Annotated in this window: 47 protein-coding genes, 1 tRNA gene and 1 pseudogene (1 of these 49 only partly in view); 21 read left to right on the top strand and 28 right to left on the bottom strand. The window is 70.5% G+C overall.

Annotated features, from left to right (window positions below; translation table 11 throughout):
* Positions 1-377 carry the 3' portion of a class I SAM-dependent methyltransferase gene (locus tag ACIGWZ_RS32730; RefSeq protein ID WP_400070405.1) on the top strand. The gene continues 592 nt to the left of window position 1, outside the view, so the window shows 377 of its 969 coding nt (coding positions 593-969); its start codon lies beyond the left edge, outside the window; the stop codon is at positions 375-377.
* A gap of 141 nt (positions 378-518) precedes the next feature.
* On the opposite strand, the gene ACIGWZ_RS32725 is transcribed toward ACIGWZ_RS32730, so the two are convergent.
* Positions 519-1,370, bottom strand: a complete 852-nt coding sequence (locus ACIGWZ_RS32725) for a class I SAM-dependent methyltransferase (RefSeq protein ID WP_400070403.1) — start codon at positions 1,368-1,370, stop codon at positions 519-521.
* A 161-nt stretch (positions 1,371-1,531) separates the two neighbouring features.
* Here ACIGWZ_RS32725 and ACIGWZ_RS32720 point away from each other — a divergent pair, with 161 nt between their 5' ends.
* On the top strand, positions 1,532-2,137 hold the full coding sequence (locus ACIGWZ_RS32720) for a TetR/AcrR family transcriptional regulator (protein WP_400070401.1): 606 nt from the start codon (positions 1,532-1,534) through the stop codon (positions 2,135-2,137).
* A 6-nt stretch (positions 2,138-2,143) separates the two neighbouring features.
* Here the strand turns inward: ACIGWZ_RS32720 and ACIGWZ_RS32715 are convergent, their stop codons facing one another.
* The 6 genes from ACIGWZ_RS32715 to ACIGWZ_RS32690 form a co-directional block, all read right to left on the bottom strand.
* Positions 2,144-2,389: a hypothetical protein gene (locus ACIGWZ_RS32715; protein WP_400070399.1), complete on the bottom strand. Its 246-nt coding sequence runs from the start codon at positions 2,387-2,389 to the stop codon at positions 2,144-2,146.
* 130 nt (positions 2,390-2,519) lie between these two features.
* Entirely contained in the window at positions 2,520-3,311 is a 792-nt protein-coding gene (locus ACIGWZ_RS32710) for a VOC family protein (RefSeq protein ID WP_400070397.1), read from the bottom strand.
* Positions 3,312-3,450: 139 nt separating this feature from the next.
* A complete protein-coding gene (locus ACIGWZ_RS32705; RefSeq protein WP_400070395.1) occupies positions 3,451-4,284 on the bottom strand; it encodes an aldo/keto reductase in 834 nt (277 codons plus the stop codon).
* 70 nt (positions 4,285-4,354) lie between these two features.
* Positions 4,355-5,416: a hypothetical protein gene (locus ACIGWZ_RS32700; RefSeq protein ID WP_400070393.1), complete on the bottom strand. Its 1,062-nt coding sequence runs from the start codon at positions 5,414-5,416 to the stop codon at positions 4,355-4,357.
* A gap of 94 nt (positions 5,417-5,510) precedes the next feature.
* Complete coding sequence (locus tag ACIGWZ_RS32695; RefSeq protein ID WP_400070391.1) at positions 5,511-7,337, bottom strand: AMP-dependent synthetase/ligase; 1,827 nt, start codon at positions 7,335-7,337, stop codon at positions 5,511-5,513.
* Between the two features lie 234 nt (positions 7,338-7,571).
* Positions 7,572-8,435 (bottom strand): LysR family transcriptional regulator, encoded by an 864-nt coding sequence (locus tag ACIGWZ_RS32690; RefSeq protein ID WP_400070389.1) that lies wholly within the window; start codon positions 8,433-8,435, stop codon positions 7,572-7,574.
* A gap of 204 nt (positions 8,436-8,639) precedes the next feature.
* On the opposite strand from ACIGWZ_RS32690, the gene ACIGWZ_RS32685 reads away from it, so the two are divergent.
* On the top strand, positions 8,640-9,701 hold the full coding sequence (locus tag ACIGWZ_RS32685; protein ID WP_400070387.1) for a bile acid:sodium symporter family protein: 1,062 nt from the start codon (positions 8,640-8,642) through the stop codon (positions 9,699-9,701).
* 22 nt (positions 9,702-9,723) lie between these two features.
* Here the strand turns inward: ACIGWZ_RS32685 and ACIGWZ_RS32680 are convergent, their stop codons facing one another.
* Positions 9,724-10,707: a DMT family transporter gene (locus tag ACIGWZ_RS32680; protein WP_400070478.1), complete on the bottom strand. Its 984-nt coding sequence runs from the start codon at positions 10,705-10,707 to the stop codon at positions 9,724-9,726.
* Positions 10,708-10,866: 159 nt separating this feature from the next.
* On the opposite strand from ACIGWZ_RS32680, the gene ACIGWZ_RS32675 reads away from it, so the two are divergent.
* Complete coding sequence (locus ACIGWZ_RS32675; RefSeq protein ID WP_400070385.1) at positions 10,867-14,022, top strand: BTAD domain-containing putative transcriptional regulator; 3,156 nt, start codon at positions 10,867-10,869, stop codon at positions 14,020-14,022.
* Positions 14,023-14,107: 85 nt separating this feature from the next.
* Here ACIGWZ_RS32675 and ACIGWZ_RS32670 read toward each other — a convergent pair whose 3' ends face one another.
* The 3 genes from ACIGWZ_RS32670 to ACIGWZ_RS32660 form a co-directional block, all read right to left on the bottom strand.
* Positions 14,108-15,334 (bottom strand): cytochrome P450, encoded by a 1,227-nt coding sequence (locus ACIGWZ_RS32670; protein ID WP_400070383.1) that lies wholly within the window; start codon positions 15,332-15,334, stop codon positions 14,108-14,110.
* A gap of 226 nt (positions 15,335-15,560) precedes the next feature.
* Positions 15,561-17,546, bottom strand: coding sequence for an exo-alpha-sialidase (locus ACIGWZ_RS32665; protein WP_400070381.1), 1,986 nt, complete (start codon positions 17,544-17,546; stop codon positions 15,561-15,563).
* Between the two features lie 330 nt (positions 17,547-17,876).
* A complete protein-coding gene (locus ACIGWZ_RS32660) occupies positions 17,877-18,818 on the bottom strand; it encodes a zinc-binding alcohol dehydrogenase family protein (RefSeq protein WP_400070379.1) in 942 nt (313 codons plus the stop codon).
* Positions 18,819-19,002: 184 nt separating this feature from the next.
* Between ACIGWZ_RS32660 and ACIGWZ_RS32655 the strand changes: the two genes are divergently transcribed.
* On the top strand, positions 19,003-19,446 hold the full coding sequence (locus ACIGWZ_RS32655) for a MarR family winged helix-turn-helix transcriptional regulator (protein ID WP_400070377.1): 444 nt from the start codon (positions 19,003-19,005) through the stop codon (positions 19,444-19,446).
* Positions 19,447-19,535: 89 nt separating this feature from the next.
* Here the strand turns inward: ACIGWZ_RS32655 and fdhD are convergent, their stop codons facing one another.
* Together fdhD and ACIGWZ_RS32645 are read right to left on the bottom strand one after the other, a co-directional pair.
* Complete coding sequence (gene fdhD, locus ACIGWZ_RS32650; protein WP_400070375.1) at positions 19,536-20,390, bottom strand: formate dehydrogenase accessory sulfurtransferase FdhD; 855 nt, start codon at positions 20,388-20,390, stop codon at positions 19,536-19,538.
* A 31-nt stretch (positions 20,391-20,421) separates the two neighbouring features.
* Positions 20,422-20,561, bottom strand: a pseudogene (locus ACIGWZ_RS32645) (Fe-S-binding domain-containing protein); the annotation flags it as partial.
* 362 nt (positions 20,562-20,923) lie between these two features.
* Here ACIGWZ_RS32645 and ACIGWZ_RS32640 point away from each other — a divergent pair.
* Both ACIGWZ_RS32640 and ACIGWZ_RS32635 read left to right on the top strand, forming a co-directional pair.
* A complete protein-coding gene (locus ACIGWZ_RS32640; protein WP_400070373.1) occupies positions 20,924-21,601 on the top strand; it encodes a GntR family transcriptional regulator in 678 nt (225 codons plus the stop codon).
* 172 nt (positions 21,602-21,773) lie between these two features.
* Positions 21,774-22,145, top strand: a complete 372-nt coding sequence (locus ACIGWZ_RS32635; RefSeq protein ID WP_400070371.1) for a chorismate mutase — start codon at positions 21,774-21,776, stop codon at positions 22,143-22,145.
* Between the two features lie 49 nt (positions 22,146-22,194).
* Here the strand turns inward: ACIGWZ_RS32635 and ACIGWZ_RS32630 are convergent, their stop codons facing one another.
* From ACIGWZ_RS32630 to ACIGWZ_RS32615, 4 genes are all read right to left on the bottom strand, one after another.
* Positions 22,195-23,667 carry an OFA family MFS transporter gene (locus tag ACIGWZ_RS32630; RefSeq protein WP_400070369.1) on the bottom strand — a complete coding sequence of 491 codons (1,473 nt, stop codon included), beginning with the start codon at positions 23,665-23,667 and terminating at the stop codon, positions 22,195-22,197.
* A gap of 255 nt (positions 23,668-23,922) precedes the next feature.
* Positions 23,923-26,121: an acetate--CoA ligase family protein gene (locus ACIGWZ_RS32625; RefSeq protein ID WP_400070367.1), complete on the bottom strand. Its 2,199-nt coding sequence runs from the start codon at positions 26,119-26,121 to the stop codon at positions 23,923-23,925.
* Entirely contained in the window at positions 26,121-27,392 is a 1,272-nt protein-coding gene (gene frc / locus ACIGWZ_RS32620; RefSeq protein ID WP_400070365.1) for a formyl-CoA transferase, read from the bottom strand. The genes ACIGWZ_RS32625 and frc overlap by 1 nt, the downstream gene beginning before the upstream one ends.
* 12 nt (positions 27,393-27,404) lie before the next feature.
* A complete protein-coding gene (locus ACIGWZ_RS32615; RefSeq protein ID WP_400070363.1) occupies positions 27,405-29,087 on the bottom strand; it encodes a thiamine pyrophosphate-binding protein in 1,683 nt (560 codons plus the stop codon).
* A 559-nt stretch (positions 29,088-29,646) separates the two neighbouring features.
* Between ACIGWZ_RS32615 and ACIGWZ_RS32610 the strand changes: the two genes are divergently transcribed.
* The gene (locus ACIGWZ_RS32610; RefSeq protein ID WP_400070362.1) at positions 29,647-31,212 is read left to right on the top strand and encodes an aldehyde dehydrogenase family protein; all 1,566 of its coding nucleotides are present in this window, start codon (positions 29,647-29,649) and stop codon (positions 31,210-31,212) included.
* 34 nt (positions 31,213-31,246) lie between these two features.
* Here the strand turns inward: ACIGWZ_RS32610 and ACIGWZ_RS32605 are convergent, their stop codons facing one another.
* A complete protein-coding gene (locus tag ACIGWZ_RS32605; protein ID WP_400070360.1) occupies positions 31,247-32,572 on the bottom strand; it encodes a DUF2254 domain-containing protein in 1,326 nt (441 codons plus the stop codon).
* 105 nt (positions 32,573-32,677) lie between these two features.
* On the opposite strand from ACIGWZ_RS32605, the gene ACIGWZ_RS32600 reads away from it, so the two are divergent.
* Positions 32,678-32,762 (top strand) — tRNA-Leu (locus ACIGWZ_RS32600).
* 207 nt (positions 32,763-32,969) lie between these two features.
* On the opposite strand, the gene ACIGWZ_RS32595 is transcribed toward ACIGWZ_RS32600, so the two are convergent.
* A complete protein-coding gene (locus ACIGWZ_RS32595) occupies positions 32,970-34,418 on the bottom strand; it encodes a pyridoxal phosphate-dependent decarboxylase family protein (RefSeq protein WP_400070358.1) in 1,449 nt (482 codons plus the stop codon).
* A gap of 274 nt (positions 34,419-34,692) precedes the next feature.
* Here ACIGWZ_RS32595 and ACIGWZ_RS32590 point away from each other — a divergent pair, with 274 nt between their 5' ends.
* The 5 genes from ACIGWZ_RS32590 to ACIGWZ_RS32570 all read left to right on the top strand — a co-directional run bounded on the left by ACIGWZ_RS32590 (position 34,693) and on the right by ACIGWZ_RS32570 (position 40,590).
* Positions 34,693-35,295, top strand: a complete 603-nt coding sequence (locus ACIGWZ_RS32590; RefSeq protein ID WP_400070356.1) for a hypothetical protein — start codon at positions 34,693-34,695, stop codon at positions 35,293-35,295.
* Positions 35,296-35,415: 120 nt separating this feature from the next.
* Positions 35,416-36,678 carry a WS/DGAT domain-containing protein gene (locus ACIGWZ_RS32585; RefSeq protein ID WP_400070354.1) on the top strand — a complete coding sequence of 421 codons (1,263 nt, stop codon included), beginning with the start codon at positions 35,416-35,418 and terminating at the stop codon, positions 36,676-36,678.
* A gap of 183 nt (positions 36,679-36,861) precedes the next feature.
* Positions 36,862-39,018 (top strand): MMPL family transporter, encoded by a 2,157-nt coding sequence (locus ACIGWZ_RS32580; RefSeq protein WP_400070352.1) that lies wholly within the window; start codon positions 36,862-36,864, stop codon positions 39,016-39,018.
* Between the two features lie 61 nt (positions 39,019-39,079).
* Positions 39,080-39,370, top strand: coding sequence for an acyl carrier protein (locus ACIGWZ_RS32575; protein ID WP_400070351.1), 291 nt, complete (start codon positions 39,080-39,082; stop codon positions 39,368-39,370).
* Entirely contained in the window at positions 39,367-40,590 is a 1,224-nt protein-coding gene (locus tag ACIGWZ_RS32570) for a beta-ketoacyl-[acyl-carrier-protein] synthase family protein (RefSeq protein WP_400070349.1), read from the top strand. The genes ACIGWZ_RS32575 and ACIGWZ_RS32570 overlap by 4 nt, the downstream gene beginning before the upstream one ends.
* Before the next feature lie 181 nt (positions 40,591-40,771).
* On the opposite strand, the gene ACIGWZ_RS32565 is transcribed toward ACIGWZ_RS32570, so the two are convergent.
* Both ACIGWZ_RS32565 and ACIGWZ_RS32560 read right to left on the bottom strand, forming a co-directional pair.
* The gene (locus tag ACIGWZ_RS32565; RefSeq protein WP_400070347.1) at positions 40,772-41,239 is read right to left on the bottom strand and encodes a DUF3237 domain-containing protein; all 468 of its coding nucleotides are present in this window, start codon (positions 41,237-41,239) and stop codon (positions 40,772-40,774) included.
* A gap of 23 nt (positions 41,240-41,262) precedes the next feature.
* On the bottom strand, positions 41,263-41,727 hold the full coding sequence (locus ACIGWZ_RS32560) for an ester cyclase (RefSeq protein ID WP_400070345.1): 465 nt from the start codon (positions 41,725-41,727) through the stop codon (positions 41,263-41,265).
* Between the two features lie 81 nt (positions 41,728-41,808).
* Between ACIGWZ_RS32560 and ACIGWZ_RS32555 the strand changes: the two genes are divergently transcribed.
* Positions 41,809-42,507, top strand: coding sequence for a TetR family transcriptional regulator C-terminal domain-containing protein (locus ACIGWZ_RS32555; RefSeq protein ID WP_400070343.1), 699 nt, complete (start codon positions 41,809-41,811; stop codon positions 42,505-42,507).
* Between the two features lie 70 nt (positions 42,508-42,577).
* On the opposite strand, the gene ACIGWZ_RS32550 is transcribed toward ACIGWZ_RS32555, so the two are convergent.
* From ACIGWZ_RS32550 to ACIGWZ_RS32540, 3 genes are all read right to left on the bottom strand, one after another.
* On the bottom strand, positions 42,578-44,563 hold the full coding sequence (locus tag ACIGWZ_RS32550; RefSeq protein WP_400070341.1) for a hypothetical protein: 1,986 nt from the start codon (positions 44,561-44,563) through the stop codon (positions 42,578-42,580).
* Positions 44,560-45,468 (bottom strand): hypothetical protein, encoded by a 909-nt coding sequence (locus tag ACIGWZ_RS32545; protein ID WP_400070340.1) that lies wholly within the window; start codon positions 45,466-45,468, stop codon positions 44,560-44,562. Before ACIGWZ_RS32545 ends, ACIGWZ_RS32550 begins: the two co-directional genes overlap by 4 nt.
* Before the next feature lie 100 nt (positions 45,469-45,568).
* Positions 45,569-46,102 carry a nucleoside-triphosphatase gene (locus ACIGWZ_RS32540; RefSeq protein WP_400070339.1) on the bottom strand — a complete coding sequence of 178 codons (534 nt, stop codon included), beginning with the start codon at positions 46,100-46,102 and terminating at the stop codon, positions 45,569-45,571.
* Between the two features lie 199 nt (positions 46,103-46,301).
* Between ACIGWZ_RS32540 and ACIGWZ_RS32535 the strand changes: the two genes are divergently transcribed.
* The 3 genes from ACIGWZ_RS32535 to ACIGWZ_RS32525 all read left to right on the top strand — a co-directional run bounded on the left by ACIGWZ_RS32535 (position 46,302) and on the right by ACIGWZ_RS32525 (position 48,137).
* Positions 46,302-46,898 carry a TetR/AcrR family transcriptional regulator gene (locus ACIGWZ_RS32535; protein ID WP_400070337.1) on the top strand — a complete coding sequence of 199 codons (597 nt, stop codon included), beginning with the start codon at positions 46,302-46,304 and terminating at the stop codon, positions 46,896-46,898.
* An 83-nt stretch (positions 46,899-46,981) separates the two neighbouring features.
* Positions 46,982-47,530, top strand: coding sequence for an SRPBCC family protein (locus tag ACIGWZ_RS32530; protein WP_400070335.1), 549 nt, complete (start codon positions 46,982-46,984; stop codon positions 47,528-47,530).
* 97 nt (positions 47,531-47,627) lie between these two features.
* Entirely contained in the window at positions 47,628-48,137 is a 510-nt protein-coding gene (locus ACIGWZ_RS32525; protein ID WP_400070334.1) for a glycine-rich domain-containing protein, read from the top strand.
* A 255-nt stretch (positions 48,138-48,392) separates the two neighbouring features.
* Here the strand turns inward: ACIGWZ_RS32525 and ACIGWZ_RS32520 are convergent, their stop codons facing one another.
* The 3 genes from ACIGWZ_RS32520 to ACIGWZ_RS32510 form a co-directional block, all read right to left on the bottom strand.
* Positions 48,393-48,818, bottom strand: coding sequence for a hypothetical protein (locus ACIGWZ_RS32520; protein ID WP_400070332.1), 426 nt, complete (start codon positions 48,816-48,818; stop codon positions 48,393-48,395).
* A 399-nt stretch (positions 48,819-49,217) separates the two neighbouring features.
* Positions 49,218-51,731 (bottom strand): ABC transporter permease, encoded by a 2,514-nt coding sequence (locus ACIGWZ_RS32515; RefSeq protein WP_400070330.1) that lies wholly within the window; start codon positions 51,729-51,731, stop codon positions 49,218-49,220.
* Positions 51,731-52,474: an ABC transporter ATP-binding protein gene (locus tag ACIGWZ_RS32510; RefSeq protein WP_400070328.1), complete on the bottom strand. Its 744-nt coding sequence runs from the start codon at positions 52,472-52,474 to the stop codon at positions 51,731-51,733. Before ACIGWZ_RS32510 ends, ACIGWZ_RS32515 begins: the two co-directional genes overlap by 1 nt.
* Before the next feature lie 154 nt (positions 52,475-52,628).
* Here ACIGWZ_RS32510 and ACIGWZ_RS32505 point away from each other — a divergent pair, with 154 nt between their 5' ends.
* Both ACIGWZ_RS32505 and ACIGWZ_RS32500 read left to right on the top strand, forming a co-directional pair.
* Positions 52,629-53,852 carry a sensor histidine kinase gene (locus ACIGWZ_RS32505; RefSeq protein WP_400070327.1) on the top strand — a complete coding sequence of 408 codons (1,224 nt, stop codon included), beginning with the start codon at positions 52,629-52,631 and terminating at the stop codon, positions 53,850-53,852.
* Entirely contained in the window at positions 53,849-54,496 is a 648-nt protein-coding gene (locus ACIGWZ_RS32500) for a response regulator (protein WP_400070325.1), read from the top strand. The genes ACIGWZ_RS32505 and ACIGWZ_RS32500 overlap by 4 nt, the downstream gene beginning before the upstream one ends.
* Positions 54,497-54,638: 142 nt before the next feature.
* Here the strand turns inward: ACIGWZ_RS32500 and ACIGWZ_RS32495 are convergent, their stop codons facing one another.
* Positions 54,639-55,472 (bottom strand): alpha/beta fold hydrolase, encoded by an 834-nt coding sequence (locus tag ACIGWZ_RS32495; RefSeq protein ID WP_400070322.1) that lies wholly within the window; start codon positions 55,470-55,472, stop codon positions 54,639-54,641.
* Positions 55,473-55,512: 40 nt separating this feature from the next.
* Between ACIGWZ_RS32495 and ACIGWZ_RS32490 the strand changes: the two genes are divergently transcribed.
* Positions 55,513-55,866, top strand: a complete 354-nt coding sequence (locus ACIGWZ_RS32490; RefSeq protein ID WP_400070320.1) for a MerR family transcriptional regulator — start codon at positions 55,513-55,515, stop codon at positions 55,864-55,866.
* Positions 55,867-55,970 lie beyond the last annotated feature (104 nt).

The following is a 55,970-nucleotide window of genomic DNA, read 5'->3' as shown; positions in this document are numbered from 1 at the left end:
TCGACGCGGTCGCCGAGGAGTGGTTCACGCAGATGCGGTCGGCGCTGCCGGGTGCCGAGGGCGCCGTCGAGGACTGGCCCGCCTTCCTCGCCGACGCCGGCCTGCGCACCCCCCGTACCCGCAGCTTCCTGCTGGACCTGCCGGCCCCGCTGTCCACCGCCGCCCGCGACTACGTCCTCTCCAGGACCGGCCGCGCCATGGAGGCATACGGCGACCAGCTGGACGAGGACGATCTGACCACCCTCTCCCGCCTCAACGACCGGCACGACGCGGCCGGTCTGGCCCGCCGCCCGGACGCCTTCCTGCTCGCCGTCCAGACGGTGCACATGGCCTTCGCGGCACCCCGCAGTGAGGTGGGCCGGGGCGGGGGCCGTTGACGGTTTGCGTCGTGGTTGGTTTGTGTATGGCGCGTGTGGCACCCCGCAGTGAGGTGGGCCGGGGCGGGGGCCGTTGAGGGTTTGTGTCGTGGTTGGTTTGTGCCGTGGTTGGTTTGTGCGCGGCCCGCCGCGATGGTGCCGTCAGGCCGCGCGGCCGGCGGTGACCAGCCATCCCGTGCCGCGCAGCCGCACGCCGCCCCCGTCGGCGTCCTCGTGCCGGCGCAGGGTGGCCGTGAGGGCGGTGCGGGCGCGCTCCCGTACCTCCGGTGCGACCTGGCTGGACATATGGCGCCCGGGGCCGGACTCCAGCAGCAGCGCGGCCGCGTCGTCGGCGTCCCGGCCCCAAGTGCCGTACCCCGTCGCATGGGTCGTGGTGATGTCCGTGAATCCGGCCGCGGACAGTACGTCGTGGACGCGCTGCGGGTCCGCGAGGGAGAACATGCCGGCGCTGCCCGGGGCGCCGAAGTCCCCGACGGGCAGGTGGGCGCGCAGCGCCGTGACGGCCGCCAGCCATTCGTTGCCCTCGGGGCCGGCACCGCAGATGAACGCCATCCGGCCACCGGGGCGCAGCGCGCGGCGGATGTTGGCGAAGGCGGCGACGGGGTCGGCGAAGAACATCACCCCGAAGCGGCTGATCACGACGTCGAAGGCGTTCGGGGGGAGGGGGTGGGTCTGCGCGTCACCCTGCTCGAAGGTCACATGGGCGAGCCGCTCCTCGGCGGTACTGGCGCGGGCGCGCTCCAGCATCGGGCCGGACAGATCGAGGCCGACGGCCCGCCCGTCGACCGCCCGGCGCCCGGCCAGCCGGGTCGTGAGTCCGGCGCCGCAGCCCACATCGAGGACGTGGTCGTGCGCCCCGATCGCGGCCGCGGTGAGCAGGGCTTCGTTGAAGCCGGCGTTCACCGCGTCCCACCGGTCCTGATTGCGGGCCCAGTGGCCGCCTTCGTAACCGTTCCATGCCGTCTCCTGCTCGGTGTTGCCGGTCCGCCGCATGCCGGACGACCTCCTTGGGGCACGGCTGTCCGCGCCTAGTATGGGCAAGTGCCCAAACAGTATGGGCGCGTGCCCATACTGGCAACCCCCGCCCTGCGCCGGCCTGTTCGGGCGTGGTGGGATGGGCGGGAGTCTGCACCAGGAAAGAGGTCCCAGGTCCTATGTCACCGCGTGGAGTGGCGATTCCCGATGTGCGCGAGCGGCTGTTCGCCGCCGCCGAGCAGGTACTGGTGCGGGAGGGTCCGGCGGGCCTGACCGGACGGGCGATCACCAGCGAGGCGGGCTGCGCCAAGGGGCTGCTGAACGCCCACTTCGCCGGGCTGGACGAGTTCATCGCCGAACTCTGCCTGGACCGGTTCGCGCGCACCGCGCGGACGGCCCGGGAACTCCCCGCGCGGGCGGGCCGGGACACCGTCGTCGAGAACCTCGTCGCCGTCGCGCACGTACTGCTCGACTCCGTGGGCCCGACGGTCGCGAGTCTCGCCCTCACCCGTCCCGCCGCCTTCCTGCGCGTACGCCAGGCGCTGGAGACCGGGGCGCCGGGCTTCGCCGCCGTCGAGGAGGCGATCGCCGCCTATCTGCGGGCCGAACAGCGGCTCGGGCGGCTGGCGGAGGGCACCGACACCGGCGCGGTCGCGCTGGCGCTCGTCGGCACCGTCCACCATCTGCTCATGACCAGCTGGTCCGGCGCACCGGACCAGCGTGCGCAGGCGGAGCGGCTGGTCGCCCTGCTGGCCGGCGCCGGGGAGGCCGCCGGCCCGGCATGACGGCCGTCAGTCGCCCACCTTGACGGCGCAGGCCAATTCCAGGGCGTGCCCGCCCCCGTCGGGGCGGGGTGCGGAGGTGGGGCAGTCGGTCCACCTCGCGGTGGGGTGCCTGGGCGACGGCCGGTCGTCGGGGGTCGGATGCCGCTGGCCGGCCGCGGTGTGCGGTTCCTGGAGCAGCACGGTGGCGCCCCCTCCGGCGATCACCAGGGCCACCCATACCCCCGCCGCCCAGTACCTGGCCCGCCTCGACATCCGTCCCCCGTCCGCCGGTTCCGATCGCCAGATGCTACGCGCAGCGCGGACACCGTGCCGATCGGGCCGCAGAATGCTCCGCCCGCGCGCGGGCGCCTTCACCGCACCGCCGTGCCGGCCGCCGGACCGCTCAACTCTCGTTCATCGGCTTCGGGTTGATCACGGCGAAGGGCGCGCCCTGCGGGTCCTGTACGACGGCCATCCGCCCGGCGACCATGTCGAACGGCGGCTTGAGCGTCGACCCGCCGGCCTTCTGCAGCGTGGCGACCGTCTCGTCGGTGTCCGCCACCGAGAAGTACGTCAGCCAGTGGGAGGGGACGCCCTCGGGCACGCCCGCGGGCATCGGCTGCATGCCGCCCACCGGGCGTCCGCCCACGCTGAGCGCGAAGTAGCCCTCGGCGCCTTCCATGGGGTGGGTCCCGATGCCGAGGGTCCTTTCGTAGAAGGCGGCCGCGGCCTTCTGGTTTGTGGTGTTGAGCTCGTTCCAGATCACGGCGCCGTGCTCGTTGACGATGCCGGCGCCGGGGAAGTCGCGCGGCTGCCAGACGCCGAAAGCGGCTCCGCTGGGGTCGGTGGCGATGCACATCCGGCCCAGCGTCATCACGTCCATGACGGGCATGCACACCGTGCCGCCCGCCGCATCGATCGCGCGCTCGGTGGCGTCGGCGTCGTCGGACGAGAGGTACGTGGTCCACACCGTCGGGGGTGCGGGCTGGCCGCCCATCGGGATCGCGGCCATGATTCCGGCCACCGGCTTGCCCTTGAATTGGCATACGGCGTAGCCGCCGGTCTCCGATGGCCCGACCTCCCCGGTCCAGCCGAACAGGCCCGAGTAGAAATCGATGGCGGCTTGCTGGTCGGGGGCCGCGAGATCGACCCAGCAGGGTGTCCCGGGCGCGTACGGAGCGGTGACTTCAGGCATCGTTGCCTCCTCGGAGGGCGTGGTACGTGCCCCTGCCGATGGGCGCAGGGACCACCCGCTCTCTCCACAGTTCCCGCCACCCGCCCGGCCCGCCACTCGACGGGCCGGGCGCAGCGCACGGCGCCCCGGGCCGGCCGCCTCAGGCCACGTCGAACGTGGCCGGGTCCGGGCCGAGGCGGTTGCCCGCGTCGAGACCGGCGAGGGTGCCCATATCGGCGTCGTCCAGCTCGAAGCCGAGGACGTCGATGTTCTCCCGGATCCGGGACGGGGTCACGGACTTGGGGATCGCGATGTTGCCGAGCTGGAGGTGCCAGCGCAGCACCACCTGCGCGGGGGTCTTGCCGTGCTTCTCGGCGAGCGCGGCGATCTTCGCGTCCTCGAGAAGCCCGCGGCCCTGGCCCAGCGGCGACCAGGCCTCGGTCGCGATGTGGTGCCGGTCGTGCACGGCGCGCGACTCGGCCTGCTGGAACTGCGGATGCAGCTCGATCTGGTTGACCGCCGGGACGACGGAGGTCTCGCCCAGCAGCCGCTCCAGGTGGGCGGGCAGGAAGTTGGAGACGCCGATCGCCTTGGCGCGGCCGTCCTTGTAGATCTTCTCGAGGGCCTTGTACGTCTCGACGTACGCGTCCTCGGCAGGCAGCGGCCAGTGGATCAGATACAGATCCACGTACTCCAGGCCGAGCTTGGCCAGGGAGGCGTCGAAGGCGCGCAGGGTGGCGTCGTGGCCGTGGTCGGAGTTCCACAGCTTCGTCGTGACGAAGAGCTCGTCGCGGGGGATGCCGGAGGTGGTGAGGGCCTTGCCCGTGCCTTCCTCGTTGCCGTAGATCGCGGCGGTGTCGATGCTGCGGTAGCCCGCTTCCAGGGCATGGCCGACGGCGGTGGCCGCCTCGTCGTCCGGAATCTGGAAGACGCCGTAGCCGAGCTGGGGCATCGCGATGCCGTTGTTGAGCGTGATGGACGGAACCTTGCTCACGGGGGATTCGATCCTTACATCGGTCGACTGTGCGTACATGCGCGTTCCTGTGTATGCGCGCTCTCGGATGTCAACGATCATCCACCGTCGAGCATTCCCGCCGAGGGAGCCGCGAGGGGGACATTCCGGACCGGTCGGGTGAGCCGGGCCGGGCAGGCCCCTTCGGGGTCCCGGCCGTCAACTCGGCGAGGGTGAAGGCGCCCGCGCAGAGCAGCACCAGCCCGGTGAACAGCTCCGCGGCACCGACGAGCCACGGCAGACCGCCCGGCGCCCGGGACACGCCCGCGACGAGGGCGCCGGCCACCGTCCGCGTCACCCACAGGCAGCCGCCGCAAGCGAAGACCGCCGCGCTGCCGACCCAGGCCAGCGTCAGCGGCACCCGTACGCGCAGCCCGACGAGCGGCGCCCGGCGGGGCAGCAGGCGGGGGAAGAGCAGCAGCAGGACTCCGAGGGCGCCGGCCAGCGAGAGCAGGCCCTGTACGCAGTCGGAGGCGTGGACGACGACGGTGCGGGCGTCCGCTTCGGCCGCGGTGACGCCCAAGGTGGAGCCCGTGCCCCACAGGAGCTGGACGATTCCGACGGCAACGGCCAGCACCGCGGCGGGCAGCGCCAGGATCCGCTGCACGGCGCGGGTACCGGTGTTCGGAAGGTCGCGCAGCGGGCGGCGCAGCAGGCCGCCCCAGCGCCGGTGCGCGTACACCGCGAACGCCCCGAAGAGCGCGAGGCCCTCGACGATGAAGCCGCCGTAGACGACGGCGAAGACCCATGGTTCGAGGAAGTCGCCGCGGGCCATCGGGTGGGGGCCGTCGACGAAGGGGCCGGCGAGGAGGCTGCCGGAGACACCCAGCATGAGCGGAACGAGCAGGCCGGACGCCATCCACAGAGGGAAGGCCAGCAGCCACGCCGGGGCACGGAGCCCGCTCGGGCGGGTGAGGGTGTGCGCCACCAGGGCGGCGACGGCGTCCAGGAGGAAGGTGAAGACATTGGCCGAGAGCCAGACGGCGTGGTCGAAGCGCCTGGGGTCGACGATGCCGATGTCGAAGCCCAGCACCCACAGCAGCTTCAGGGTGAGGTACGGGGCGCAGGCGGCGACCGCGGTCCGGCCGAGCAGGGTGAGGCGGCGGGTGTCCATGCCCGGAGTCTGCTGACCTCCGCCGCGCCGGACGTCCGCCGCGGGGACGATCGCCCTCCGCCGTGCGGCGGAGGCCGGCCGCCGTGGGGGGCCGTCACGCCCGGTACAGCGCGTCCACCTCGGCCCCGTACGTCGTCTCGATCGCCTTCCGCTTGAGCTTCAGCGAGGGCGTCAAGAGGCCGTGCTCCTCGCTGAACTGGTTGGCCAGTATCCGGAACGTACGGATCGACTCGGCCTGCGAGACCAACGTGTTGGCGGCCACCACCGCGCGCCGGACCTCGGTCTCCAGGTCCGGGTCGCGCACCAGGTCGGTCGGCGGCATCTCCGGCTTGCCGCGCATGGTCAGCCAGTGCGCGACCGCCTCCGGGTCCAGCGTCACCAGAGCGGCGATGAACGGCCGGTCGTTGCCGACCACGATGCACTGCGCGACCAGCGGATGGGCCCGCACCCGCTCCTCCAGGCCGACCGGAGAGACCGACTTGCCGCCGGAGGTGACCAGGATCTCCTTCTTGCGGCCGGTGATCGTCAGATAGCCGTCCTCGTCCACGGCGCCCAGGTCGCCGGTGGAGAACCAGCCGTCGTGCAGCACCGCATCGGTGGCCTTCGGGTCGTTGTGGTAACCCTGGAAGATCTGGCCGCCGTACAGCCAGATCTCACCGTCCTCCGCGATGTGCACGGTCGTACCGGGAACGGGTACGCCGACGGTGCCGAAGCGGGTCCGCTCGGGCGGGTTCGCGGTGGCGGCCGCGGTGCTCTCCGTCAGGCCGTAGCCCTCGTAGATGATCACTCCCGCGCCGGCGAAGAACAGCCCGAGCCGGCGCTCCATCGCCGAGCCGCCCGACATCGCGTGCCGCACCCGGCCGCCCATGGCGTCCCGGACCTTGCTGTAGACCAGCTTGTCGAAGATCTGGTGCTGCATCCGCAGCGCGGCGCTGGGCCCGGAGCCGGTGCCGAACGCCTTGTTCTCCTGCGCCTCGGCATAGCGGATCGCGATCTCGACGGCCTTGTCGAAGGGCCCGACCTTGCCGTCCGCCTCGGCCTTGCGCCGGGCCGCGGCGAAGACCTTCTCGAAGATGTACGGCACCGCGAGGATGAACGTCGGCCGGAAGCTCTGCAGGTCGGGCAGGAGCGCACGGGCCGCGAGCTCGGGCTGGTGCGCCAGTTGGACCCGGCCGCGGATGGCCGCGACCTGCACCATCCGCCCGAAGACATGGGCGAGCGGGAGGAAGAGCAGCGTGGCCGCCGTTTCGCCCGCCTTGGATTTGAAGACCCGCTCAAAGCGCAGGACCATGTTGTCGGCCTCGGCCATGAAGTTGGCGTGCGTGATCACGCAGCCCTTGGGGCGGCCCGTGGTGCCCGAGGTGTAGATGATCGTCGCGGTGGCGTCGGGGGTGACGGCCATCCGGTGGCGGTGGACGACATCGTCCTCGATGTGCGCGCCGGCCGCGGTCAGTTCCGCCACCGGGTCGGCATCCAGCTGCCACAGCTTGCGCAGCTGCGGTAGCCGGTCGATGACCGAACCGACGGTCATCGCATGGTCCTCGTGCTCGACCAGGCAGGCCGTGACGTCGGCGTTGTGCAGCATCCAGAAGACCTGCTCGGCCGACGACGTCGGATAGAGCGGGACGGACTGGGCGCCGACGGACCACAGCGCGAAGTCGAACAGGGTCCACTCATAGCGCGTACGCGACATGATGCCGACCCGGTCGCCGAATCGGACGCCCTGCGCCAGCAAGCCCTTGGCGAGCGCCATGACCTCGTCCCGGAACCGGGCCGAGGTGACGTCCTGCCAGTGCCCCTCGTCGTCCTTACGCGTCAGCGCGACCCGTCCGGGATCGGCATCGGCATTGTCGTAGACGGAATCCGCAAGCCCGCCGACCCGCGGTGCGGTTGCCAAAGGGGGGACGGTGAACTCGCGCAATGACCCAGCCCTTCGTGGTGCTCCTCACAGGGCCGAGACCGTACCCCACGGCGGCGGCGTCCGGGAGGGCCGTACCACGGCGCGGACCAGCGTGCATGGGAAATGGCCAAGGTCAGAATTCGGGTTACTTCGGGTAAGCGAGGACATGATCCGGCCGATTCGCCTCCGGACTATCACTGTGCCGGGACCGTTTCTGCACCAAATCTCTGCAAGCGGCGCCCATGTCCCGTGTGCCTATGGCATGTGCAGCCGGTCGCCGCCCACCAGGATCGCGTCGGCCAACGCCTCGGCCGGACCCCGCGCCGCGCGCGAGTGCCGCCCGTGGAGCAGGACGAAGTCCACCCCGCCCAGCTCCGGCAGCCCGGCGCGCGACGGAATCCGCACCAGACCTGGCGGGATCATGCCCATGGTGTGTGCCATAACGCCCAGACCGGCGCGAGTTGCGGCGATAAGTCCGTTCAGGCTTCCGCTGGTACAGGCGATCCGCCACTCGCGGCCCTGGCCCTCCAGCGCCTCCAGCGCGCGGGCGCGGGTCACCGCGGGCGGCGGGTAGACGACCAGCGGCACCGGCCGCTGCGGGTCCAGCCGCAGCCGCTCGGCGCCCACCCACACCAGCCGGTCGCGCCACACCAGCCGCCCCCGCGACTCCTCCGGACCCCGCTTGGCCAGGACGAGATCGAGCCGGCCGGCCGCCAGCCGCTCGTGCAGCGTCTCCGACAGCTCGACCGTCAGCTCCAGATCGACCTCCGGGTGCTCCCGCCGGAAGCCCTCCAGTACCTCCGGCATCCGGGTCAGCACGAAGTCCTCCGAGGCGCCGAACCGCAGCCGGCCGCGCAGCCGCGTCCCCGCGAAGAAGCTCGCGGCCCGCTCGTTGGCCTCCAGGATCGTGCGCGCGAACCCGAGCATCGCCTCGCCGTCCTCGGTCAGCTCCACGGCGTGCGTGTCCCGGACGAACAGCCGCCGCCCCGCGGCCTCCTCCAGCTTCCGTACGTGCTGGCTCACCGTCGACTGCCGCAGTCCGAGGCGGTGCGCGGCCTGGGTGAAGCTCAGCGTCTGCGCCACGGTGAGAAAGGTGCGCAGCTGCGCGGGTTCGAACATGGCCTTCATCGTCCGCCGCCTCCCGTCGTTCGGCGCGGTGCGTCCCTCGCGAGGTATCCATCATGGCGCGTCCATCGCGATACGTGATGACAGTCACCACGGTAAGAGGGGTTCCCGATCGCCGTGCGGAACGGCACGCTGAGGAGGGCACCGTCCATGCCGTGCCCCGCGCCCACGCACCGCCGAACGACCCGAAGAGAGCCCATGCGCCGCCGCTTGCCCGCCCTGCCCTCCTGGCTGCCCGTGGACGGATACATCCTGGCTCTGGTGGGGACCGTCGGCCTGGCGGCGCTGCTGCCCGCGAGCGGAGCGGCCGCCACCCTCGCGGACGGGGCCTCCACCGGAGCCGTCGCCCTGCTGTTCTTCCTCTACGGCGCCCGGCTCTCCACCCGCGAGGCGATGGCGGGGCTACGCCACTGGCGGCTCCACCTCACCGTGCTCGCCTGCACCTTCGCGCTCTTCCCTCTGCTCGGCCTGGCCGCCGGCGCGCTGGTCCCGGCCGTCCTGCCGCCCACCCTCTACACCGGGCTGCTGTTCCTGTGCCTGGTGCCCTCCACGATCCAGTCCTCCATCGCCTTCACCTCGCTCGCCCGCGGCAATGTGGCGGCGGCGATCTGTGCCGGATCGTTCTCCAGCCTCGTCGGAATCGTCGTCACCCCGCTGCTGGCCGGCCTCGTCCTGCACGGCGGCGGCGGCGGCTTCTCCACCGACTCGCTGGTCTCCATCGTCTGCCAGCTGCTGCTCCCGTTCGTCGCCGGGCAGTTGCTGCGCCGCTGGGTCGGCCCGTTCCTCACCCGTCGCAAGAAGGCCCTCGGTCTTGTGGACCGCGGCTCGATACTGCTCGTCGTCTACACCGCCTTCAGCGCCGGAATGGTCCAGGGCATCTGGCACCAGGTCTCGCCGCTGCGCCTGTTGTGCCTGCTGGGTGTGGAGGCCGTGCTGCTGGCGCTGATGCTGACCGGTACCTCGTACGGCTCCCGGAGGCTCGGTTTCGGCAGGCAGGACCGGATCGCGATCATCTTCGCCGGATCGAAGAAGAGCCTGGCCGCCGGTCTGCCGATGGCCAGCGTGCTCTTCGGCGCGCAGGCCGGACTGGCGGTGCTGCCGCTGATGCTGTTCCACCAGATGCAGCTGATGGTGTGCGCGGTGCTGGCGAAGCGGTTCGCGGCGCGTGCGGAGGCCGACGCCGACGCGGGGGAGGCGACGCCGCTGGGCGCCGCTCCCCGCGCCGAGCCGGCCGACGCCGTCGCGAGCGGAAGGCCGTAGGCGGCACGGGCGGGACGGCCGCCTACCGTGCAGACTCCGCCGACACGTCGGGCTCGGCAGCCCCGCGACTCCGTTGCGCGCCCTCCGAAGCCGGCCCCTGCGCCCTCCCCGGCATCCGGGACACCGCGACCCCGGCCAGGCAGAGGAGGCCACCGAGGAGCGCGAGCCAGCCGGGCACCTCGCCGAGGAACAGCCACGACATGAGGACGACGAGCACCGGCACCGCGTAGGTCGTGGCCCCCATCTTCCCGGCGGTGGTACGGGACACCGCGTAGGCCCACGTGCTGAACGCGAGCGCCGTCGGGAAGACGCCCAGGTACACCACCTGCAATGTTGCCGACACCGGAGCCCGGCCCACCTCCGCCACCAGCTGGCCGGCGAACGGCAGGCACGCCACCGCTCCGACGAGCGCGCCGTACGTCGTCACCTGCAGCGGTGTGGCGTGCTTCAACGTCGGCTTCTGCAGCACCACGCCCACCGCGTACGCCACCGCGGCGAACAGGCACAGCAGTACGCCGACGAGCGACGACCCTCCCCCGCCCGACGAGGCCAGCCCGACCACCACGGCCCCGAGGAACGACACCCCCATGCCGGCCATCAGCTTGGGCGGGAAGCCCTCCTTGAGCAGCCAGCCGCCCAGGAGCGCCATCAGGATCGGCCCGACATTGACGATCATGGAAGCCGTACCGGCATCGACCTCACGCTCACCCCAGTTCAACGCGACCATGTACGCGCCGAACCACAGGACTCCCGAGGCGGCTATGCCGAGCCATGCCTCGCGGGGCGGGAATCCACCACGCCGGGCCAGCAGAACGGCGCCCAACACCACAGAGGCCACCGCCAACCTGCCGAAGGCGAGCGCGCCCGGCCCGAAATGCGCGGCGGAGCTGCGGATCGCGATGAACGACGATGCCCAGAGCACCACGGTGACGGAAGCTGCGGCGAGCGCCCGGCCGTCCACTCCGTTCGTGGACCCGGCGGCGCCGTCCGCCGCTGCTGTCCCCACCGACCGGCTCACGCATTGCCTCCCTCTGGAGCGCCCGGCGCGTACTTCCTGCACGCGCATATGACCCGCAAGTCTGCAAGGGCCGATGTTTGTGTGACAAGCGAGTTGGCGCGCTCAGCAGTCGGAGGTCTGCGAGACGCCCATGGCAAAATCCACCGGGTGCAGATCGGGATACTTGGACCCTTCGAGGTTCGGACGGACGACGGCGCCCTGGCCGACGTGCCGGGCGCGCGGCTGCGCGGGCTGTTGGTCGCCCTCGCGCTCGAACCGGGCCGCGTGGTCCCGAAGTCGACGCTCGTCGACTGGATTTGGGGCGAACAGCCGCCCTCCGACGCGACGAATGCCCTGCAACGCCTGGCGTCCCGGCTGCGGAAGGCGCTGCCGGGAGGGCTGGTCGAGGGGCGGACGGACGGCTACCGGCTGAGCGTGGAGCCCGATGCCGTCGACGCCGTACGGTTCGAACGCCTCGTCGGCCAGGCCCGCAACGACGAGGATCCACGGGGGATACGGCTGCTGCGCGAGGCCCTCGCCCTGTGGCGCGGTGCGGCCCTGCAGGACATCGGCCTGCCGGACAGCGCCGCGTTCGACGCGGCGGTCACCCGGCTCGAGGGGCTACGCCTGACCGCCATGGAGGATCGCTTCGATGAGGAGATCGGCCTCGGCCACGGGGCGAAGCTGGTGACGGAACTGACCGACTTGGTGGCCGCGCACCCGGTGCGGGAACGGCTGGTCGCCGCGTTGATGCGGGCCCTCGTCGAGACCGGTCGCGACACCGAGGCGCTGCTCGTGTACCAGCGCACGAGGGAAACCCTGGCCAACACGCTGGGCGTCGATCCCTCACCGGAGCTGTCCGCCGTGCATGTCGCGTTGCTGCGGGGCGAGTTGGGGCGGCGGGAGGAGAACCGCAGGACCAACTTGCGTGCCGAGCTGACCAGCTTCGTCGGCAAGGACGCCGAGGTCGCCGCGGTCCGCGAACTCCTCGCCGAACATCGGCTCACCACCCTGATCGGGCCGGGCGGTGCGGGGAAGACCAGGCTGGCCACGGAGACCGCGCGCACGCAGCTCGGCGACCTGCCGGACGGGGCCTGGCTGGTGGAGCTCGCAGCCATCGGCGCGGACGGTGACGTGGCGCAGGCGACGCTCGCCGCGCTCGGCCTGCGGGATGCGCTGCTCGGCGAGGCACCGGACGCGGAGCCGACGGACCGGGTCATTGCTGCGGTCCGCGAGCGGGCGATGCTGCTGATTCTGGACAACTGTGAGCACGTGATCGAGTCGGTGGCGGCGTTCGCCCATCGGGTGCTCGGCGAGTGCCGGCGCCTGCGGATCCTCGCGACGAGCAGGGAAACCCTCGGCATCACCGGTGAGGCACTGTGGCCGGTCGCGCCGTTGGCCCTGCCCGCGGCGGACGCCGGTCCCGGCGAGATCGAGTCCTCTCCGGCCGTCCGGCTGCTGCGGGACCGCGCCGGCGCGGTGCGCAAGGACCTCGTGATCGACGCCCGCACCCTGTCGACCATGGCGCGCGTCTGCCGCGCGCTGGACGGCATGCCACTGGCCATCGAACTCGCCGCGGCCAGGTTGCGCACCATGTCCCTCGATCAGCTCGCCCATCGGCTCGACGACCGGTTCCGCCTGCTGACCGGCGGCAGCCGTACCGCGCTGCCGCGGCACAGGACGCTGCGTGCGCTGATCGACTGGAGCTGGGAACTGCTCACCGACGCCGAACGGACGGTGCTGCGCAGGCTCTCGGTGTTCTCCGGCGGCGCGAGCCTGGAAGCGGCCGAGCGGGTCTGCGCGGGCGATGCGGTCGAGGCGGGGCAGGTACTCGAGTTGCTGACCGCGCTGACCGAGAAATCGTTGGTGCTCACCGAGGGCGACCGGGCGCCGCGCTACCGGATGCTCGGCACGATCAAGGAGTACGCCGCCCAGCGGCTCGCGGAGGCGGGGGAATCGGACCTGGCGCGCCGGGCGCATCTCGCCCACTTCACCGAACTCGCCGAAACCGCGGATCCCCACCTGCGCCGCGCCGAGCAATTGGAATGGCTTGCCGCGCTCGAGGTCGAGCACGACAACCTCGCCGCCGCGATGCGCAACGCGCTGGCGGCCGGCGAGGCATGCGGGGCGATGCGGCTCGCGGCGGCCGCCGGGTGGTACTGGTGGCTCGGCGGGCACAAGGCCGAGGGCAACGAGCTGATCATGGCGGCCACTGCCCTGCCCGGCGAGGTGGCCGATGACATCCGGGCCGTGGTGTACGCGTTCGCCGTCATGTTCGTGACCTCCGGGCTGGGCGATCAGTACCAGGCCGAGGAGTGGATCCACCAGGCCTACGAGATCAGCCGGCGCGTTGAGAGCCGTCACCCGGCGCTGGCGTTCGTCGCCCCGCTGGAACGCATGCTGCACGCGCCGGACGCGTCCCTGCCCGCGTTCGAACCGCTGCTCACCGACGACGACCCCTGGGTACGCGCCCTTGCCCGGCTGCACCTCGGCAAGATGCGGATCGTGCTCGGCCACGACGGCCGGGATGCGGACGCGTATCTCGAGACGGCTCTCACCGAGTTCCGCGCGCTCGGCGAACGGTGGGGGATCTCGTTCGCCCTGACCGAGCTGGCGAATCGCATCGCCATGCGCGGCGAGTTCGCCGGTGCCTGCGAGTACTACGCACAGGCGATCGCGGTCGTCACCGAGGTCGGTGCCGTCGAGGACGTCGTGGGGATGCGGTCGCGACAGGCCCAGCTGTACTGGCTGTTGGGCGACGAGGACTCCAGCGCGGCCGCCCTGGCCCAGGCGCAGCGGTCCGCGGAACGCGTCGCCTGGCCCAATGCGCTGGCCGAGCTGGCGCTGGCGAAGGCGGAGCTCGCGCGCTGGAGCGGCGACGCCGAGCAGGCACACCGGCAACTCGATGTCGTGACGGCGATGCTGGGCGACGACGCCGAGCGGGCGAACGTCCGCGCGGGGAGACAAGACCTGCTCGGCTACCTCGCCGACGACCTCGACGAGGCCCGCGAACACCGCATCGCGGCCTTCCAGGCGGCGTCCGAGGCGGGGCATGCACCCGTGATCGCGCAGGTGCTCGTCGGGATCGCGGATCTGGCGCTGCGGGACCGGCAGTACGAGCAGGCCGCGCGGCTGCTCGCGGCGAGCGCCGGGGTGCGCGGTCTGCCGGATCTCTCCCGACCGGATGTGGCCCGGATCGAGCAGGCCGCGCGGCGTGGCCTCGGTGACACGCGGTTCACCGAGGCGACGCAGGAGGGGGAGCGGGCGAGCTGGCGCGAGGTGGTCGCGGTGACGCTCGCCGAGCCGGCTCAGCCGACGGGCTGAGCCCGCGGACCCGTACACCTCGCGGGTGGACTCCTTGCGGTCGTGCATCAGGGGGCGCGACGGATGACGCACTCGGCCGACGGTTCTACCGGGCCGTTTCCGTCCAGGTGACCGGCAGCTCGTGGACGCCGTAGATGTTCATGTCGGTCCTGAGCTTCACCTCGCCGGCGGGGACGGCGAGTTCGAGGGTCGGGAAGCGACGCAGCAGTCCCTCGAAACCGGCGCGCATCTCGATGCGGGCCAGCTGCTGGCCGAGGCATTGGTGGATGCCGTGGCCGAAGGACAGGTGACCGCGGGCCTTGCGGTGGACGTCCAGGGTGTCGGGGTTGTCGAAACGCTGAGGGTCGCGGTTGGCGGCCAGCAGCGAGACGACGACGGTCGATCCCTTGGCGATGGTTTCACCGCCGAGTTCGAGGTCCTCCGTGGCGTAGCGGTAGAAGATGTCGGCGACGGACAGGTAGCGCATGAGTTCCTCGACGGCACCGGGCAGCAGCTCCGGGGCGTCGCGCAGTTCGGCCAGCTGCTCGGGGTGCTCCAGGAGCGCGAAGGTGCCCAGCGCCAGCATGTTGGCGGTGGTTTCGTGGCCCGCGAGCAGCAGCAGGAAGGCGGCGCCGGTCAGCTCCTCGATGCTGAGGTCGTCATGGCGGGCCAGGTCGGACAGGATGTCGTCGCCGGGCTCGGCGCGCTTGCGCGTGACCAGTTCGGCGAGGTACGTGTTCAGTGCGCCGAGCGCGGCCATCTTTTCGTCGAGCGACTGGTCCTTGACCATGAACTGGGCGGAGTTGGCCTGGAAACTCTCCCGGTCCTCGTAGGGGACACCGAGCAGTTCGCAGATCACCAGCGAAGGCACCGGCAGCGCGAACTCCTTGACCAGGTCGACCGGCGGGGCGAGGCGCGCCATCTCGTCCAGTTGCCGCTCGACGATGTCGCCGATGTGCTCTTCGAGCTGCTTCATGCGCTTGACGGTGAAGGCGCCGGTGAGCCTGCGTCGCAGCCGGGTGTGGTCCGGCGGGTCCATGGCGATGAACACGCCCGGCATCTGCGGGGACGGTTCGGTGGGAACGGGCATGCCGGGGGTCTCGTACGGCACATGGAGCACGCCGATGTCCTGGCGCGAGCTGAACCGGGTGTCGGCCATGAGCTGACGGACCGCGTCGTAGCCGGTGACGAGCCAGCCCTCGTGTCCGTCGGGGAAGACCATGGGGCTGACCGGGCGGGCCTCGCGCAGCCGGGTGATCCGGCGGGGCGGGTCGAAGGGGCCCGCATCGCGCTCCATGGGGAGGCCGTTCGGGACGGGAACCGTCTGACTCATCGGACTGCCTTTCGTGGCGGTTGGTTGCCCCACCCTCGCCGACGGACCTGACACACGACTGACACGGCTCTGACACCGACCGACCATGCCGGAGACAGGGGCGGCCGGGACGTCTCCTGTGCGTGGTGGTCGGCGGCGCGATCACCGCAGGCCGAGGACGACGGGCAGCCGGCGGAGCGGGGCCCGCGATGCCACCCGCCGCCACAGGCTGCCACGTCGCCCCGCCCTAGGTGGTGTCCGCGTGCACCCGGTCGAGCGCCAGCCGCAGCACCAGCGGTCCCGCGTCGTACGCCTCGGAGGTGCGTACGCCGGACAGCTCGGCATCGGTCAGGGCCCGCCGGTAGACGCGCACCTCGTCCAGCGCACCGGTGAACTGGGCGCGGCTGTCCAGCTTTTGGCCCAGGTGTACGCCGAAGACCGAGCCGCGGCTGACCGAGCCGGGGACGTCCGGGACGGCGGTGGTCCGGATGAGGTCCACGGTCAGCAGCAGCCAGCCGCCGGTGCGGCGCAGCGCGAGATGGTGCCAGCGGCCGTCGTTGTACGCGCCGTCGGTCGCGACCTGCGCGGTGGCGGCCGGCCGGGCGCCGTCGACGGCGGTGAGGCGCGCGGTGATCCGGTTGTTGGCGGGGTCGGCGCTCACCGCGACCTGCGGCGATCTGCTGCCCACGCCGCCCATCCAGAGCATCGGCTGTTCACCGGTTCTGGCGTCGTAGCGGAAGAAGAAGCTGCAGGTGAAGTCGCGGGTGCCGAGGGGGAGCGAGGGGCGGTAGGGGAGGCGTACGGCGTCGTCCCTGCCGTCGAAGGCCAGCGCGCCGCCGAACACGCCGTCGGTGCTCCTGGCGCCGCCCAGGACGAGCGCCGGGCGGGCGCCGGGGGCGTCGTCGCGGGTCGTGGGGTCGGGGGCGCGGCGCGGGCCGAGCCAGTCCTCGGTGAACCGGACGAAGCGGATCTCGTCGCGGGCGTCCACCTTGCCGCCCTCGTAGAGCAGGCCGATGACGTCGGGGGAGAGGGCGACCATGTCGGAGTAGCCGGACCAGTCGGTGGTGACCCGTGCGCCCCGGTCGACGCCCTCCCAGGTGCGGCCCTCGTCCCAGGAGGAGCGGATGGTCATCGTCCGGCGCCGGTCGGGGTCGGCGGGCGCGGCGAAGAGGGTACGGGTCTGCCCGCGCCCGGCGTCGTGCGAGCGCGGCAGGCGAAGCGCCGAGGCCTGCACCATGGGGGCGTAGAAGTCGGGGATCGCGCGGAACGGGGCGGCGAAGGAGTCGCCGCCGTCGCGGCTGACCGCGGCGGTGCGGTGGCCCAGGTCTGTACCGTCCTGCTCGCGGCCGTTGACGTAGATCGAGCCGTTGGTGCGCTCCAGGAGCGTCATCTCGGAGGGCTTCTGACGGAACGTTCCATCGGGGGCGATGGGCCAGGTGTCCAGCGCGCCGACCTTCCAGGTGCGGCCGCCGTCGTCGCTGTGCACCAGGGCCGCGTGGTTCTCGGTGACCCGGCCCTGGGCGTAGCTCTCGGCGTTGATGCCGAAGACCAGACGACCCGCGTGCCGGCCCCGGGTGAGCTGGATGCCGTGCACGGGCCCGGTGGCGTACCAGGAGTTCCACTCGGGCGGGCGGATGGTGGGGGTCAGGTCCCGGGGCGCGGACCAGGTCACGCCGTCGTCGTCGCTGTACTGGAGGTGCGGGGTGCGGTCGCAGGGGACATCGCAGCTGAGACCGTCGTCGCGGCCCTCGTTGTACGTCTCGGCGATGACGATGCGGCCGGTGCGGCGGTCCACGATGGGGGCGGGATTGCCGTGCGTGTCGCCGTCGCCGTGGTTGATGACCTGGAGGGGCCCCCAGGTGAGGCCGCCGTCGGTGGAGCGCCGGACGACCAGGTCGATATCGCCCGAGTCGCCGCAGTCGTGCACCCGGCCTTCGGCGAAGGCGAGGAGGGTGCCGCGCGGGGACTTGACGATCGCCGGTATGCGGAAGCAGGTATAGCCCTGTTCCTGCGCGGCTTTGAAGAGGACCTGCTGGTCGAATCCGCCCGCGGGGGCCGGGGCGTCCAGGGTGGCCGAGGTGGCCGCGTCCGACGCCGGGTCGGGCGTGGCCCGTGCGGCGGAGGTCGGGAGGAGGGCGAGGACTGCGGCGGTCAGCGCGGCGAGACCGGCCGCGGCGCGGCGCCGCCGGGGTCTGCTGCGGGGGCTGGGGTGTGCGCGGAGAACTGACGTCATGGTCCGGCCTGCCCTTTCGGGGTTCGGCGTCGGGTCATCAGGACATCCAACGTCCTATGTGCATCCGCGACGGAAGCTACTGCCGTGTGCCAACCGCGACAAGGAGCCTGCGTCAGTTCTCGGCACGGGGCCCGGATTTCACTCGCCCGGCCCGCAGGCAATGCGCCGTGTGCGCCGCGCGCGGGGAACGGGTGGGAAGCGGCGGGTGGGCCGCGTGTGCCCGCTGTGCCGCGCGTTCCGGCTGTGCCGGGGGTTCCCGATGCGTCGCCCGTTGCCCCGCGCGGCCCCGAGGCCCCCGGTCCGCACCGCGCCCGCCCTGCCCGCCGCCCCTCACGGCCGCAGCACCACCTTGCCGAGATTGGCCCGCGCCTCGATGATCTCGTGCGCCTTCGCGGCGTCGGCCAGCGGCAGTTCGGCGTGTACGGCGGCCCGCAGCCGCCCCTCCCCGGCCAGCTCCCACAGCTGCGCCTGGTGCCGCTCGTACCGCTCCCGGTGGACGGTGGAAAAGCGCCGCATCGTCAGCCCGGTGATGGTCTTCGAGCCCGCCAGCAGCTCATACGCCGGGACCGTGCCGCCACCGGAGTTGAAGAAGATCAGCCGGCCGCCCTCGGCGAGCGCGGCCAGCGCCCGCGGCAGCAGCTCGCCGCCCACGCCGTCCAGCACGATGTCGACCGGCTCGCCCCAGGACTCCTGGTCGTACGTCACGACCTCGTCGGCCCCGAGCCCGTACAGGAACTCCGCCTTGGCCGCGGAGCCGACGGCGGCCACCACGCGCGGCACCCCCTGGAGCTTGGCCAGTTGGACGGCGAGATGCCCGGTGGCGCTGGCCGCTCCGGTGATCAGTACGGACTCGGTGCCCGCCGGCGCGGCGGTGCTCAGCGCCGCCAGCGCGACCTGTCCGCCGCGTACCAGCGCGACCGCCTGCACCGCGCTCGCGCCGTCGGGGATCCTGCTGGCCAGGACGGCGGGAGCGAGGGTGAGTTCGGCGTAGGAGCCCTTGAAGGTCAGCGAGGTGACGCGGTCGCCCACCGCGAAACCGCCGACGTCCGGACCCACGGCGACGACCTCCCCGGCGATCTCGCCACCGGGCATGCTCGGCAGCGGATCGCCGCCGCCCTTGCCGTCCCCGCGCACCCGGCGCACGCACGGCAGCGTCACGCCGATCGCCTCCGTAGCCACCAGCAGCTCGCCGGGGCCGGGCACCGGGCTTTCGGCGTCCTCGACGCGCAGGACTTCCGGACCGCCGTAGGCATGGAATCGGACGCGGCGCATGGGCCGGCACCTCCAGGGAGCGTCGGTCGGCGTGCGGATGCCGTCGGCCGGCGCGCATCGGCGCCGGCCGGAGCGCGTTGGCGGACACCGACGCACCGACCGTGTTTCATTGGGTGGCCCAACGATAGCCCAAAATCCATTGGGAATCCCAACGACTTCTCGGATTTCTCGATACGGTGGCCCCATGCCCCACGACCCGCCCTACGCCCCTTCCCGCATCCGCGCGCTCCCCAGCTGGCTGCTGGGCCGCGCCGCCGCCCGCGGCCACCGCATGGTCGCCGATGCCCTCGCCGCCGAAGGCATGCGGATGATGCACCATGCGGTGCTGTCCGCGGTCGCCGAACTCGGCCCCGTATCGCAGGCCGAACTCGGCCGGACGCTGAGCATCGACCCCAAGGACATGGTCGCGATCGTCAACGACCTGCAGAAGGACGGGCTGGTCACCCGCGCGCCCGACCCCAAGGACCGGCGCAAGAACGCCATCGAGATCTCGGCCGAGGGCGAGCGGCGGCTGCGCCGCACGCAGAAGCTCGGCGACGAGGCCAACGCGGAGCTGACCGCGGCTCTGACCCCGGCGGAGCGCGAGCAGTTGGTCGCGCTGCTGACCAGGATCGCGCTGCCGGAGTAGCGCAGGAGACCGCCGGGGGCCGGCCAGGACCCACCGGGACCGACCGGCGCAGGGGGCGCACCCTGCCGGCCGGTGCGGCGGGCGCGGCCTCAGCCCGTGGCGGCGGCCGCGCCCAGGGCGAGGCGGTGCTCGCCCGCGTACACGTTCATGGAGCTGCCGCGCAGGAAACCGACCAGGGTCAGCCCGGTCTCGGCGGCCAGATCGACGGCGAGCGACGACGGCGCGGAGACCGCCGCCAGTACCGGGATGCCGGCCATCACGGCTTTCTGCACCAGCTCGAAGGACGCCCGCCCGGAGACCATCAGGACGCAGGACGACAGCGGCAACAGCCCCCGCTGGAGCGCCAGTCCGACGATCTTGTCCACGGCGTTGTGGCGTCCTACGTCCTCCCGGATGTCGAGCAGTTCCCCGTCCGTGGTGAACAGCGCGGCCGCATGCAGGCCCCCGGTCCGCTCGAAGACCCGCTGTGCGGCCCGGAGTCGGTCGGGGAGGGCGGTCAGCGTCGCCGGTTCGACGCGGACCGGGGTGTCGGGGGAGGTGTCCAGCGCCCAGCGCGCCTGGGTACGGACCGCGTCCAGGCTGGCCTTGCCGCACAGCCCGCACGAGGACGTCGTATAGACATTGCGCTCCAGGGTGATGTCGGGGACCGGCACCCCGTCCGCGAGCCGGACATCGACGACGTTGTACGTATTACTCCCGTCCTCCGTAGCCCCCGCGCAGTAAACGATGTTCGCCAGGTCATCGGCGTTCGCCAGGACGCCCTCGCTGACGAGGAAGCCCGCCGCCAGCGCGAAGTCGTCACCGGGCGTACGCATCGTGATCGCCAGCGGCTTTCCGCCCAGGCGTATCTCCAGCGGTTCCTCGGCGACGAGGGTGTCCGGGCGGGTGCTCACGGCACCGTCGCGGATACGGATCACCTTGCGTCGCTCCGTGACTCGTCCCATGTCCGATCAGTCCCGTCCTCACCGGTGGTGCTCAGTCCCGGTTCCGTAGGTGCCGGCAGCCGAAGCGGCCCTTGATGCAGAGGTTGCCGTGGGCCACCGGGTTGCGTGCGGCGAGGTGACCTTGGCGCTCTCATTCTCCTGCACGTGCAGGGTGAGGTTGCGGCCGACGCCGCGGTCGCCCCGGAGCGCGGAGATCTTGATCCGGCCACCCGGCGACCGTGGCAGCGCCCAGGAGAGAGAAGGCCGACGAATATTGTCTACAGTATTCGGTCTGGCCGGGCAAGGAGGCCGAAGAACTCGGCAAGGTTGCGTCAACCGCCTTCCCCGCCGGGACAGTTGGCGACCGCGACCATCGGCCCCGTGACGTACGTCACCAGGTCACCCTGTGTGGTAGGGCACACTCTCGGTAGACTGTAGACGATAACCAATCGCCGCCCGTATGCCCGCCTTACCGCCTTCCACGGCGCTTTCCATGGCGCCTTCCATGCCACCTCCCATGCCGCTTTCCGTACGCGTCCACAGAGGGGACCTCGATGCTGTCCACAGGGCTACCGCAGGGAGCCGTGCCGAAGCTCGAACGACCCGGCCCGCTGCGCGAGCGCGTCTATGAAGCGCTGCTCGAACTGATCACCACCCGCGCGCTGCGCCCCGGCCAGCATCTGGTCGAGAGCGAGCTCGCCGGTCACCTGGGGGTCTCCCGGCAGCCGGTCCGCGAGGCGCTGCAGCGGCTCAACACCGACGGATGGGTGGATCTGCGTCCGGCCCAGGGCGCCTTTGTGCACGAGCCGACCGAGGAGGAGGCGGACCAGCTGCTGACGGTCCGTACGCTGCTGGAGGCGGAGGCGGCCCGGCTCGCGGCGGCCAACGCCGGGTCGGCCGGCATCGCGGAGCTGGAGCGGCTGTGCGCCGAGGGAGAGCGCGCCGTCCTGGACGACGACGTGGACGGCGCGGTGGCGACCAACGCGGCATTCCACGCGAAGGTGATGGAGCTGGCCGGCAATGCGGTGCTCGCGGAGCTGGCCGCACAGGTCGGACGGCGGGTGCGCTGGTACTACACGCCGGTGGCCCGGCAGCGCGGCAAGCAGTCGTGGATCGAGCACCGCGCGCTGATCGCGGCGATCGCCGACCGGGACGAGGCGCGGGCCACCGAGGTGATGCGGGCGCACACCGAGCACACGCGCCGCACTTACCATGAGCGCGAGCGTTCCTGAGGCGCGCCGGGCCCGGCGAAGCGGTACCGGCGCACGCCCCCGTTCCGATCCGCGAGACCAGCCCCGCCGCCGCGCCCCGCTCCGGGTAATGTGCATCCGATCACGAACAAAGCACCATCGCGCACGCAACACCTTCACGACCACCGCACCGACCATGAATGGCGAGAGGCACATGAGCGAGGGGACAGCACCTTCCGCGGGCGAGGCGGCCGCGGTCGCCGACCAGGCGGCCCGTGAGCGGCTGAACTATCTGCGCAGCAGCATCGACAACCTCGACGCCGCCCTGGTGCATCTGCTCGCCGAGCGCTTCAAGTGCACCCAGCAGGTCGGCGAACTCAAGGCCCGGCACAGCCTGCCGCCCGCCGACCCGACGCGGGAGGCCGCACAGATCGAGCGGCTGCGGCGGCTGGCCGAGGACGCCCGGTTGGATCCGGCGTTCGCGGAGAAGTTCCTGAACTTCATCATCGAAGAGGTCGTCCGGCATCACCGGGCGATCGCCGACGGCACGCGGGGCACGCAGGGCGGCGGACCGTCCGTCGGCTGAGCCGGAAGGACGGCCCTTTCGCCCTCGTCGGGGCAATTCCCGCGCCGTTTCAGATCATTTCCCGGCTGATCGGCCGGGGATTGGGTGTCACATCGCGCACCCTGGTACGACCGGGCCGGTGCAGCAGCAGGGCAAGCGCGGCCGCCACCATCGAAACACCGCCGGCCAGCGCATACGCGCCGTCGTATCCCCAGGCGTCGACCACCATCGAGCCCAGCCCGCCGCCGAACAGGCCGCTGACCAGCTTTCCGCTGTAGACCAGCCCGTAATTGGTGGCGTTGTAGTTCTCGCCGAAGTAGTCCGGGGTCAGGGCCGCGAACATCGGGTAGAAGGCGCCGCCGCCGAATCCCGAGAGGAAGGCGAAGACCAGGAACAGCCATTCGCTGTGGATCCTGCCCGCCCAGATCACGCCGAACTGCGCCAGACCCAGTACGACGATGACGAACACCAGGGTCGGCTTCCGGCCCCACACGTCGGACAGCCAGCCGACCACCGCCCGCCCGACGCCGTTGACGACGGACATCACGCCCATCGACGAGGCGGCGACCAGCGGCCCGAACCCGATTTCCTTCGCGAAGTCCACCTGGAAGGAAATCCCGAAGATGGACACCCCGGCGGTCATGACGACGGTGATCCACATCAGCGGAAGCATGCCGGTCCGCATGGCTTCCTTGGGGGTGAACTGCCGTACCGCGGGCGGGTTCTTGGCCAGGCTCGCGGCGCTCTTTTTGTTGCCGGCGTAGCTCCTGGCGCCAGCCGTGTGCACGGGGATCCGCCCTGCCCGATCGGCGCCGGAGGCCTGGGGGAGGGGCCGGGAGCTGGGGATCGGGTCGATGTCGGCGGGCCACCAGTTCTTCGGCGGATCCTTGAAGAACCAGGCGCAGACGCCCACCACGAGCAGGACGTAGACGCCGATGAGGTCCAGTACTTCGGCGAAATTGCTGGTGTCGAAGGCGTAGTTGAAGAGGAAGATGAAGGGCAGCGCGCCATAGGCGAAACCGCCGTTCACGAATCCCGTCTTCGCGCCGCGCCGCTCGGGGAACCACTTGCCGACCATATTGATGCAGGTGGCGTAGATGAGGCCGGAGCCGAGGCCGCCGACCACGCCGAAGCCGCAGACGGCCAGGAAGACGTTGTCCAGGTGGGCGAGTGCGGCAAAGCCGACGAGGCAGAGTACCGACCCCAGGAACATGGCCTTGCGGGCGGTCAGTATTCCCCGCTCGCGCAGCCAGCCCGCCGGAAAGGCGACGCCGGCCTGGAAGAACACCCAGACGCTCAGGATCCAGAAGGTGTTGCTCTGCGACCAGCCATGGGCTCCCGAGAGGGTGTCCTCGGCCGAACCGTATGCGTACTCCGAAACGCTGATGGCCATCATCGCGATCCACGGCAGATACACCATCAGCTTGCGGGAATATCCGAGCAGGTCCCGGTCGGTCTCGCCTATTCGGTAGACCCGGCCCTTGCTGTCCGTGATTTCCCGGAATGCGACCGCCCTCGCATGCCGTTCCTTCTCTGCGCTCATTTCATCCCCTTGGAATTCCCCTAAGGGCTGTCCCGTAATGCCTGGCGGGCGCACGACGACAGCTACGGCACCTCGCCGCGTTGTCGGAACATCCGGATACGCCCAGTATCCGGACGTCCCTCCGCCTTGCGATGCACCGCATCTGACGCCGTGCGCTGAATCCACCAGGCATTACGGGACAGCCCTTAGGAATCGAAAGAACCCGGTCAGTGCGCCCCCTGTCCGATCTCTTCGTGCTCCCGGAGAGCGGCGGGGTCAGCCCAGCAACCCGGCCGCCCGCGCCCAGCGGTATTTCGCACCGAGCGCCGCCACCGGCTTCTCGGTGGTGTAGGGGTAGGCCACGACGCCCCGCGCGAAGAGATACGCGGCGGCCTCCTCGACCTGGGTGTCCCCGGCGAGCGACGCCACCACGGGCTTCTCGATCCCGCGCGCCCGGAACTCCTCGACGACCCGTGCCGTCAGCTTCGCGAAGGCCATCGGCGGGGTGACGAGGGTGTGCCAGTAGCCGAGCACCAGCGCATGGATCCGCGGGTCCGTCATGCCCAGCCGGATGGTGGCCTCGTACGTGGACGGCGGCTCGCCGCCCGTGATGTCCACCGGGTTGCCTGCCGCGCCGAACGGGGGGATGAAGCGGCGGAAGGCGGCGTCGAGGTCCTCGGGAATGTCCATCAGCCGCAGGCCGTTGTCGACGATGGCGTCCGAGAGCAGGACGCCGGAACCGCCGGCGCCGGTGATGACGACGACGTTGTCGCCCTTGGGGGTGGGCAGGACGGGCAGCGCCCGCGCGTACTCCAGCATGTCGTTCAGCCCCGGCGCCCGGATGACTCCGGCCTGCCGCAGGATGTCGTCGTACACCGCGTCGTCCCCGGCCAGTGCGCCCGTATGCGATCCGGCGGCCCGCGCGCCCGCACCGGTGCGCCCGGCCTTCAGCACCACGATCGGCTTCTTGCGTACGGTCTCCCGCGCCGCCTCGACGAACGCCCGGCCGTCCTTGAGATCTTCCACGTGCATGGCGATGCAATGGGTGTGGGGGTCCTCACCGAAATAGGTGAGGAGGTCGTCCTCGTCCACGTCCGACTTGTTGCCGAGCCCGACGATCGCCGAGACGCCGGTCCGGGTGGTCCGGGCGAAGCCGAGGATCGCCATCCCGATGCCGCCGGACTGCGAGGTCAGCGCCACCCCGCCCTTGACGTCGTACGGCGTGCAGAACGTCGCGCACAGGTCGTGCCAGGTGGAGTAGTAGCCGTAGATGTTCGGCCCCAGCAGCCGCACCCCGTACTCCTCGCCGATGGCCACGATCCGTTCCTGGAGGGCGTGTTCACCGGTCTCGGCGAAGCCGGACGGGATCAGGACGGCATTCGGGACGTTCTTGCGGCCGACCTCCTCCAGCGCCGCGGGGACGAGCGGCGCGGGGATGGCGAACACCGCCACATCCACTTCTCCCGGCACATCCATCACCGACTTGTACGCCTTGCGGCCGAGAATGTCCTCGGCCTTGGGATGCACCGGATGGATTTCCCCGGGGAAGCCGCCGTCGAGGAGATTGCGCATCACCGAATTGCCGATCTTGCCCCGCTCGTTGGAGGCCCCGATGACCGCCACCGAACGCGGCCGCATCAGCCGCCCCATCGCGGCGAGGATCTCGTCCCTGGAGTGCTTACGGCGCTCCGCCACCGCCCCCTCGCTCAGCAGGATGCGGACATCCGCGGCCATCGCCCCGTCCGCCGACGCGAACACCGGATTGAGATCCACCTCGGCTATCTCCGGGAAATCCGCGGCCAGTTGGGACGTGCGGACGATGAGGTCGGTCAGTGCGGCACGGTCCACGGGCGGCGCGCCACGCACCCCGCGCAGTATCTCCGCCGCCTTGATGCCGTCCAGCATCGAGGCCGCGTCCTGCGCCGAGGCCGGGGCGAGGCGGAAAGTGACGTCCTTGAGGACCTCGACCAGCACCCCGCCGAGCCCGAACGCCACGATCTTCCCGAAGCTCGGATCGGTGACCGACCCGACGATCACCTCCTGCCCCTCGGGCACCATCTGCTGCACCTGCACACCGGCGATCCGCGCCCGCGGGTCGTACGCCTTCGCGTTCCGCACGATCGCGGTGAACGCGCCCCGGACCTCGGCCGCCGACCCCAGCCCGACCCGCACCCCGCCGGCATCCGTCTTGTGCAGGATGTCCGGCGAGACGATCTTCAGCGCGACCGGGAATCCGATCCGGTCGGCGAGCGCCACCGCGTCATCGGCGCACTCCGCAAGACCCTCCGCCGGGGTGGGAATGCCGTACGCATCCGTGACCAGCTTGCCCTCGGGCGCGGTCAGCGCCGTCCGCCCTTCGGCCCGGGCGGCGGACAGCACGGCCCGGACGGTCTCCTGCCGGTCCTGCGGGTCCTGCCGGTCCTGCGGTTCCCGCCGGTTCTGTTGGCTTTTACGGTCCGAATCCTGATGACTCATCAGATGACTCCGTTCGCCTTGAGCAGCCGCAGTTCCCCGTCGTCCAGCCCCAGCTCGCCCGCGTACACCTCGTCGTTGTGCTCGCCCAGCAGCGGCGAGCGATCGACCTCGACGGGGGAGTCGGAAAGCTTCAGCGGCGAACCGACGGTGGTGAAGGCGCCGCGCTCCGGATGCTCGACCCGCACGACCATCTCGTTGTCCGCCAGCGAGGCGTCCTCGACGATCTCCTTCGTCGAAAGGATCGGCCCGCAGGGGATGTTGTGGGCATTCAGCCGCTCCAGCACCTCCCACTTGGGCAGCGTGTCGCTCCACTCCTCGATCAGCTGGAACATCTTCGCGAGCTTGGGCAGCCGGGCCTCCGGCGTCGCCCACTCCGGGTCCTCGGCCAGCTCGGGCCGCCCGATCAGCGTGGTCAGCGGCCGCCAGCCGACCGGCTGAACAATGACGTAGACGTAGTCGTTGGGGCCCCCGGGCGCACACCGCACCGCCCACCCCGGCTGCCCGCCGCCGCTCGCATTACCGCTGCGCGGCACCTCGTCGCCGAAGTTCTCGTTCGGATACTCCGCCAACGGCCCGCGCGCCAGGCGTTGTTGATCGCGCAGCTTGACCCGGCACAGGTTCAGCACCGCATGCTGCATCGCCACATTGACCCGCTGCCCGCGGCCGGTGTGCTCGCGCTGGTAGAGCGCCGCGAGGATCCCGGCGACGCAGTGCACACCGGTCCCCGAGTCGCCGATCTGCGCCCCGGTCGCCAGCGGCGGCCCGTCCTCGAAGCCGGTCGTCGCCATCGCCCCGCCCATCGCCTGCGCCACCACCTCGTACGCCTTGAAGCCGGTGTACGGGCCGTCGCCGAAGCCCTTGATCGAGGCGTAGACGATCCGCGGGTTGATCTCCTGGATGCGCTCCCAGGTGAAGCCCATCCGGTCCACCGCGCCGGGCCCGAAGTTCTCCACCAGGACGTCGCTGCGCCCGATCAGTTCGGTCAGCAGCTCCTTGCCGCGTTCGGTCTTGGTGTTGAGGGTGATGCTGCGCTTGTTGCAGTTGAGCATCGTGAAGTAGAGGGAGTCGACGTCCGGGATGTCGCGCAGCTGCCTGCGCGTGATGTCACCGGTGGTCGCCTCCAGCTTGATGACGTCCGCGCCGAGCCAGGCGAGCAGCTGGGTGGCGGACGGGCCGGACTGTACGTGGGTCATGTCCAGGACACGGACACCGCCGAGTGCCTTTCCCGCGCTGCCGGGAGCTTCTCCCGTTGCGCCGAGTGCTTTCTCCACGGCCGGATCACCTCACTTGTACATGGTCTGGTTCATGGTTCCGGGGGCGTAGGCGTCCGGGTCGACCCAGACGTTGATCAGCGACGGCTTGCCGGACTCGCGCGCGCGCTCGAGGGCCGGCCGGATCCCCGCGGGGTCACGGACCTCCTCGCCGTATCCGCCGAGCATCCGCGCGAACCGGTCGTACGGCACATCGCCGAGGGTGTTGCCGACCCGCTCGCGGGCGTCGCCGTACTTGGCCCGCTGGCCGTAACGGATCTGGTTCATCGAGGAGTTGTTGCCGACGATCCCGACGAAGGGGAGGTTGAAGCGGACCAGCGTCTCGAAGTCCCAGCCGGTCAGCGAGAACGCCCCGTCGCCGAAGAGCGCGACGACTTCCTTCTCCGGCCGGGCCTGCTTGGCGGCCATCACGAAGGGGATCCCCACACCCAGCGTCCCCAGCGGCCCCGGGTCCATCCAGTGGCCGGGCGACTTGGGCTGCACGACCTGCCCGGAGAAGGTGACGATGTCCCCGCCGTCCCCGATGTAGACCGAGTCCTCGGTCAGGAAGTCATTGATCTCGCTGACCAGGCGGTACGGGTGGATCGGGTCGGCGTCCGAGCGCAGCTGCGGCAGCCGCTTCTCGACGGCGGCCCGCTCCGCCGCCCGCAGCTCCTCCAGCCACTCCTTGCGCTTGGCGGCACCGCCGTTGAGCTGCCCGGACGCGGCCTCCGTAGCGGCCGCCAGCACCAGTCCCGCATCGCCGACGACCCCGAGATCGATGTCCCGGTTCCTGCCCACCGTCCGGTAGTCCAGGTCGATCTGGACGACGGTCGCGGCGGGGGAGAGGCGCTTGCCGTAGCCCATCCGGAAGTCGAAGGGGGTGCCGACGACGACGATCAGGTCGGCGTGGGCGAAGGCGTAGCGGCGGGAGAGCTGGAAGTGGTGCGGATCGCCGGGCGGCAGCGTGCCGCGGCCGGCGCCGTTCATGTAGGCGGGGACATCGAGGGTCCGTACGAGCTCGGTCGCCGCGTCCGTGGCCCGGGTCGTCCACACCTGACTGCCCAGCAGAATCGCCGGTTTCTCGGCCCGTACGAGGAGATCGGCGAGCTTCTGCACGGCCTCGGGGTCGCCGGCCGAGCGGGTCGAGGCGCGGTACTGCCCGGCCCGCGGAATCCGGGCCGTCTCCCGCGGCACCCTGGCGTCCAGTACGTCCCTGGGGATCTCCAGGAACGACGGCCCCGGCGCGCCGTGGTAGCACTCGCGGAAGGCCATCGAGACCATGTCCGCGGCCCGCGCGGTATCGGGGACCGTAGCGGCGAACTTGGTGATCGGCGCCAACATGTCGACGTGCGGGAGGTCCTGCAGCGACCCCATCTTGTGCTGACTGTGCGCGCCCTGACCGCCGATCAGCAGCATCGGCGACTCGGCGCGGAAGGCGTTGGCGACGCCGGTGACCGCGTCCGTGGTGCCGGGGCCCGCGGTGACCACCGCGCAGCCCGGCTTGCCGGTGATCCGGGCATAGCCGTCGGCGGCGTGCGCGGCGACCTGTTCATGGCGTACGTCGACCACGTCGATGCCCTCGTCCACGCAGCCGTCGTAGATGTCGATGATGTGGCCGCCGCAGAGGGTGTAGATGACGTCGACCCCCTCCGCCTTGAGCGCCTTGGCGACCAAGTGACCACCGGAGATGAGGTCTTGGGCGTCCTCGGGCATGGGGCATCGCTTCCCTTCGTAGAGGTGTCGGCAGGCGTCCGGACCGGATTCGCGATGGATTGCATACAGTCGACGAATACTGTATGAACCCGTTATCCCTCATCGGATCGCCGATGTCCAGAGGGCGCACGGCGATCAGCCAAAGGAGCGGGGGCGGACCTGCCGGAACGTCAGAAGGGGGAACTCTGCGGCGGATGCGGCGCGTTGGTCCCGGTCGCTCGCTGAGTCATCTGAGCCACCTGAGCCACCTGAGCCACCTGTACCGCCGTACGCGGCGGGCCGCCGCTTCGCGAGGCGGCTGTCCGTCCACAGTGGACGACGCCACCGGCTGATGGCACGGCCCGGGCCGACGCCGGGAAGCGGCGTGGTCCGCCAGGGGAGAACCCGACGGCGTCCAGGTGGTCCCGCCGCCCGCCCCGAGTGACACTCGCCATACCTGACGCCGGACCGTCCCACCGCACCGCCCGCACCACTACCGTCCAGTAACACGGTTCCCCCGGGAGCCGCTCGAGCGCCACCACCCTGCCCCTCCGGCCGTGCACCGAGAGCGGAGACACCGATGGCACCCACCTCTGAAGCCCGCCCCACCCCCACCCTCATCCTCAAACCCGGCACGTCCTGGCAGGACGCCTGGCAACGCAGCCTGGCCGCCGCCCCCGAAGCGTTCCGCGACGACCATGTCCTCAACCTCTGGGCCGCCGCCTGGCACCAGGACGGCGCCCCGCTGCCCGCCACCAGCCCGGTGGACGGCACTCCCATCGCCGGCCCGCCCCGCCTCGACGCCGACGCCGCGCTGCGCGCCGTACGCGCCTCCCTCGACCAGCACCGCGCCTGGTGCCACGCCCCGCTCCCCGAACGCAAGGCGCGCATCTCCGCCACCCTCGACGCCCTCACCGAACACCGCGAGCTGCTCGCCCTCCTACTCGTCTGGGAGATCGGCAAGCCCTGGAAGCTCGCCCAGGCCGACGTCGACCGCGCCATCGACGGCGTCCGCTGGTACGTCGCGGAGATAGACCGCATGCTCGGCGACCGCTCGCCCCTCCCCGGCCCGGTGAGCAACATCGCCAGCTGGAACTACCCCATGTCGGTCCTGATCCACGCGATGCTCGTCCAGGCCCTGGCCGGCAACGCCGTGATCGCCAAGACGCCGACCGACGGCGGCCTGGCCTGTCTGACGCTCGCCTGCGCCCTCGCGGCCCGAGAGGGCGTCCCGGTCAGCCTCGTCAGCGGCAGCGGCGGGGAGCTGTCCCCGGCCCTCGTCGGCTCACCGGACATCGGCTGTGTCTCCTTCGTCGGCGGCCGTGACACCGGCGCCCGCGTCGCCACCGCCGTCGCCGACCTCGGCAAACGCCACATCCTCGAACAAGAGGGCCTCAACACCTGGGCCATCTGGAACCACACCGACTGGGAAGCCCTCACCCCCCTGCTCCACAAGACCTTCGACTACGCCAAACAGCGGTGCACCGCCTACCCCCGCTTCGTCGTCCAGCGCGAGGCGTTCGCCGACTTCCTCGCCGCCTACCTCCCGGCCGTACGCAGCGTCCGCTTCGGCCATCCACTGGCCGTCGCCGCCCCCGACGGCCCCCTCCCCACCCTCGACTTCGGCCCCCTCATCAACGCAGCCAAGGCCAAGGAGCTTGCCGACCTGACGACGGAGGCCATCTCCCGCGGCGCCGTCCCCCTCCACCGCGGCGACCTCGCCACGGGGTGGTTCCTCCCCTCCCAGGACACCTCCGCGTATCTGCCGCCCACCACCCTTCTGTCCCCGCCCCCGTCCTCCCCTCTCCACCACGCCGAACCCTTCGGCCCCGTCGACACCATCGTCCTCGTCGACACCGAGGCCGAACTCCTCGCCGCCATGAACGCCAGCAACGGCGCCCTGGTCGCCACCCTCTCCACCGACGACCCCGACACCTATGCCCGCCTGGCCCCCCAGATCCGTGCCTTCAAGGTCGGCCACGGCAAGCCCCGCTCCCGCGGCGACCGCGAGGAACTATTCGGCGGCTTCGGCAATTCCTGGAGCGGCGCCTTCGTGGGCGGCGAACTCCTCGTACGGGCGGTGACCGAGGGCCCACCGTCCGAGCGCCTGCCGGGCAACTTCCCCGACTACCACCTCATGCCCTGACGACGTCACGGCGCGCCCTCGCGGCACCACCCGCTCACCCGATTCCCTGACGGTCGGGGCGGGAGGCGAACCGCCGCTCGGCGGCCGTCGGCACCGTACGCTCCACCGCCTGGAGCAGGAGCGTACGGTGCCGCACCAACGGCTCCCGCCGCTCCTCCGGCGCCAGCAGCAACAGATCATCGATCCCCGCCAGCAGCCGCCGCGTCACCTGCGGACTGCACACCGACGACTCCCGGATCTCCGTCAGACCCAGATCCACCAGATCGGCCCACGCCGGCCCGTTCTGCGCCAGCCGCACCGCGCCCCGCCGGTCCCGGTGGTACACCGCCCCGAGCGGCCGGTGGACCATCGCCGCCAAGATCTGCACTATCCGGTCCAGACACTGCACCGCCGTCGTCGGATCGTTCACCGCCGGCGACAACGCCCGCAGCGCGATATCCGACAGCTGCCGCAGTCCCAACCCCAGGTCCTGGTGAAACGTCCGCTCCACCCCCACCGACACCGCATAACGCACCGCCCACCGCGGCGGCACCGTCCCGCCGTGCACCGCCAGCACCGGCGTCCCCGGCATCACGAAATCCCCGATCCGCGGAATCAGCCGCAGCACCGCCCCGTGCCGTCGCCCCACCCGCACCAGCCGCGCCACATGCACATCCAGCAGCACCCCCGCCCGCCCCTGATGCGCCACCCGCCCCGTCTCGGCCGGCAACGGCACCTCGTCCCGCCCCTCGCCCACGTCCCTCGCCATCATCCGGAACGTCTCCCGGGCAATCCGGTCGACCACCGGCCCCACCTGCATCAGCCGCAACGTCGCCGACACATACGCAATGAACAGCAACAGGCTCAACGCCAGCAGAGCCATGGTCAGCAGACTCTGCACCACGGGCACCGAAGTGACCTGCCGCACATTGCTCTCGCTCTCGTGCGACGTCAGCACCAGCAGCGAGAACAGGAACGTCGCCAGAAAGACGGTGAGCGTGGCCTTGCTGATCCGGCTACGGATGAAGATCCGCACCACCCGAGGCGTCAGCTGCCCACTCGCCATCTGTACCGCCACCAGCGAAATGCTGAAGACGACACCGATGAACGTCAACATCGCCGAGCTGATCGTCGTCACGATGGTCTTGGAGTCCTCGGCAATCGAGATCAGCTCCCTGACCTCGCCGTACGCCTTCGCCCCCTGCAACGCCGACACAATCTCCGCATCGGCCGCCGCCGCCCCCACCCACAGCAGAACCCCACACACCAGCCCCGCCGTCGGCGCGAACCAGAACGTGTCCCGCAGATGCTCCCGCAACGACGACCGCACCCGCGGCCGACGCGGCTTCCGGGGCCGAGCGAGTTGTCCCTCATTACCCATAAAGCGAGCTTATGTCCCGCACGGATACGCAGGTGAAAGGCACTCCGAAACCTTGGTATTGTTGTCCATGTCGCCGCGGGGAACGCCCCGCGAAGATCACACCTAGTCCGGGTGGCGGAATGGCAGACGCGCTAGCTTGAGGTGCTAGTGCCCTTTATCGGGCGTGGGGGTTCAAGTCCCCCCTCGGACACAAACCACATCCCCACGGCTTCTCCGAAGCCGTGGGGATGTGTCGTTGTCGGGCGCCGGCCGTCGCGATCCGACGGCGGCAGTCGGGTGACGGCGGCAGTCGGACCGTGACGCCGGGCAGCGGGCCCGGGTCGGCGGCCGGGTCCCCGGGTGTCGATGGGTGCGGCCCGTGGTGGCGGGTGGCTCGTTCAAAGGGTCGGTGGCGAGGTCACCGTGCGGTCCCGGCGCTCCGGGTGGTGGCCGAGGCCTTCTCCGGGGCCTGGGCGTGGGTGCGGATCCGTTCCCATACGTAGTGCACCGTGTCGGCGTTGACGTACGGGGAGCCGAAAGCGGCCCGTACGGCGGGGCGGCTGTTGACGCTTGCGGGGGTGCAAAGGAGCGTGTGGTCGGTTTGCAGGCGGGAGATCAGGCGACGGGTGTCCTCGTCGGTGTCGCGGCGGAAGACGACCAGGCCCAGTTCGTGCACCTCCAGGTGGAAACCGGGTTCGGCCGCGACGAGGCGTGCAAGCTGGGCCGCCAGGTGGACGTCGTGACGGATGGCTTCGCGCAGGCCTTGCACGCCATGGGCCCGCATCACGTACCAGAGTTTGAGGGCACGCATCGGGCGGCCGAGGGGTACCTGCCAGTCGCGGAAGTCCACGACCCGGCCGGAGTCGGTCGCGGGATTCCGCAGGTATGAGGGGGCGATGCTCATGGCGTCGATGAGCGCGGTGCGGTCGGAGGTCCACAGGACGTCGCACGGGGTCCCCGTACGCATCCACTTGTGGGCGTTGACGGCGTAGGAGTCGGCGAGGGCGACACCGTCATTGAGGTGCCGGTACTCGGGGCACAGTGTCGCGGAGCCCGCGTAGGCGGCATCCACGTGCAGCCACACGTTCTCCTCTCGGCACAGGCGGCCGATGTCCGGCACGGGGTCGACGGCACAGGTATCGGTGGTGCCGACCGTGGCGACGACGATGGCGGGGAGGGAGCCGGCCGCGCGGTCGCCGGCGATCCGTGCGCCGAGCGCGTCGGGATCCATACGGCCCGTTCCCGGCAGGGTGGCGATGAGTTGCGGCTCGCCCAGGCCGGCGAGCCGGCAGCCCTTGCGCACGCTGGAGTGGGCCTGTTCCGTGCAGTACAGCCGGTAGCGGCCCTCCGTGCCGGACGAACGCCATCGCCCCTGCGACGCCCGTTGAAGGGCGGCGGCAGTGGCTACGAGTACCGCCGATGAAGCGGAGTCCTGAATGACTCCGCCGCCGCGGCCACTCGTATGGCGGAAGGCTTCCGGCAGGCCGAGGGCCTGGGCCAGCCAATCCGTGACCAGTTGCTCCAGCTCCGTGGCCGCCGGCGATGTCGACCACATCATGCCCTGGACGCCCAGCCCCGCTGTGACGAACTCGGCGAGCACGGACGCCGGGGAGTTGTTGGTCGGGAAGTAGCCCAGGAACGCCGGATGCTGCCAATGGGTCAAGCCCGGGACGATGACCTTCCAGGTGTCCGCCAGCATCTCCTCGAGGCTCTCCGCCTGCTCGGGAGGCGCGGGCGGCAGCGCGGAAAGCACCGAGCCGGGTTCGCACGGCGGGGTCACCGGCAGCTCTCGGGCTGCCAACGCCTGCCAGTGCGCGACCAGTTGCCTGGTGGCCGTTTCCACCGCCGCCTCGAACTCATCGCCCATGGCGTAAAAATAGCGGTCTTATTATATTTTGTCTACTGTGTCGCTTATGCGTCACTCTAGTGTCGAACTCCGGCTTCCCTCCCCGGAGCAGCTGCCCGAGAGGCTTGAATCGCTATGGCGTTCATCCGCTCGAAAGGGCCATCCGGTCCGCGCGGTCCGGTGCCCGTTGTCCGACTCGCGAGAAGCTGATTACGACAGCTTTTTCGGCGTCGTCCGGGTCTCCGGTCCAGCGGCCCCGTTGCTCGCCGAGGCACTGGCCACCACGGTGAGCGCAATGGCCTCGCTGCCCGAAGCCGCCGCTGAACCGGCACTGCGTCAGGCTCTCGATGCGGCCGGCCTCACTCCGGTGGCGGATTCGGGGCTGGAGCCGGATGCGCCCGCACAGCAACGCTGGATACACGGGCACCGGCTGTTCTTCGCGCTCACCCAGGCTGCCATTGTGGGCCTGCAGGACGCACTGGCCGCGCCACGTGGCCGTTCCTGCGGACAGGGAGTACAGGCCACCCACGCCTTCCTGCGGGCGAGTGCCGCCGCCATGCGCCTGACCGCGTCCTTCTCCCGGTCCGCGTACGAGTTCGTCGTGCGCCCTTCCATGGAGCCGCCCCAGCATTCCGCCGCCCGCTTCTCCGGACTCTGGTCGGCCGATCACCGCGTTCTCATCGCCCGATTGCGCGCCTGGGGTGCAATGCACGGTGAAATATGCATGGATTCCTGTAAAGCCCACCGGCGCCTGTTGGACGTTGTGGACGAGGTGTACGCCGCGCACATCGGCATATGTGAACGCTTCGTCGGGGACGGCCCCTCGCTATTGGGGGGCTCGAAGAACTCCCTGGACACTCTCGGTGAACTCGCCAGACATCGCAGTCGACTTCTTTAGGTCGTAGGAGCCGGAGTCGTCGGCGCGTCGTTCTCGGCCCGACTCCGGAATTTCTTTCAGGAAAGGATCGACATGGGCCTGCGAGACGCCCTTCGTCAGACCCCTGCTGGACGGGATCCGGTGTCCACGGCACAGCGGCAGGCCGGCACAAGGGAAGGGAAGGGAGCCTTCTTCGATTACGCGGCGGCCCATCCGGAGACGTCGGTCGCCGTGGGAGGCGTCAGCCGCATCACGGGTGACGTTCCCGACCACGAGGAAATGTGTCTCCTGGTGGACCTTGCGGTGGCTCGTTATCCGGAGCTCGGAGAATTGCCACCGGGTGGCCGGGAGGCGGGCGTCCCGTTTGCCGCCGAGGACCATGTATTTCGGATCCCTGTCGCCGCGGGCACGGGACTGGACGGGCTGCGGGCTGCGCTGGGGGATCTGGCCGCCGCACCCTTGCCGAAGCGCCTCTGGGGAGTGTGGGTTCTTCACGGCTACGCCCCCGGTGAGTTCGCCGTCGTACTGCGGGGTCACCACGCGCACTTCGACGGCATGCTGCTCAGCGAAATCTTTCGTGGCACCCTCAGCGGGCCCGCTGCCTCCCGCGCGGACGGCGCACCGCTGCCCGGGTCCACCGCCCGCCGCGGCACGGCGGCCGAGCTGGCGACCGCCGTCCGCGAAGGCATCGGCGCCATGGGCGGGCTGCGCCGGGCCGCTCGTCTCGTACCGCACACCTTTCCCCTGACGGGCAAGCTGCAGTATGCGTGGGGCAGCGTGGAGATGCCCCGTCTCCGGAAACTTGCCGCCGCATACGGAGTCACGCCCAACGATCTGTACTTGTCGGCCCTCGCCGGCGCGCTCAAGAAGTGGTCCGGGGAACACGGCCGGCCGCTCGGCCGGCAACCGATGCGTTTGATGGTGCCGGTCACCCTGCGGCGTCGGGACGATGCAGGCAAGAAGGGGAACTCGGTGCTGGGTGCGGCCGTACGGCTCCCGGCCGACCTGGACGATCCCGTAGAGCGGCTGAAGTACGTGAACGTCCGTACGCGGAAGGTCCGTTCATCGCTGTTCGATCCCCACGCCGGCGCCCTGGGGCGACTGCTCCCCGAGCGGTTCGGCCGATGGCTCCTCGAACTCGATCTGCACCCGCGGTGCACCACCGTACTGGCCTCCCACGTTCCAGGGCCCGGGAAGCGTCTCCGCCTGGGCGAGCGGGTCATCACCGAGGCCGTACCGCTGAATCTTCTGCCGGCCGGCCATGCGCTCGCGGCGTGCCTGTCCAGTTACGCGGCCTCCGCGCAGATCTGCTTCGTCGCGGACCGGACGGTCGGGGGCTGCGACGACCTGGTGCAGCTGTGGATGCGTGAGCTGGACGAGATGACGGCGCGCGCCGGGCTCTGATGCATACGGGCCGCGCAGCGCCGCGCAGACCACCGGCCGTCCAGTGCGCCACCACGGAAATCGGGGACATCGAAGGTACATATGAGCAGAGAAGCTGTTGGGGAACAGGAGAAGGCACGGCCCGCCACAGTCCCTCGGCACTGGGCCGTCAGGTACCGCTGGCCGATCCTGTTCCTGGCCCTCGTGGCCGTACTCGGTTGCGGTGTCGCTGCCGCCGGTGTGCACGGACGCCTGGTGGACGGCGGCTATTTCGACCGGTCGGCGGAGTCGAGCCGCGCGGAGCGGCTGCTGACGGAGGACTACGGATCCGGGACCCCGAAGCTGATGTTCGTGGCCCGTTCGACGGGTGCGGTGGACGGGCGGCAGGCGTCGGCGGCCGGTCGGCGACTCGTCGCCGAACTGACCGCCGAGCCCGGTGTCGTCTTCGTACGCGACCCCTGGTCCTCGCCCACCCCGTCCTTGCTGTCGGCCGACCGGCATGCCGCCTTGCTGATGCTCGCCGTCGCAGGCGACGACCAGCAGATGACGCGCACGGCGGAGCGCCTGATCCGGAAGTACGCCGGTGCACGGCCTCCGTTGAAGGTCGAGGCGTCCGGACGGCTGTCCGTCAACCGGTACGCCGAAGAGCAGAGCCGCCGCGACCTCGTCAGCTCCGAGATGATCGGCGTTCCGCTGGTCTCGGCAGTGCTCCTGGTGGTGTTCGGCTCGCTGCTGGCTTGTGCGCTGCCACTCGCCATGGGGCTGATCAGCGTTACCGGTGCCATGGCCGTCCTGAACCTGCTGGCGCGGCACTATCCGGTGAACGTCTTCGCGCTCAACATCCTTACCGCCCTGGGCTTCGGGCTGGCGGTGGACTACAGCCTGATCATGGTCAATCGCTTCCGCGAGGAGCTGGACCGTGGTCTGGAGGTGCCGGCCGCCGTGCGCGCCACCGTGCGGTCGGCGGGCCGCACGGTGGCGGTCTCGGTAGCGGTGGTGACGCTGTCCCTGTGCGCGCTGCTTTTCTTCCCCACGCCCTTCCACCGCTCGCTGGGAGCCGGTGCCGTGGCGGTGGTCTGCCTGGCCGGGGTCGCCGCGCTGGTGGTCCAGCCGGCGCTGCTCGCGCTTTTCGGACGCCGCCTGAGCCGTCGCCCCGTGCGCGTACGGCGGTGGCGGGCCCGCAACGGCGGCGCGCCGGACTTCTGGGAGCGGCTGGCCCGTGCAGTGCTGCGCCGCCCACTGGCCGTACTGATCTCCGTTTCCGCGTTCCTCGTACTCCTCGCCGCGCCTGCCGCGGGGGCGCGTATGGGGTTCATCGACGAGGACTGGCTGCCCCGCGACGCGGCTCCGCGCCTCGCCGCAGAGCGGGCGCGCGCCGAGTTCCCGCTGCTGAACGGGAGCACGCTCACGGTGCTGGCCCCCCGGGTCCCAGCGGGCTCCCAGGCCGCCGAACGCATGGGCCATGTCCTCTCCCGGCTGCCGGGGGCCGACCTGGTCCAGGGCGCCGGGGGAGACTTCCGCGACGGCCGACGGCTCGCCGCGCCGCCCGGCCGGCCGGCCGACGGCGCCGGGAAGGGGACCTGGTACTCCGTCACCACACGAGCCGGACCGTACAGTGCGACGGCTCAGCGGCTCGTCGGCGCGGTCCGGGCGCAGAAGGCGGCGGGCCCCGTACTGGTGGCCGGGGAGACGGCCGCGCTGGTGGACATGAAGAAGACCCTGGCACGGCATCTGGGCTGGGCCGCCGCGCTGGTCATCGCCGCCATCGCCGTGCTGCTGTTCTTCTTCACGGGGAGCGTGCTCGTCCCGGTCAAGGCCGTGGTCATGAACCTCCTCAGCCTGACGGTGGCGTTCGGCGCCATGGTGTTCCTCTTCCAAACCGGACATCTGTCCCGGCTCCTGGGCGGGACGGCCACCGGGCATGTCGATCCGCTGATTCCGGCGGTGGTCTTCTGTATCGCGTTCGGCCTGTCCATGGACTACGAGGTCTTCCTGGTGGCGCGCATCCGCGAGGAGTATCTGCGCACCGGAGACAACGAACAGGCCGTCGTCACCGGATTGCGGCGCACCGGACGGCTGGTGACCGTCGGCGCTCTCGCCGTCGTCATCGTCCTCGGCGCGCTGGCCGCCTCCTCGCTGGCAGTTCTGCAGGAGCTCGGGGTGTGTCTGGCCCTTACGGTGGCCATCGACGCCACGCTCGTACGATGCCTGCTCGTTCCGGCCCTCATGGGCCTGGCGGGCCGCTGGAACTGGTGGGCCCCGGCTCCGCTCCTTCGGGTCCGCGCCCTCGTCCTGTCCCGTCTGGCCAGGATCCGTGTACCGCACCGACCACCACGAATGCCACGTCGTGTCAGGGGCTGACGAGTCGGCCCGGGACGTTTCCGCATCCACCCACCCGCACCCACCTTCACGAGGAACCCTCATGACCACCACATACGAATGGATCACCGGCCTGCTCACCGAGCACCTGGGCGTGCCGGAAGACACCATCACACCCAACGCCACCTTCGAGGGCCTGGAACTCGACTCGCTCTCGGTCGTCGAACTCAGCGTGATCATCGAGGAACAGCTCGGCGTTCAGCTGACGGAGGAGGACCTCAAGCCGACCCTCGGGGAGTTCTGCCGGATCGTCGAGGAGAGACGCGACGGCAGGAAGGCCGCGGGCACGGACACCGCCCAGCCGGAAGTGTCGACCACCCCCACCGGCCCATGAAGGCGGTCGACGTCGCGGTCACCGGACTGGGACTGGTGACCCCCGCCGGGATCGGTGTCCCCTCCACTTGGGACGGGATGCTCTCCGGCCGGTCGCGGGCGACCAGGGACGAGCAACTGGCCGGCCTTCCGGTGGACTTCTCCTGCAGGGTGGCCGACTTCGACCCCACGGCCCGCCTCGGGCGCCGATTGAGCTGGCGTATCGACAAGTTCATCCAAATGGGGCTGGTCGCCGCCCGCGAAGCGGTCACCGATGCCGGTTGGGACACTGCCGCCTGGGACGGGGCCCGCGTCGCCGTGGTCCTCGGCAACGGAAGCGGCGGCAACGACCAGGCGCAGAAGGACTACGGCCTGCTCGACAGCGGTCGGCACAAGGCGATTTCCCCCTTGTGCATCACGCGTACCGTGCCCAACATGCTCGCCGGCGAGATCAGCGCGGATCTCCAGGCGCTGGGCCCCAGCCTGGTCACCTCCACCGCCTGTGCGTCCGGGAGTACCGCCATCGGCGTCGGCCGCGACCTGCTCGGCTCCGGCGCGTGCGACATCGTGATCACCGGCGGCAGCGAAAGCGTCTGCAAACCGCTGCCCGCGGCCGGATTCGGCCAGATGGGCGCGCTGTCCACCAGGGTCCACGACCCTGCCGGTGCGTGCAGGCCGTTCGACGCGGACCGGGACGGGTTCGTGCTGGGCGAGGGCGCGGGCGTCCTCGTACTGGAACGGCTGGCGGACGCCCAAGCCAGAAATGCGCCGGTCCGTGCCCTCCTCGCCGGATACGGAGCCTCCGCCGACGGCTACCACTTCACCTCGCCCGACCCGGAGGGCCAGGGAGCGGCACGGGCCATCCGCGCCGCACTCGCCGATGCCGCCCTGTCGGCGTCGGACATCGACCACATCAACGCCCACGGAACGTCCACTCAGCAGAACGACCTCTCCGAAGCGCGCGCCCTCTGCTCCGTCTTCGGCGCACCGCCGCCGGTTACGGCGAACAAGAGCGTCCTCGGACACTCGATCGGCGGCGCGGGCGCCATCGAGGCCGCCATCACGGTCCTGACGCTGCAACACCAGACCATCCCGCCGACCGCCAACCTTGACCTCCTCGACCCCGACATCGATCTGGACGTCGTCACCAAAGCACCCCGCTCCCAGCGCGTGCGGGCGGCACTCAGCAACTCCATCGGCTTCGGCGGCCAGAACGCGGTCCTGGCCTTCCGGGCGCCGTAGTGTTTCCGCCGCAGACGGAACGGGCCGGTGGGGCCGTCGTCCGGCAGGGGGTCGGCGGGCGCCCTGCCGGCCCCCTGCCGGACCTCCCTCGGCGGCTGACGGCCTGCGTCACTTCGCCCGGGGAAGCCCGCCTTCCCGGTACGGCGATCCGCCGGGGCGGTCAGGTATCCGTTGCTGACGGTCACAGGACCTCGGAGACCTTGTAGGCGATGCCTCCTTCGACGAGGTAGCCCGAGCCCACGCAGACGATTCCGTTGAGCCATGCGTAGGGCTCGGCTCCGGTCTCGAAGAGGGGGTTGGTCCGGAAGTAGTAGTGCGCGGGGTCGACGTGGTGCCGGGTGGCAGTGTCTGTCATGGCGTCGCGCAGTGCGGCCGGGGTGACCCAGCGACCGGCGTAGGTCATGTACAGGAGGGCGCCGTCATGGGTACGCAGTGTCAGGCGCACGTCCAAGGACATCGTTCCGTCGGGGTCGAACAGCGCCCAGTCCCCGCCTCCGGGCACGACGTTGCCGTGCAGACGGGGGCCGTGGAACGTGCCTCCGGCGGCTCCGAAGAGGACACGTCGGCCGAACGGGCCGCTGCCGATGGGCAGGCGGGGGTTCAGATCGACGACGATGTCGAAGAGGTGCGCCGTTCGGATGTCGCCCACATCCTTTACGCGCGGATCTGTTGTCATACGGCGTCGCCTCTCGTGCTCTCGGGGAACAGCGTGCGTCGGACCGCGTCCGTGGAGACACCGGACTGGGCGCACAGCGTGGCCAGGTCGAAAAAGAACCGCTCACTTGCGATGAGGTCGTCCTTGAAGGTGAACTGGACGAACACCGGAACCTCGGCGCGTTTGCCGCTGGGGAGTACGCCGAACCGGTCGCCCGTCATGGTCATCCGTGCCGTTCCCCAGCACACGAGCGTGTCCTCGTTGCTCGCGTGTCCGTGCAGGGAGACGTCGTAGTCGGGGAAAGCGGCGAAGAACCGCCTCAGCACCTTCTCGTTCTCCGCCGGGCCGCGGGCCGTCGTACCGAAGGCCGGGGTCTCCAGCGCGATGCAGGGATGGAAGAGGCGTAGGGCGGCGGGAACGTCCTGTCGGCTCTTGGCGACGGCCAGCGCATGAGCCAGCTCAAACATCCGTCGGTCGTGCATGGTTGGCCTCCTTCAGCCGGAACGAAAACAAAACATACGATCGGTCGTACGTCTAGGCAAGGCTGTGGCAGGATGAGGCCGATGGACGAACATGAAGGGCCTCAGGAGTCGGCAGCGGTCGTTCCCGTACTCACAGCGCCGGATGAGATCACGGCGGACCAGCGCCTTGTCCGTGGCGCCCGGACCAGACACAAGATCGCACGACGCGCCGTCGACATCGCTTCGCTGGAGGGGCTGAACGGCCTCAGCATCGGCCGACTGGCCGCCGACCTCGAACTGAGCAAGAGCGGCATCCAGACGCTGTTCAAGACCAAGGAGAACCTGCAGCTGGCCGCCGCCGAAATGGCGCTTCACGAGTTCACCGAAGCGGTCATCCGCCCTGCGCTGACCGCACCGGTGGGGGCCGCCCGACTACGCGCGCTGACGGAACGTTGGACCGTCTACGCGGAGACCCCCCTGTTCGTGGGCGGCTGCTTCTGGGCCGCCAACCTCCCGGACTTCGACAGCCGCCCCGGCAAGGTCCGGGACACCCTGCTGCTCCACCACAATGCCTGGCTTGCCCGCCTCGCCGACGAGCTGCGCCACGCGGTCGACGCCGGGGAGATCGCAGAGCTGGACCCGGAACTCACGGCCTTCCACATCGACGCCGTCCTCACCGCCGCCAACACCGCGATGCGCCTGGGCGACCCCGACGCGGCCGCCAAGGTCCGACGCATCGTCAACGGGTTGCTCGCACCGGCCGACGAGCAGCCGCCGGCCAACGGGGCCGGTCAGAGGTAACCCGCGGCCGCCGTGGTCGCTTTCCGCGACGGGTGGTGGCGAGTCGTCGTCGCGCCGGCCGGCGGCTCTCTCAGGCTCCGACCTCGCCCTCCTCTTCGTCCTCGTCGTCCTCTTCGTCGTAGTGCTCGTACGCGTAGTCGCTGAGATAGTCGTAGAGCTCGTCGACCAGGGGAGAGCCGTCGGCCCACCACGGAGTGGGGCGCTTGCGCGAGCCGCCATCGACCAGCGCGGGATCGACGGCGTCCATCCAGGGTTCGCTCGCGCCCTCTTCGAGTTCGTCCAGGTCCAGATCGGCGAGTGAGCTGATCTTGGGGACGGGGACCGTGGCCTGCTGGTGCTGCACCATCCAGGTGTTACGGAAGAAGTCGAACTGCAGGTGGTAGCAGTCGTCCGTCTCGGAGAAGACGATCGGCGGCACGAGGAAGTGCGCCGCGCCGACCGTGGCCGCCACGTCGATGTAGTTGCCGGGGACTCCGCCGGCGTTCCAGCATGCGGCGAAGTTCACGGGGGTGAGTGACTCCTTGCCCAGCACGTGGATCTGGTTGCCCCGGATCACGAATTTCTCCGGATCGAGGACCGCGTCCTCCCCGAGTATCAGAATCGGCGCGGGCATGATGTGCGCCTTCGCGAAGCTCTGCGCACGCTCGTTCAGATCGACGATCTCGTCGAGACGCGTGGGGTCGAACCGGCCGAAGTCGTGGAACGGGCAGCAGGTGTTGTCGGTCTGCTCCGACTCGGGGAAGAGAGCGGACTTGTCGATCGGCGGCACCGCCGAGGCGTCGGCGCCGCCCTTGTCGTCGTCCTTGAGGAAGGCGGGGATCCATGCGTCGTCCTCGGCCTCGATCACGGCCGATGCGCACAGGTCGCGGAAGGCGGTCTCGCCGAGCTTGCAGTTGAAGTAGTCGAGCAGCGTGATCGCGGCGCACTCGGCGAGCGAGAGCGTCTCACTCTTGGCGAACCAGAAGTCATAGCCGTTCGCGACGAAATGCACGCCGCGGAACTGCTTGTGGACGTACGGCTCGCGCGCGGGATCGCGGGTGAGGCCGCTCCAGTGCGCGGCGGCGACCTGGTTGAAGTAGGCGTCGGCGTGGCGGGCGAGTTCCGGGGCGAAGACGCTCTCGCCGGTCAGATAGCAGGCCTTGCTGAACAGCGCGCCGATCTCCGGGTCGTGGGTGACCTCGGGATCCTCGGCGAAGATGAGTTCGGTGCGCAGGAAGACCTTGCGGCCGTCGCGGAAGGGCGCGCCCTCGTGCTCGTACCGCTGGTCGAAGACGACGCAGGTGAAGCTTGCAATGTCCTCGACCGCCGTGCCCCCGGTGAGGTCGAGCGCGGGATCTCCCGAGCCGCCGGTGAGATAGAGAAGCACCGTGTAGCGGGAGATGTGCCCGCGGGCGGCGTCGTAGTAGGGCGTGTCGCGGTGACGGTGGAAAGGGGAGTCGCCGGGCTCGAAGCGGTTGCAGCGGAACACGGGGTTCACATGGGAGAAGCCGTCGAGCAGCTGCTTCGGCATCGCCGCGCGCACCGCTTCGGTGAGTGCCTCGGCGAGCAGTGCCGAGTGGAAGATGAAGCGTTCGCCGCCGCGGGTGGCGGCGTTGAGCGGCGGGACGTAGAGGTTCAGCGCGTCGAGGCCTTCGAGGCGGGCGCGGTCGGCGTCCGGGAGCCGCAGCGTTGACGCGTACGCGTCCTTCGTGAGTTCCACGGGCTCGCTGAGCTCGAGCTCCAGTGGAGCATCCGCGAACCAGCGGTCGAGCGGCACGATGTTCTCGAAGGTACGGAACGACAGTTCACGGGGGTCGACGAAGACGGCGGCCAGGTGGGGCGCCGGCTCGCTGGGCCGCGCGAACTGCTGGCGCACGTCATCGTCGATGCGCTCGGCGTCGACGAAGCGCACCGCCTTGAAGCGCGCGGTGGGGTGCCAGGAGATCGCGAGTCCGTCCAGCGTCGTCGCGGGCTCGGCGTCGGTCGCGTCGACCTCGGCGCGGTACCGGGCAACCTCGTCCGCGGGGGCCTGGCCGGTCGACAGAGCAAAGAACCGGTCGCGGAGTTCGGTGCTCATACGCTCCTCCAGAAGCTGCGCAGGGCGGTCGGAAGCTGTGGGGCGTGCGCCAGTATCTGTACGCCGGCGTCGGAGACGTCCTCGCGGTGGAGCAGCAGGCGCTTGAGCGAGCCGACGAACGGTGCCTCGATCAGGGCCTGTGCCCCGTCCGCACCGATCCGGTTGTAACGGAGGTCGAGCTCTTCGAGCCGCTCGAAACGCGCCAGCGCGCGCACCCCCTCGGCGGTGAGCTGGTTGCGCTGAAGGTGCAGGCGGCGGACGTTGCGGAAGGTCGGGGATGCGCCGAGGGCCATCGGTCCGGAGTCGCCGAGGCCGCAATAGCGCAGGTCGAGCGTCTCTATCCGTCCGTTCGAGGTCGCGGCGGCGAGGGCCTCGGCGCCGGGATCGCCGATGCGGAAGTACGCGAGGCTGAGGTCGGTCAGCCCGCCGAAGTCGAGGTCCGCCAGGGCGCCGCTGTCGTGGGGCGGCGGCGGCAGCGGCAGGTCGTCCTCGTCGAAGTCGGGCTCGTCGTTGTAGTAGTCGTCGTCCGCATCCTCCGCCTCATCGCTCGGACGGATACGCAATCCGGTCACCAGGCGGCCCCGCAGCGCCTGTTCGATCAGCGTGGGCGCCTTTTCGGACCATTCGACGGCGACCTTCAGCGCGAACCCGTGCCGGCGCACCTGCACGGTCACCTCGGGTGGCAGCTCCGCGTTCCAGCTCTTCCGGTGCTCTTCCACCAGCTGATCGATGCGGCGCCTGAACGCGTCCCGGTCGGCGGGCCTGGCGTGCGCGTGGCGCTGTTCCAGACGGATCAACTCGCCCCGGACATCGCCCTGTTGCCGTAGACAAGCGCCGTAGGCGGCCCACGAGGCTTCCTCGTCGGGGCGCTCACGCAGCGTTTGTTCCATGGCCTTGGCTTCCATGCTGAAATCGTACGAGCAGCCACTGACAATCGAGCCGCCGCCCGTTCTCAACGCACCGAACTCCAAGGGAGACCGAGGCCCGGCGATGAAGGAGGAGTCTTCACGGACTTTCGAGCCGGGCTGCCAGAGCCTCAGGAAGTTCGTCGCGGTTCGCCCAGGTCACGTGGACGAGTTCGATGCCGGCCCGCCGCTTGAGGGCGTCGGTGAACGGATCGTTCTTCGCGTGGACGGTGGCGACGAGGTCGATGTCGGACGCGAACAGGCAGCGGACCGTATCCCGGAACGCGGTGCACGCCAGCTCCATGCGCCCGAGCTCGTCGATCAGCGCGAGCTCCCCGGGAGCCGGATCCGCCGCCGCCGACCTGAGCGGCGGCAGCGCGAGCCGTTCCATGACGTCCAGGTCGACGCCGTAGCGGCCTACCCGGGGCGGACCGGGGAAGTCGACATGGGCGAGTACGCCGCGCAGACCGCCCGTCAGCGTTTCCAGCGCGAAACCGACCCGGGTGCCGCCTTGCCGGATCTCCTCCGTGGTGAAGCCGACGGCCCTACGGGTGCGCAGAAGCGCGGCCAATCGGCGGACGGCGGTCGTCTTGCCCACGCCGGGGCGGCCCTCCAGCAGGATTCTTGTCGTCATCTTGCGCTCCGTACAGGTCCGCCTTACGGGTTCCCGGCCCGCCGGTCGACGTACTCGGCCGATCGGGTGTTGTGCCTGTCCGGACCGTTCGGGCGGCAGCGGATGCGGAGAGTCGGGTCGGTCGGCGAGGAGCGTGCCGTCTGGCCTCGCCTCGGTTGCCCCCGGTGTTCGCCGGCCGGTGTGTGGTAGCACTGCGTACATGAAGGGCAAGTCCTCCGAGCGCGCTGGTTATCACCATGGCGATCTCCCTGCCGCGCTCACCGCCGCGGCGATCGAGTTGTTGGACGAGCGCGGGATGGAGCGGGTGACCGTCCGTGAAGTCGCGCGCCGGGCAGGGGTGTCGCCGGGGGCGCCGTTCCGGCATTTCGCCGATCGGCAGGCGCTGCTGACGGCGGTCGCCGACCGCATCCTGGCCGACTTCGGGGAGTGGCAGCTCGGCATGGTCGCGGACGTCGAGGGTTCCGTGATGCGCGCGCTCGGCCTGGGCTTCGTCCGGTTCGCGATCCGTCACCCGCGCCGCTTCGAGCTGATCAGAAGCCGAGTCTTCGGCGGCAGTCAGCCGGCCGAACTGCACCAGCGGCTCTCCGACATCGAGCGGCTCTTCACCGACATCATCGTCGCCGACCAGAAGGCCGGTGTGCTGCGCCCCGGCGACCCCGCGGTCGTGGGACTGGCCGGCCAGGCGGTCGTCTACGGCCTTTCGCAGATGATCGTGGACGGGTACCTGCCGCCGGACCGGGCGGAGCAGCTGGCCGAGCAGGTCCTGGACGCCTTCGGCCTCGGCATCGCCAATTGACCAACTGACCGTATTTCGCGGGGTATTGACCCTCACTCCGCGCACTGATGTAATCACTGATTACATCAGTGGAGGAGGCTCCGATGCCCGTACCACGTCTGCCGCGCATCCCGCGATTCCCGGACGCCGCGGCCACCGGCACGGTCGCCATCAGGACGACCCCGGCCGATGCGTACCGCGTGATCAGCGATCCGCCCGTCATGATCCGTCTCGCCGAAGAGGCCCACCGTGCCCGCTGGCTGGGCGGAGCCATCGCCCCGGCGGTGGGTGCTCGATTCCGCGGCCACAATCGCAACGGCCTGCGTCGCTGGGTCACCAACTGCCGCATCACGGACGCGGATCCGGGCCGGTGCTTCGCCTACGAGGTGACGGCGGCGCTCGGGGTGCCCATCTCCCGCTGGCAGTACGACATCGCACCCACGGCGGAGGGCTGCACCGTCACGGAGACCAACTGGCTACGGGTGCCGCTGTGGTTCCTTCCCTTCGCCATCGTGATCACCGGCGTCCGCGACCGCATCGGCGCCAACAACACCAACATCGGCACCACGCTGCAGCGTCTCAAGCGCCATCTGGAGTCACCCCTGACCGGCGCGGCGGACGGCTCGCAGCGCAGCGGTCGGCAGGCGGGGTGACCGAGCGGACAGACTCCCGTCCCGGCCGGATCAATCCTGGCAGGTCGAACGGCCGGAACGGGCGCCCAAGGAAGCACTCCAGGAAGGAAGGCATGACATGCACGAGGTACGCGACTTGCTCACTCCTGAGGCACTCAAGGGCGTTGTCGCAACGGTCATGGACAACAACCCCGACATGGACGAGCCTATGGCCCGGCGTGTCGTGGAAGAAGCCCTGAAGTTCGTCGTGGCCGCCGCGAAGTTCCCGGCGACGTCCATCCGGCCTTCACGCATGGTCGACGAGGGGTGGCACGCCCTCATCCTGCACACGGCGCTGTACGCCAGGCTGTGCGTCCGGCTCGGTCGCTTCGTACACCACTACCCCGACGGACCGGACGAAGCCGATCACGCCCCGGATGCGCATCTGCGGACCGTGGCGCTGATCGAAGAGGCCGGGTTCAGCGCCGACAAGGAACTGTGGACGGGGGCGGCAGGCGCGCCGGTCCCGGTGGGGGCGAGGTGCAGGCGGCGGCCCGGTCATCCGGGCGGCGGCTGTTCCACTTCGTCGTGCGGTTCGTCGTGCGGTTCTTCGTGCGGCTCGTCCTGCGGTGGGGGCGGGGGCGACTAGCGCCTCACCGGCGGCAGCCCGCCCGATCGACGGTTCGGGCGGGGGCGCTGCGGTGACGGCCCCCGCCTTGATGAACACGTGACGTCGGCTCCGTAATCCCGGGATCGAGCGCAGCCCCGCCGCACCGCCGCCATTGCGACCCCTCCCGCGGACGGTCACCGGATGAGCAATCCACGGCGGCGGCAACAGTGCGGCAGGCTACGGCCGGTACCGGAACAGCCGGGCGTGGTGGGAACCGTTCACGTGGGTCAGGCGCTACCCGTTGCGCTGCTCCAGCGCCGCGCGGCGCTTGGTGCGGACGACCACCCAGATCACCAGGCCCACGAAAAGCAGCCCGAAGAACAACAGCAGGATCAGAAAGCCCACGAGACCCTTGATGCCGCTCTTGCTGCTGCGCTTCTTCGATTTGGACGTCTTGCCGGCGAGGACGGTCTTGGCGGGCGCCGCGTGGGACGAGGCCTGGCGGTACACGGTCTGCTGCGCGGGGGCGGCGGCCGTGGTGGTCACCCGGGTGGCCTCGGTCGTACCGCGGCCCACCGCCGCGGCCGGCGTGACGCCGGCGACCAGCAGGCCGATCAGCAGCGCAAGCACGACGGCAGGCCGACGCCGGGTCGCGGGCGGAACGGGGCGCTCGGTGGCGTACCGCGAATGGGGCGCGGGTCGTGCGGAGTGCGTGGGCATTCTTCGGTCCCCTCTTGGAGCGTGCGGGCGGGCAGCCATTATGGTCCCCGTCGGGCGCCCCGGCCGAGGTCTCACCCTCCAGGAGGGGGCGCTTCGCGTTCGGGCTGCGCGGCCTCCCGTAGCCCGAAAGCCGCCTTTCGACTGCAATGTTGCTGATCGCGAAGATATCGATCGCCAGCGGTCTCGATCGTCAGCGGCCTCGACCGTACGAGGCCCGCCGCAGGACGCCCCTTCCGCGCCCTGCAATGCCTCGCTCCCCGCGGTCCGAGCTACCGTCGGATCCCGATCCTTCCCAGCTCGAACGGGGGTCGCGGGCCACGGCTCACCAGCGGGGAGCCGTGGTCCGTACCGCGCCACCATCCGGCCCGACCGTTGCGGTGCACGGGTTCCCGACGAGTGCTACTCGGTGGCTATGGCGGTCAGCATGTTCGTACGGGCCGCCCTGCGGGCCGGCCACATCGCGGCCAGCACCGCGGAGAGCGTGATGCCGGCCAGCGAAAGGCCGATGACCCCGGCGGGGAGCGAGAAGTCCCACAACCGCTGCCCGAACATGGCGTGTTGCATGACGGCGCCCGCGGGGACTCCCACCACCACACCGAGCAGGGCGCCGAAGAGCGAGATCACGATGCTCTCCACCCTTATGGTCCTGCGGACCAGGAGGCGGGTGGCACCCACTGCTCGGAGCACTCCGATTTCCCGGGTGCGCTCCATCACGGAGAGCACCAGTGTGTTGACGACACCGAACACAGCGATCAGGATCGCGACGCCGAACATCGCGTACATCAGCGTGAAAGCCAGCGACTGCTGGCCGACGCCCTGCTCGACCAAGGTCTCACGGTCGCCGATGGACACGTCCGGGCGGTCGCGGAAGGCGGCCCGGATGCTGTCCCGCGCCGCGTCCGGGTCGGGCCCCGAGGCGTACAGCGTGGTGATCTGCTTCTGTAGCGACCTGGGTGCCTTGGCGACGTCCAGGAAGATGCTGGCCTGGAGTTCGGTGGCGTCATAGATCCCGACCACGGTCTGGGTGACCGAGTGCTCGGCGTCCAGATGCAGTGTGATCTTGTCGTTCATGCCCAGGTCCATCATGTCGGCCTGGTTTTGCGAGACGACCACGCCGCGCTTCAGGTCGGGGCTGCCTGCCGTGATGTTCGGGGTGAGTACGCCCTTCAGGGCGGCAGGTTCTATCGCGGAGATCCGGCGCTCGGTCCTGCCGCCCTTGTAGGTCAGCCCGACCAGCACATCGCGGCTCCCGGCAACCTGGGAGACCCCCTGCAGCTTCTTGAGCTTGTCGGCCTCGGCCGGGGTCAGCGAGGACTCACCGCCGGCCGCGGACTGCAGGACCGTGGTCGTGGTCGGCACATTCGCCCGTGTCGTCGAGGCGATCAGCGCGGAGAACGAAGCGCTGAGCGTGGCGAACGCACAGACCAGCGCCAGACCGACGGCGATGGCGGTCGCGGTACCGGAGGTGCGCCGCGGGTCGCCCGCAGCGTTACGCAGCCCGAGCCGGACCGCCGGCCGCGACCGTGCCCCGAGAAGGCGCGTGAGCGGCCGGAGAAGTGCCTCGGCGAAGAAGGGCGCGAGCATGATCATGCCGATGACGCCGAGGACCGCTCCCACCAGCCCGATGATGCGCGCGAGGTTGGACGCACTGGGGTCCGCCGTCACGGCGACCATCGCGATGGCGACGACCATGCCGCCGAGACCGATGAAGCTGCGGGTCCGCTTCGTCTCCCGTGGCAGGACCGCGTCGGTGCGCAGTGCCGCGACCGGCGGCACGGCCGCAGCCCGCCGCGCGGAGTTGTAGGCGGCCAGTACGGTCACCAGCAGGGCAACCCCGTATCCGAGCAGGATGGCCACCGGGCTGACGGTGAAGTCGACGTCGTCCCCCGGACGCATCACCGAAATCATCGAGGGGCCCAGAGCCACGCCCGCGATCGTGCCGACGGTGCCGCCGGCCAGCCCGAGCACAGCGGCCTCGGCGACGATGCCGGTCCGAACCCGGCCCTTGCGGGCACCGACGGCCCTCAGCAGCGCGAACTGCCGGGTCCGCTGGCTCACCAGCATGGTGAAGGTGTTGGCGATGACGAACATGCCGACCAGTAGGGCGACCGCCGCGAAGGGCAGCATCGTCATCCGGAGTTCCTGCGCCTCGGAGTCCGACTGCTGAACGGCGGCGTCGGCCAGGGCGCCGCCGGTCTCGACGTGGTAGCCGTCGGGGACGACCTTCCGCACGGCGGCCTTGATCGTCTCGGTGCTCGCGCCGGACGCGGCGGTCAGCTCGATGCGGTGAAAGCGCGAGCCGAGCAGATCTTCCGCGGTCGCGGTGTCGTAGGCCAGCACCGGCACCGTGTCGGACGCCTCGTTGGAGTCCGTCGTGGCCTTGGGGCCCAGACGGTGGTACGTGAACAGTGCGGTCACCTTGGCGCTCACCGAATGCCCACCGGACAGCAGCACATGAGCGGTGTCGCCCACCTTGATGCCGGCGGAGTCGGCATCGGCTTCGTTGAGCGCGACTTCTCCCGGGCCTGCGGGCGGTTTGCCCGCCTCCACGGTGAAGCGCTTGTCGTTGCTCCAGTTCGTGCCGGCCCGGTCCAGAGCCGTGGCGGTCCTGACCAACTTGCCGCCCCGTCCGACCAGCCCGGCGCGGCCGACGACCACACCGTCGGCGCGCGCGACGCCGGGCGTCCTGGCCAGCCGGTCCCGGTCCGCGGAGGTGAGCAGCGGTTCCTTCCCGGGACTTTGGACCGACACACCCACGTCCTTGCGGGTCTCCTGGCCCGCGAGGGTCGTCGCTATGGAGTCGCTGACCACCCAGCTCCCGACCGTCGCGGTCACGCCGAGAGCGATGGCGACAAGCGTCATCACCACCCGGCCCTTGTGCGCGAGAAGGTCGCGCAGCATCGCTTTCAGCATCAGACAACGGCCTTCTCGAAGGACTTCATACGTTCCAACACACTGTCGGCGGTCGGTGCGGGGATCTCGTCCACGAGGTGGCCGTCCTTGAGGAAGAGCACCCGGTCCGCGTATGCGGCGGCACTCGGCTCATGGGTCACCATCACCACGGTCTGACCGAGAGTGTCGACACTGCGGCGCAGGAACCCGAGCAGCTCCGCGGAGGCGGAGGAGTCCAGCGCGCCGGTCGGCTCGTCGGCGAACACCACCTCGGGCCGGGTCACCAGCGCACGGGCGCAGGCCACGCGCTGCTGCTGGCCGCCGGAGAGCTGACTGGGCCGGTGATGCAGCCGGTTCTCCAGGTTCAGCGCTGCGATGACCTTGTCCAACGTCTCCTGGTCGAGCTTGCGGCCGGCCAGGTCGAAGGGCAACGTGATGTTTTCGAAAGCGGTGAGCGTAGGGAGCAGGTTGAACGCCTGGAAGACGAATCCCACGCGGTCACGGCGTAGATGAGTGAGCGCGTCATCGCGCAGACCGGTCAGCTCGGTGTTCCCGATCCACACCGTGCCCTCGTCAGGCAGGTCCAGGCCCGCGACGCAGTGCATCAACGTCGATTTGCCGGAGCCGGACGGTCCCATGATCGCGGTGAACTCACCGCGCCGGAACTCCACATCGACTCCGGCGAGCGCGACCACTCGGGAGTCGCCCGTTCCATAGCGTTTGGTGAGACCGGTGGCTCGGACGGCTGCTGTTGTCTCTGTCATGGAAGGAATTCTGTGAGCGCGGACCATGCCGGGGCCTCACCAAAAAGGCATGAACATCCCCTACTTAAGTTGAGGCCGCTCTGAACCTTTCGTGGGGGCCGAGGACAGACGGACGACAGAAGCCGGGTCGGGCACGACGAACTAGGCTCGACACGTGGCAGAAAGCATCGAAAAAGCGCTCCGTCAGCTCCCGCGACGCCTCTGGGATCGCTGGGGGCTGAAGACGCTGGCGGCAATGGTTGCCGTGGGTGCCTTCATACCGCCCGTTGGCCGCCCGATTCCCTCCGTGCAGGCGGAGTTGGGCGTCACACCCGTGCTGGGACTCGTCCTGTCGGTGGTGCTGGCGGTGGGTTCCGCCACCGCTGTGCTGCTCCTGCCGCGCATGCGGTGGCCGCTGATCGTCATCGGACTGGTGGCCTGGATTCTGCTGTCGGTCTGGGTGCCACTGGGCGTCGGGTCCTACGTCGCGGCCCGCAGCCTGCCCAGACCGCTGTATCCGGCCTGGTACCTGGTGGGCGCAAGCACGATCACCGTCCTGCCGACGACCGTGGGTGTGGCCGTCGGGATGCCGGGGCTGTCCGGGGAGGACATGCTCCCTTCGCTCGGCGGTGCTGTGCTCTTCGTGTGGTTCCCCGCAGTACTGGGCCTGTGGGGCAGGGCCCGCCGGGAGGTGATCGAGGGGCTGGAGGAGCGCGCCGCGCAGCTCGAGCGGGAGCACACCGCCCGCGCCGAGCAGGCACGTACCCAGGAACGGGCCCGTATCGCCCGCGATATGCACGACGTCGTCGCGCACCGAGTGTCGCTCATGGTGCTGCACGCGGGCGCGCTGGAGGTCAACGCAAAGGATGCGGAGACGGCTGCCGCGGCGGAGCTCATCCGGACCACAGGCGGGGAAGCGCTCGCGCAGCTCAGGGACGTCATCGGCGTCCTCAAGACTGCGAGCGACGAGGGCGGGCCCAGCCTCGGACCGCAGCCGACGCTGGTGGACCTCGACCGGCTGCTCGAGCAGTCGCGAGCCGCGGGAATCTCCGTGGAACGGCACGACGAAGGGACGCCGCAACGGCTGCCGACGCTGCTGGAACACGCCGCATACCGCGTCGTGCAGGAGGCTCTCACCAACGTCCACAAGCATGCCGGTACGGCCCACACCGACGTAGCCGTGCGCTACCTCGACGCGAACCTGGAAATAAACGTCTCCAACACGGCCCCGCAAGGCCCTGTCGAGTCGCTGCCGGGCAGCGGCACTGGACTCGTCGGTCTGCGCGAGCGGGTCGAACTGCTCGACGGCGAATTCGTCGCCAAGGTCTGCCAGGGCGGCGGATTCACCGTATCGGCCCGTTTTCCCCTCTCCCTGTACGCCCAGGAGGAACGCGCATGATCCGAGTCCTGTTGGTCGACGACGAAGCTCTGGTCCGGGCCGGTTTACGCATGATCCTGGAACCGGCCGAGGGGATTGACGTGGTCGCCGAGGCGAGCGATGGCAGCGAGGCGATCAACGCGGTGGCCAAACACCGCCCCGACGTCGTTCTGATGGATGTGCGGATGGCAGGCATGGACGGGCTGACCGCCCTCAAGGAGTTACGGCGCTCGTTCGACGGCCCCAAGGTGATCATGCTGACCACCTTCGATCTCGATGACTATGTGCACACCGCCCTGCGCCACGGCGCGGCCGGCTTCCTCCTCAAGGACACCTCCCCGCGCGATCTGGCCGCCGCCGTCCGTACGGTCGCCGAGGGCAGCGCCATGCTGACACCAAGGGTCACCAAACGGCTGATCGACACCTTCGCGGGACTGGAGTCGGAGGGCGCCGTCGAGGCGCGCCGGCGACTGGCGGAACTGACCGGCCGGGAGGGCGAGGTGGTCCGGGCCGTGGCGAGAGGTCTGTCGAACGCCGAGATCGGGCGCGAACTGGCCATGAGCGAGGGCACGGTGAAGGCTCATGTAAGCCGCGCGCTCGCCAAACTGGATCTGTCCAACCGGGTGCAGATGGCACTGCTGGTCCGCGACGCGGGCCTGAAGTAGCCGCCGGCATGCCGTCAGCAAGCCGCCGGACCGCCTGCGGACCCGTAGCCCGCCCGAACGCGATGATGGCGAACACGGCCGGGGCGGCCCGCCGTCGTGCCGAAGACGTGACGGGCCGGCCCGGTCCATGCCAGGCGGAGCGTCACGCCGACGCCGTGGGAAGAGTGCCGAGGAACGCGCGGACGTGCCGGAGCCACGTCGTGCGGTCCGCCTCGTTCAGGACGTGGGCCGCGCCGGGCAGTTCGATCAGCTTGGCGCCCGGGATGCCCGCCGCCAGACGGTACGAGCTCTCGGGCAGCACCATCCGGTCGCCGGTGGGCGCCACCACCAGCGTGGGCGCGGACAGGTTCCCGAGGTCCGCCCGGACATCCACCCGGGACACCAGGTCGAAGTGGTCCACCGTTCCGGGCGGCATCCCGGTCCGGGTCTGGGCCACCATGGCCTCGAGGTCGGCCGGGGCGATGCTCGCCAGATCCGTCGGCGACAGGCACGACAGGCAGGCGAGCCGGGCCAGTTCGCTCCACTGGCCCGCACCGGCCAGGGCCTTGACGAGCTGGGCGACCAGCCCCAGGACGGGGTCCGCGACGGGGAACCCGGCGGTGAGAACGAGTGCCGTGACCCGCTCGGGGTGCCGGGCGGCGATCCGGACGGCCACGGCGCTGCCCAACGACTCACCGAGCACGGCGAACGACTCCTGCCCCGCAGCCAGGGCGGAGGCGACCAGCTGGTCGGCGAGTTCGTCCAGCTCCAACGGCTCGGTGGCCACGGCAGAGCCGCCCGCCCCCGGGTAGTGCGGGCCGATGAGGGTGTGGTCGCGGGCGAGATCGTCGAGGGCGTGGCCGAAGTTGCCATGGACGCCGCCGCCGGCACCGTGGGCGAGCAGCAGGGCGGGGCCGCTGCCCTTGATGACGACGTCGAGGCGGGAGGGAAGAAGTGCGTGCTCGGTGTTCATGCCGACGACGCTAAACTCTGACATCAGTGTCAGAGTCAAGTCGCGGTGCAGGGAGGTGGACCACGTGCACATGAAGGAAATGGTCCGGCGCACGGGAGTCCATGAACGGCTGCTGCGCTACTACGAACAGCAAGGACTGCTGGCTCCGCAACGGCTGCCGAGCGGCTACCGGGTCTACCGCGAGCCGGATGTGGACACGGTGCGCCGTATCCGCTGCCTGCTGGCGGCGGGACTCCCCACCGCGGTGATCGCCCAGGTGCTGCCGTGCCTCCGCGAGGACGACGACCGCCTCATGCCCGCCTGCCCGGACCTGCTCGGCCGGTTGAAGCAGGAAAGGGAGCGGATCACTCGCACCATCGAAGAACTGCGGGCCTCCCGCACGATGCTCGACTCCGTCATCACTGCCGCACCCCTTTGAGCCACCCGGGCCCGGAGCCCCTGGCACCGGCTGCCGACGGATCTCCGGACCGGTCGACGATCATCGTCCTGCCACGCCCCGGGCAGCCGCTGCCTCACGGCCGT

Source organism: Streptomyces sp. NPDC053427 (assembly GCF_044544985.1).
Taxonomy (GTDB): domain Bacteria; phylum Actinomycetota; class Actinomycetes; order Streptomycetales; family Streptomycetaceae; genus Streptomyces.
This window is presented reverse-complemented; position numbering and strand designations above follow the sequence as displayed.

What these genes read in the sequence shown, in the direction of transcription:
- ACIGWZ_RS32725 (WP_400070403.1), bottom strand. Translation starts at nt 1,370, where the DNA reads ATGCGGCGGACCGGCAACACCGAGCAGGAGACGGCATGGAACGGTTAC.
- ACIGWZ_RS32720 (WP_400070401.1), top strand. Translation starts at nt 1,532, where the DNA reads ATGTCACCGCGTGGAGTGGCGATTCCCGATGTGCGCGAGCGGCTGTTC.
- ACIGWZ_RS32715 (WP_400070399.1), bottom strand. Translation starts at nt 2,389, where the DNA reads ATGTCGAGGCGGGCCAGGTACTGGGCGGCGGGGGTATGGGTGGCCCTG.
- ACIGWZ_RS32710 (WP_400070397.1), bottom strand. Translation starts at nt 3,311, where the DNA reads ATGCCTGAAGTCACCGCTCCGTACGCGCCCGGGACACCCTGCTGGGTC.
- ACIGWZ_RS32700 (WP_400070393.1), bottom strand. Translation starts at nt 5,416, where the DNA reads ATGGACACCCGCCGCCTCACCCTGCTCGGCCGGACCGCGGTCGCCGCC.
- ACIGWZ_RS32690 (WP_400070389.1), bottom strand. Translation starts at nt 8,435, where the DNA reads ATGTTCGAACCCGCGCAGCTGCGCACCTTTCTCACCGTGGCGCAGACG.
- ACIGWZ_RS32685 (WP_400070387.1), top strand. Translation starts at nt 8,640, where the DNA reads ATGCGCCGCCGCTTGCCCGCCCTGCCCTCCTGGCTGCCCGTGGACGGA.
- ACIGWZ_RS32670 (WP_400070383.1), bottom strand. Translation starts at nt 15,334, where the DNA reads ATGAGTCAGACGGTTCCCGTCCCGAACGGCCTCCCCATGGAGCGCGAT.
- ACIGWZ_RS32665 (WP_400070381.1), bottom strand. Translation starts at nt 17,546, where the DNA reads ATGACGTCAGTTCTCCGCGCACACCCCAGCCCCCGCAGCAGACCCCGG.
- ACIGWZ_RS32660 (WP_400070379.1), bottom strand. Translation starts at nt 18,818, where the DNA reads ATGCGCCGCGTCCGATTCCATGCCTACGGCGGTCCGGAAGTCCTGCGC.
- ACIGWZ_RS32655 (WP_400070377.1), top strand. Translation starts at nt 19,003, where the DNA reads ATGCCCCACGACCCGCCCTACGCCCCTTCCCGCATCCGCGCGCTCCCC.
- fdhD (WP_400070375.1), bottom strand. Translation starts at nt 20,390, where the DNA reads ATGGGACGAGTCACGGAGCGACGCAAGGTGATCCGTATCCGCGACGGT.
- ACIGWZ_RS32640 (WP_400070373.1), top strand. Translation starts at nt 20,924, where the DNA reads ATGCTGTCCACAGGGCTACCGCAGGGAGCCGTGCCGAAGCTCGAACGA.
- ACIGWZ_RS32635 (WP_400070371.1), top strand. Translation starts at nt 21,774, where the DNA reads ATGAGCGAGGGGACAGCACCTTCCGCGGGCGAGGCGGCCGCGGTCGCC.
- ACIGWZ_RS32630 (WP_400070369.1), bottom strand. Translation starts at nt 23,667, where the DNA reads ATGAGCGCAGAGAAGGAACGGCATGCGAGGGCGGTCGCATTCCGGGAA.
- ACIGWZ_RS32625 (WP_400070367.1), bottom strand. Translation starts at nt 26,121, where the DNA reads ATGAGTCATCAGGATTCGGACCGTAAAAGCCAACAGAACCGGCGGGAA.
- ACIGWZ_RS32615 (WP_400070363.1), bottom strand. Translation starts at nt 29,087, where the DNA reads ATGCCCGAGGACGCCCAAGACCTCATCTCCGGTGGTCACTTGGTCGCC.
- ACIGWZ_RS32610 (WP_400070362.1), top strand. Translation starts at nt 29,647, where the DNA reads ATGGCACCCACCTCTGAAGCCCGCCCCACCCCCACCCTCATCCTCAAA.
- ACIGWZ_RS32605 (WP_400070360.1), bottom strand. Translation starts at nt 32,572, where the DNA reads ATGGGTAATGAGGGACAACTCGCTCGGCCCCGGAAGCCGCGTCGGCCG.
- ACIGWZ_RS32595 (WP_400070358.1), bottom strand. Translation starts at nt 34,418, where the DNA reads ATGGGCGATGAGTTCGAGGCGGCGGTGGAAACGGCCACCAGGCAACTG.
- ACIGWZ_RS32590 (WP_400070356.1), top strand. Translation starts at nt 34,693, where the DNA reads ATGGCCTCGCTGCCCGAAGCCGCCGCTGAACCGGCACTGCGTCAGGCT.
- ACIGWZ_RS32575 (WP_400070351.1), top strand. Translation starts at nt 39,080, where the DNA reads ATGACCACCACATACGAATGGATCACCGGCCTGCTCACCGAGCACCTG.
- ACIGWZ_RS32570 (WP_400070349.1), top strand. Translation starts at nt 39,367, where the DNA reads ATGAAGGCGGTCGACGTCGCGGTCACCGGACTGGGACTGGTGACCCCC.
- ACIGWZ_RS32560 (WP_400070345.1), bottom strand. Translation starts at nt 41,727, where the DNA reads ATGCACGACCGACGGATGTTTGAGCTGGCTCATGCGCTGGCCGTCGCC.
- ACIGWZ_RS32555 (WP_400070343.1), top strand. Translation starts at nt 41,809, where the DNA reads ATGGACGAACATGAAGGGCCTCAGGAGTCGGCAGCGGTCGTTCCCGTA.
- ACIGWZ_RS32550 (WP_400070341.1), bottom strand. Translation starts at nt 44,563, where the DNA reads ATGAGCACCGAACTCCGCGACCGGTTCTTTGCTCTGTCGACCGGCCAG.
- ACIGWZ_RS32545 (WP_400070340.1), bottom strand. Translation starts at nt 45,468, where the DNA reads ATGGAAGCCAAGGCCATGGAACAAACGCTGCGTGAGCGCCCCGACGAG.
- ACIGWZ_RS32540 (WP_400070339.1), bottom strand. Translation starts at nt 46,102, where the DNA reads ATGACGACAAGAATCCTGCTGGAGGGCCGCCCCGGCGTGGGCAAGACG.
- ACIGWZ_RS32535 (WP_400070337.1), top strand. Translation starts at nt 46,302, where the DNA reads ATGAAGGGCAAGTCCTCCGAGCGCGCTGGTTATCACCATGGCGATCTC.
- ACIGWZ_RS32530 (WP_400070335.1), top strand. Translation starts at nt 46,982, where the DNA reads ATGCCCGTACCACGTCTGCCGCGCATCCCGCGATTCCCGGACGCCGCG.
- ACIGWZ_RS32525 (WP_400070334.1), top strand. Translation starts at nt 47,628, where the DNA reads ATGCACGAGGTACGCGACTTGCTCACTCCTGAGGCACTCAAGGGCGTT.
- ACIGWZ_RS32520 (WP_400070332.1), bottom strand. Translation starts at nt 48,818, where the DNA reads ATGCCCACGCACTCCGCACGACCCGCGCCCCATTCGCGGTACGCCACC.
- ACIGWZ_RS32515 (WP_400070330.1), bottom strand. Translation starts at nt 51,731, where the DNA reads ATGCTGAAAGCGATGCTGCGCGACCTTCTCGCGCACAAGGGCCGGGTG.
- ACIGWZ_RS32510 (WP_400070328.1), bottom strand. Translation starts at nt 52,474, where the DNA reads ATGACAGAGACAACAGCAGCCGTCCGAGCCACCGGTCTCACCAAACGC.
- ACIGWZ_RS32500 (WP_400070325.1), top strand. Translation starts at nt 53,849, where the DNA reads ATGATCCGAGTCCTGTTGGTCGACGACGAAGCTCTGGTCCGGGCCGGT.
- ACIGWZ_RS32495 (WP_400070322.1), bottom strand. Translation starts at nt 55,472, where the DNA reads ATGTCAGAGTTTAGCGTCGTCGGCATGAACACCGAGCACGCACTTCTT.